This window comes from Rothia sp. HMSC065C03 (genome assembly GCF_001837295.1).
In the GTDB taxonomy this organism is placed as follows: domain Bacteria; phylum Actinomycetota; class Actinomycetes; order Actinomycetales; family Micrococcaceae; genus Rothia.
This window is the reverse complement of record NZ_KV831988.1, coordinates 133,689-191,359: the sequence shown is the minus strand read 5'-3', so window position 1 is coordinate 191,359 and position 57,671 is coordinate 133,689. Positions and strand designations below refer to the sequence as shown.

The window sequence follows — 57,671 nt, the reverse complement described above, 5'->3', positions numbered from 1 at the left end:
GGCGCTGTTTGCGCTGACCTTCCTCTCCCTCATCGCGATTGTGCCTTCGCTCTTTCTGGCGCGCCTGGTTGTGGGCCCGAAGCCCTGGGGTCTGATCCATTCGGTGGCTGGCCGCCTGCGCCGCTCGCTGTTGCTTCCTTACCTGGGTTTGAGCTTCGCGGTTTACGGCATCTACTACGCCGTGATGCTCGCGTTGAGCGGTGAGAGCCTGCCCGAATACCGCTATTTTCAACCTCCACAGGTTGAATTTTGGGTTTATGTGGCGATGATGCTGCTTCTGGTGCCCGTGCAGTGCTACGCCGAAGAGCTCGCCTACCGCGGCTTCATGATGCAGATGCTGGGCCGCTGGCTCCGCACCCCCTGGCTGCCGATTGTGCTGCCCGCCGTGCTGTTCATGCTCTCCCACGCCTACGACCCCTGGGGTCAGAGTACGATTCTGGCGATGGGTATTTACGCGGGTTTCCTCTGCTGGTACACCGGCGGCTTGGAAGCCTCCATCAGCCTGCACGTGGCAAATAATGTGATCCTGATGCTGCTGTCCATGGTGGCTGGTCTGGATCCCTTCGCCTCCGAGGGCGTGACCCCCGTGGATGCGCTGCAGGGCATCGCACTGGAAGGCGTGTACGTGGTGCTCGCCTGCCTAATCTTCAACGCACGCGCTCGCCGCGGCGAAGTTTCACGTGAAACACAACCGCTAAAGGTTGATAAATAGGCTATATGGCGGGTTACTCTAGCTCGACTGTTCAACCCGCCCGCCCCGCTCCATTCGAGCCTCACCAGGGCTATTACCCCATACCCCGTGGACTATCGGCCCCGGTCACCCCGTCAACACCCAAGAAAAGGTAGGGTTAAACCATGACTGTTGATGCTGTAAAAAATATTGAAGACCTCGCCGCATTCGTGGCGGAGTCGCCGGTCTCTTACCTCGCCGCGCGCACGGTAGCGCGCCGCCTGCAAGCAGCAGGCTTCACCGAGCTCGTAGAGACCGAAGCATGGGACCCGCAGGTCGCAGCCGGCCGCCACTTCGTCGTCCGTGACGGCGCGATTATCGCCTGGGCTGGCGGCGCGAAGGCGCAGAAGGCAAGCGGCTACCGCGTGCTGGGTGCGCACACCGACTCGCCCTCCCTGAAGGTCAAGCCTTCCTCCTCCATCACCACGAAGGGCTGGCACCAGATTGCCGTGGAGAACTACGGTGGTGCACTGCTGAACTCCTTCCTGGACCGCGAGCTGTGCGTGGCGGGTCGCCTCACCGTCCTTGAGGGCGGGGAGCTGAAGGACCGCCTGGTGCGTACCGGCCCGATTGCGCGCATCCCGCAGCTGGCGCCGCACCTGGACCACAAGCGTAACGAACTGGTGCTGGACAAGCAGTTCAACATGTACCCCGTGTGGGGCGTGGATCCGGCGGAGAACGACGTGCTCGGCTACATGGCGAAGCACGTGATTGACGGCGAGCCGGTCGACCCGGAAAGCATTGTGGGTTACGACCTGCTGTTCGCTGATTCGCAGCCGCCGCGCCGTTTTGGTGCGGATCAGGAGCTATTCGCTTCTGGCCGCTTGGATAACCTGTCTTCGGTGCATGCGGGTTTGACCGCCCTGGAGCGTTACGTTGCCGATAACGCGGACGAGCACGCCACCGAGACTGTGATGCTTGCGGCGTTTGACCATGAGGAGCTTGGTTCGGAGTCGCGTAGTGGTGCGGCTGGCCCGTTCCTGGAGGATATTCTGGTGCGCCTGTCCGCTGCGCGCGGTGAGAGCGTGGAGGAGTACCGCCGTTCGGTGGCGTCGTCGTTCTGCCTGTCGGCTGATGCTGGTCACCTGGTGCACCCGAACTATCAGGGTCACCACGACCCGACCGTTCAGCCACTGCCCGGTGGTGGCCCGCTGCTGAAGATTAACGCAAACCAGCGTTACGCGACGGATTCGGTGGGTGCCGGCGTGTTTGCCGCGGCGTGTGCGAAGGCCGGTGTGCCGTATCAGGAGTTCGTGTCGAATAACAATATGCCGTGCGGCTCGACGATTGGCCCGATTACGGCAACCCGCCTGGGTATGCGCACCGTGGATGTGGGTATTGGTTTGCTGTCGATGCATTCGATGCGCGAGATGTGCCATGTGGACGACATGGCGTACATGACGCGCGCGGTGGAAGGCTTCTTCCGCCTCTAAAATGAACCCCGCTGAGGTTTGAACAGCTGGGGTGTGGGCGCCGGGAACGTGAGGTTCCCGGCGCCCTTTGACTTAAGCCGAACTACAAGTATTTAGCTACGTTGCTATTAGAAACCTCGAGCTCTACATGTAGGTGCTGGGGAGGACTCCGTGAAGAGTGACGAGGTAAGAAGTAATATCTGGGTTTTCCTCATACAATAGAGAGCAAGTAAGAGTAAACGCTAGATTGAATTTCTAAATATTTTGTTCTTCTGAGGAGAGAAACTTTATGGGGAATCTCGATACAAATATTGACCCAAATATTCCAGAATCACGGGATATGATTGCCGCATGGGTTAAAACAGTGGGGGATAAGGCAGAATCACAGGGGCTAGAAGTTAAAAGTAGCCTTGAATTTTCTACTAGAAGTGAGCGTAACAAATCATACGCTAAAATAACTAAGTTTATTTTGGCGTCTGCGAACCGTGACCAAAAACAGGCAATAAGAGACTACCAGGGGTACGGGGTGATGCTCATTGGTGTTACCCAAAATGAGGTATGCGGTCTTGAGGATATACCCGAGCAGCATAATTTCGAGGATGCTACAAGGGGCTATTTTGGCTCTGCAATTCCAGCATATCGCTTTATATCTCATGAATTTGAGGGTAAAAATCTTCTATTTGTAATCGTTGACCCTCCAGTAAATGGGAAAGAGATTTATATATGCTCTAAGGAATATCGATCCCAGGAAAAAGGTGGAGATCAACTTAGAGATGGTGCGATTTATTGTCGTGAATCAACGCAAACCATCGAGGCAAACTCTGTTCAAGTTCGCGACATGATTAATCGATTACTTGGTGGGCATGTAGATATTAACTTGGACATATCTGAGATTTTTGCAGGACCTCGTGTTGATACTGATTTTCTTAAAAATATGTATTCTTGCCCCAAGGAAAAATATAATGAATCTCTAAAGAGAATTATTGGAAATAAAGAATCTAATTCATTATTGGAAAGTAGGTGGAGAATAAAAGATCCCCTGCAACATGTATCTGTCGAGGATATGTTTAAGGCGTATGAAAATGATGAAAAGCGGTATGAAGAATGTTTTAATAGGTTATTAGAAATAAAACTCAAACCAGCTATTTTCTCGATTGTCAACACTGGAACTAAGGTTCTAGAAGATCCTTCCATTGAATACAGATTCTCAGAGAATGTTTATATGGTGAACTTGAAAGATAAAGAATATAAGTGTAGAAGATTCGAGATATTTCCATTCATGGCGGTACCACAATACTATTACATGATGTCCGGTGCGCTTAGGGGGGTTATGCCATCGAACTTTGCTCAAGTCGGCAACTCGAGGGCCATAGTTTGGCGGCCTGGTTCTATCAGTCCTGGGCAAGCTGTAACTTCAGAAGAGGACAATATTGGAATATTTGTAAATGGAGATAATGTGAATGCGAGTGTTTTTTATCGTGTGACTGACCCGAATCTCCAGCGCCCCATTGAGGGGGAAATTAATGTAAGTATGATTAATTTTGATCCCTCTAACATCTTTGAAAATGTTGAGTTTTGAAAAATGAAATTGATGACTTTTCTAATGATTTTAAATAATTATTTATTTCCTTAGGTAATTTATAAACAATTTCCGCTATGCACCTCACTCGTTTCTTGAATAGGGAGTGTGAAGGGCGCCGGGAACGTAAGGTTCCCGGCGCCCATATTTTTTAAAAATTTTTTCAAAATTTTTCGGGGGGGGGGGGGGCTGTTTACCTCTTGAATAGGGTCTATGTGTGCTGTAAAGTAACCCACAATACGTAATATACGTGTTGCACATTACTTGTTTTTGAGAAGTTTTCACCAATGATGGTGCGCCATCAGCTCGTAACCGGCGTAGCGAGCGAACCCCAATTTGAAAGGCGGTTCCCATGTTCTTCGATATTTCTGTGTTCCTGCTAGTGGTTTTGGTCATTGTGGGTCAGCTGAAAAAAGCACCACCAAGGTTGCTAAACAACCCTGGCTATCAGAAGGAGAGGGAGCAGGTGCGAAAGCACCGGCGCATCCTGGATATGCTCAGCCTGAGTTTTGCTCTTGCCCTGATGATTATTCAGTGGGGTGGCCCCCTGACGACGCTTGCCTTTCGGGCGTGCGTTATTTGGTTGATTCCCAGCCAGCTGTATGATCTCTGGCAGAAGTTCAATGTGTCGCGTGGGGTACTCTTCGCGTGTGCTGTCGCGCTGATTGGTATTGAGTTTGGGTTGGCGTTACTGCCCTAACCTGAGCCGTATAACAGTTGTGGCGGTGACCGTTGTTCGGTCACCGCCACAACTCTTTTTAAGATGAGACAGGCTCAGATTAGACAGGGTTATCGGGGCTGGTCAGGGTTACCACCTCAGACCAGCGAGTATCCTTAGCGGCCGCACGGTTCGCGTCGCTCTTCTGCTTCACATCGGCTGGCGCCTGCTGCGCCCACAACTCAAAAGCAACAATGTAGTTCTCGGGGTAGTTTGCCGCGAGTAGCTCCTGTCGGGTCGGGAAGTATTCCTTACCCTCTCGAATATCAACGTAGTTGCTTGCCTTGTAGGGGTCTGCGCTCTGGATGTCAGTGCGCGGGCCGGAGGCTACCTTTCCGCTTGCCACGTTATTGTCATCGATAGCGCGTACCCATGCCGCAGCGTAGGTGTGATCGGCCTTGTTCTTCTCGTACAGTGCCAGGCACTCGGATCCTGCTGATTCAGCTTCGGCGCGGGTGGGGAAGTTCGCCTGGTTGCGCACAACATGCCGCGCGGAGACGTAGGAGGGCAGTGCCGTACCGCGGTCGGCGCTAATGGCTTCCTGCTGCTTGAGGGTTTCAGCTTTCGCGGTTTCGTCAGGTTCAAGGCAGGGGGTGGAGGTCTTCTTCGCCGCGGAAGAGGAAGCGGACCCGGTGGCGCTTGAAGCTGACGGGGAGGAAGTCACGGTTGTGTTCGAGGGTGCGGGAGTATTTGATGCAGTGCTGGTGGAGCTACCGCAGGAGGCAAGAAATAGAGGAAGAATCGCCAGTGCGGCACTGCGTCGTAGACCACTGGAACGGAACGAAAGAAAAACAGGGGTGTGGGTCATGAGACCACCTCACAAGAGGGATGGAACAATATATTGCGTCTAAACATACCCGAATATTTGATACATGGTCAATGGAAAATGTCACCTTATTTTAAAACCAACACTCTAGACGCAAGATGCGCAACCCAGTAGTCTTAAGGTTCTGACCTGCTTAAACATGAGGTAGACGGGGTAAGAGTGCGGAGGCTTTGCGGGTCGCCTACCTATCCCAGTATTGGCTTTGAGGCTTAGTGGATAAGAAAAACAACATTGAGGCTATGTATTCGGTGTTCCGCTACTAGCGTTTTATGCTACTGAAAGGAAATGGCATCATGAATTCTACTTATAAGATGTTTGCCGTAAATGAGAAAATAATTTTATATATCTTGTTTCTCATTGTATTGCAATTTTTCTATATTTTTCCAACTGCGCTGTATGCAGATTTCTATAGATTTGTATCGCCATGTGATAGGTGGCAAAGTGCATATTTCGACTATATACCCTTCTTTGTGGTGGGAGTTGTATCAGCTAGCTTATGGCAGACTTTTAGTATGTGGCTGGGTGTCAAGCTTCGTATAGGAATTTTTTGGATCGCATCGCTATATTTAGTTTTTAAAATGTATGGGACTTATGAAATTTTAAAAGGCAATATCTTAAGTTCATGTAAAGTCCATACAGAATATATGCATGGAATATTGTGGCCATATGATCTACAGGCATTCATTCTCTGGGGTCCCGATATTATCTCATGCGTTATTTTTATAGCAGTTTTTATTGCATGTTCTAAGCGTAGCTACTGGATACCAACCCTCGCAGCTATAGCCGCATTTGTTGTGCAGTGCGTCATCTTGGTACTGCTCTGGGAATACGTTAGGGGACTTATCTACTATCTCCTCTAGAAGCTTTGGGCCGTTGAGGTGCAGGCTTTTACGGAGCTGGAGGTTGCACCATCAGCACCCTAACCGTGCTCCTCAGGGCATGTTGGCTTCCGCTGATTATCGGGCAAATAGCAATACCTGACGCTGGTGTTTTAGTGACATGTTTACTTCAAGAGCCCGGTGGCTTCCGTATTTACGCAAGTCAAGGCGCTGAATAAACTTGTTTGTCGATTTTCCTCCGAGGTGTTGGATTTTAAAAAATAAACATAATTTTCTCTTGACCACGTATCAAAACCGCCCGTATAGTGAAGGGCAACTCGGCATGTTCCAGCCCACAATGAGGTGACATTATGGCCCTGAATTCTAGGACCCCCAACCCCCGCTATAACGCACTGCGATACGGCGCCGCTCTCTTAACCCTGCCCCTGTTTCTAGCCGCCTGCGGTGGTGCGAACACCGCGGCAAGTAGCACCTCCTCACCCTCCACGGCGAGCGCCTCAGCAACGGCAAGCACCACGCCCACCGTCAGCTGCTCCTCATACTCCGCCGAAGCTCTCGCATCAGCAGAAGCCACCAAGCCCGTCCCGCGCACCGATGAACAATACCCCGCGTACATCCAGTACCGGCACATCCTCGTAGACGGCGCCCACATCATTGAGCCCAGCGAAATCGACAGCAAGTGCCACGCCGCACTCAAAGCAGGGCGCAGCGCCCTCCCCGAATACGTTCAAAACATCGATGCCTACAATGCCCACCCCAGCGTCGGACTCACCGACCCCTTCGCCGGTAGCGAGTACCGAGACATCAAGAACCGCAACGAATTCATCCCCCACCGCGCAGACCTGGAAGAAGCCGCCTACCCCGAGATGATTATCCGTCTCTACGAAAAGTGGTACGAGGCAGCCCCCGCAGACATCAAGACGCTCAGCGACGCGAACCGTGCACGATTCCTCGCCACAAGCGCCTACCAGCAGTGGAAGGCCCAGCCCCAAACCCCCAGCAGCTCCCGCCCATAAACCCACTCACGCATAAGCCCGCGCAAAAAGAGTTGTGGCGGTGACCGAACAACGGTCACCGCCACAACTCTTTAAAGGCTCATTACCGGGCTTATTTTTTTTGGGGGGCTACTTGCCCTTCACCTCGCGTGCCAGAGCCAGCAGCTCCTCATGCACCGTCGTATCGCCCGTAACCTCCGGGTGGAAAGAAATACCAATCAGGTTGCCCGAACGCACACCCACAATCTTCCCCTCATGACGAGCCGTCACCTGCACACCCTCACCAGTGCCAGTTACAATCGGCGCACGAATAAACGCCGTATCAATAACCACCTCATCACCGGCAGGGGTCAGCCACGGCAGGCGCACCTCCGCAGAATCAACCTGCGAACCAAACGCGTTACGACCCACCGAAACATCCAAAACACCCAGCGACTGCTGACCCGGTGCCGGATCATCAATACGCTTCGACAACATAATCAGGCCAGCACACGTACCCAGAGTCGGCATGCCCGAAGAAATCGCCTCAATCAGCGGCTCACGTACACCAAAAATACGGGTCAGGCGGTCAATTGTTGACGACTCACCACCCGGCAAAACCAGCGCATCCAGACCCTCAAGCTGCTCCGCGGTACGCACCCAACGCACCTGCGCACCCAAAGACTCCAGCATCTCCGCATGCTCACTCACGCCGCCCTGCAACGCCAAAACACCAACCGTCAAACCCTCACCCGGCAAAATACCGGTAGGCTGAACCTTCTCAACCATCACCGCTCCCTTCACAAAACAACAAACACAACAAACACAAGGAGGGTGGGACCCGCCTCAGCGAACCCCACCCCCTCATCAAACACTCACCCCGAATGCGGGGTGCGCGCACGAATTACCAGCCGCGCTCCGCCAGGCGGTGCGGTGCCGGAATGTCAGCAACGTTAATGCCGACCATAGCCTCACCCAGGCCGCGAGAAGCCTCAGCAACCTTCTCCGGGTCGTTGTAGAAAGCAGTAGCCTTCACGATAGCCTTCGCGCGAGCAACCGGGTCGCCCGACTTGAAAATACCGGAACCAACGAACACGCCGTCAGCACCCAGCTGCATCATCATCGCAGCGTCGGCGGGGGTAGCCACACCACCAGCGGTGAACATCACCACGGGCAGCTTACCGGTCTGAGCAACCTCACGAACCAGCTCGTACGGTGCAGCCAGTTCCTTAGCCTTCACGTACAGCTCATCAGGCATGGTGTTGTACAGGCCCTGCAGCTCAGCAATCTGACGCTTAATGGTGCGGATGTGCTTAGTCGCCTCAGAGACGTCACCGGTGCCCGCCTCGCCCTTCGAGCGGATCATAGCGGCACCCTCGGTGATGCGGCGCAGAGCCTCACCCAGGTTGGTAGCACCACACACGAAAGGAACCTTGAACTGGTGCTTATCAATGTGGTTCACGTAGTCAGCGGGGGAAAGAACCTCAGACTCGTCAATGTAGTCGACCTTCAGGGTCTCCAGGATCTGAGCTTCAACGAAGTGGCCGATGCGTGCCTTCGCCATGACCGGGATCGAAACAGCATCAATGATGCCCTCAATCATGTCCGGGTCAGACATACGAGCCACGCCGCCCTGCGCACGAATATCCGCGGGCACGCGCTCGAGAGCCATGACGGCAACAGCGCCAGCATCTTCAGCGATCTTAGCCTGTTCGGGGGTGACGACGTCCATGATGACGCCGCCCTTGAGCATGTCGGCCAGGCCGCGCTTAACAAGCGGGCTGCCGGTTACGGTGTTGTTATCAGTCATGACCTTATCTTCTCACGTTCTGAGTGTTCGCGCGCACTCACGGAGGCGGATTTTCTGTTCTCTGACACAGTACGCCCCCAAGTTCACGTCAGAACGACACAAAACGTCATGAAAGGTGCCCGCACCCACGAATTGGACAGCCCCGCCAGCGAGCCCAGGGAATAAAACCGCCGGTATACTATTTAACCCACTAGAACCCTGCACACGGGCACCGCGGGTAGGCGCTCACCACGTCGTAAACGCCACCTAGAACAAAAGCCCGCAGGGCAACCATCAACACATTTCACAGACCATGTAGCGCACCAGGAACTGCGCCCGGGCACACCCAAGCAGCACCCGAGCGTCCAGTACCCCTGTGCCCAAGAAAAGGAACAGCATGCTCGAAGTCATCATTGCCCTATCGCTGGCGATTCTTCTGGGTAATATCCTCGCCCATAAAATACGGATAACCCCCGCCATTGTGCTGATATTCATTGGCCTGGCTATCGGCATTATGCCCGCCCACGAACTGCACGAAGTTCAGAGTATCGGCCTGCCGCCGCACGTCATCCTCGAAATCTTCCTGCCCATCATGCTCTTCTGGGAAGCCCGCAACACCTCATGGCGTGAAGCGCGCGCTCGTCTGCGCGGCATTCTGCTCTCGGGCACGGTGCTCGTAATTTTCACGGCGTTCGTTATCGCCTGGGTGCTTCACACATTTATGGGCGTCTACCTGTGGCATGTGGCGCTGATTATCGGTGTGGCGCTCGCCCCCACCGATGCTGTGGCCGTGGCAACGCTCAACGGCAAACTCCCCAAATCTTCCATCACCACCCTTAAAGCGGAAGCACTCATTAACGACGGCACCACCCTAGTTCTTTTCGCACTCGCCCTGCAGCTTGCGGGTGGTCATGAACTTACCCTGGGGACTGCATCCGGAATGTTCTTCTTCTCGTTCCTGATTGGAACTCTCGTTGGCCTGGCCGTCGGATGGGGTGTAGATAAGCTGCGTGCGCACATCGGCAACCCCATGAACTTCAGCGTGTTCATGTTTACCGTGCCGTTTATTGCTTTCTTCCTGGCTGAAGAGATCGAGCCTTTTGAGGGCATGAAAGGTTCCGGAGTGGTGGCTGTGGTGGTCGCCGCTTTCTACCTGACCTATCGCGGACCGGATACCATCAAACCCCAAAACCGTTTCTACGGTCTGCCCATCTGGTCGTTTGTCTCCTATGTCATGAACGGTGCGCTCTTCGTGCTCGTGGGTGTTCAGCTGCCCAGCGCCACAGCGCCTGTGGATGATGTTCTTCGTGAATACAACTATGCGTGGGCTTTGACGTTCGCCGTGATTGTGGTGGCATGGCTTGTTTCCATTGCGGCGCGTTTTATTTTCCTGCACGTCTCGATCGGTATTATTCGTGCCCTTGACCGTTCAGAAAAGCAGAAGCAGCTGCGCACAACTTTCCGTGGCCGTGTAGTGAGTACCTTTGCGGGACTGCGCGGCGGTGTTTCCCTCGCGGTGGCTCTCTCCGTGCCGACTGATGTTCCCGCGCGTGACTTTATTATCTTTGTTGTTGCGGGCGTGGTTCTGCTGTCGATGGTGGTTCAGGGGATGCTCCTGCCGCTCGTTATTAGGTGGGCGAAAATTCCGGTTGATACCACCGAAGAAGATGAGATTAATGAAGCAATCCGCACGATCATTGCCGAGTCCTTCGACTCTGTGGCTGAGATCGGCCAGGAAATTGGTGCACCACAGTGGATTATCGACCGCATTGCCGACGAACAGATGTACAACGCGAGTATACACCGCAACCTGCACACTGTTCGTAAAGACGGTGCGAATGCGCCGGAAGAAGCCCGCCGCATTATTGAAGCGGGCGACCTTGAGAAAGAGCTGCGCCTGCGGCATTTGGAGAAGCAACGCAGCGTGCTCAAGCGCCTGCGTAATGAGCGCATAATCGACACGAATGTGCTCCACGCGATTCAGGAAATCCTGGATATTGAGGAGGTTCGCGTGCTTGGTCCGGTTGAGCTCGAATAGCTCACACTCCTACATGCGATACGTATGAGGCGAGGCGCCCCACCCCTAAACGGGGAGGGGCGCCTCGTTGCTTTTTATGTCTAAACCTCTAGACCCACCACTACGTGGAGACGGTACAATACACTAGCCCGTTTTTTCGCGCGGACCACGCTTCTTGCCGCGCACCGGACACAACACAGACTAGAACCACAGGAACCTATGACGTCCCACCAGACTGAAAATAACGCGCCCAAAAACGGCGCACCCAACAACACCGCACCCGCCGCAGGACACGGCCCGCACGGCGCAAGCGAAGACCCGCAGAACATCTACCTGCTCAAAGAAGCACCCATCCTCAAGGCGCTCCTCTCCCTCGGCGTGCCCATGGCGCTCGGCCTCGCCATCACCAGCATCTACAACGTGGTGAACTCCTACTTCGTCGGCCACTACGGCGGCACCGAAGACCTCGCCGCCACCAGCTACGGCGTGCCCGTCTTCGGCGTCATCATGGCGATCGCAGGCCTGTTCGGCCTGGGCTCCTCAACCCTCGCCTCCCGCAAGCTCGGTGAAGGCCAGCCCGCCCACGAAATTCACCGCGTCACCTCCTTCGCCCTCTACTCGGCGCTCGGTGCCGGTATCGTCGCGGCGGCTATCGGCTTCATCCTCGCCGACCCGATCACCAGCATCATGGGTGCATCCGGCGGCTCCTACGAACCGACCCGCATCTACGTGCACCTCATGTTCCTCGGCGCGCCCCTCGCTATCGGCATGTTCACCCTCGAACAGCTCGTCCGATCCGAAGGCTACGCCAAGCAGTCCATGTACGGCATCATCGTTGGCACCGTCGTCACCTGCATCTTCGACGTGCTGTTCATCGCCATCATGGGCATGGGCGTCGCCGGTGCCGGTTGGGCGATGCTGCTGGCGAACGGCGCATCCATGCTGTACTACCTGCTGTTCCTGATGCGTCAGAGCGAGAACTTCTACGCAAACATCCGCGACTTCTCCCTCGACCCCGCCATTATCAAGCCCGTGGTCGCGGTCGGTGCCGCCGAGCTCATTCAGAGCCTCAACCTGATCTTCGCCGCCCTGCTGCTGAACAACCTCGCCGCCTCCTACGGTGACGACACCGTCGCGGCGTTCGGCCTGGCAATGCGCCTGAACATGGTGCCCGAAATGCTCTGCATGGGCCTGTGCATGGGCGGTATCCCGCTGTACGCCTACGCGTACGGTGCCCGCAACGGCGCTCGCGTGAAGGAGGCACTGCGCACCGCAACGATCCTGTCCGTGGCGACCTCCGCGATCATCACCATTCCGGTGCTGATTTTCCGCCGTGAACTGCTCGCCGTGGTTGGCGATGCAAGCCTCATCGACACCGGTGAAGAGGTCATGATCGCACTCATGCTCGCCGCCGTGTTCAACGCGGTCAGCATCGTGTTTGTGTCTTGGTTCCAGGCGTCCGGTAAGGGTCGCCCGGCAATGCTGATGACCATCGGTATTGCGCTGCTGTTCTTCCCAGCCGTGTACTTCGGCAACATGTGGTTCGGATTTAAGGGCCTGACCTGGGCGTTCCCCTTCACCCAGGTGCTCGCCTGCGCGCTGGGTCTGGTGCTGTTCCTCGCCACCGGTGGCGCGAAGGTACCGCCCGCTGAAGCTGAGGTTGAGACTGGAGGTTCTGAGGATTCGGAGGTTCAGGCTGCCTAGGTTTCTGGCGCACAGCCCGAACAGAAGGCATAGTCCTCGGTCTGCAAAAGCATAGTAAAAGCCCTGGACTCCCACCAAGGGAGTTCAGGGCTTTTACGTTAGTTCTTATGCCGGTTGAGGCGCTAGTTCTTCCACCAGGAATCAAAAATCGTCACCGGAGTAGTGCGCTTATGACGGCTACGCAGGTAAATCTGCTCCAGTTTCGCAGCTGCCGCCTCGTCGATTTCCTTACCCTCCAGGTAATCATCAATCTGCGGGTAAGTCAGACCCAGCTCATCCTCATCGGTACGGCCGGGCACGCCGTCCAGCAGGTCAGCCGTCGGCGGCTTAGCCCACAGACGCTCAGACGCACCCAAAACACGCAGTAGCAGCTGGTTCTGGCGCTTATTCAGGCCAGCCAGCGGCAGCAGGTCCGCGCCGCCGTCACCGAACTTCGTGAAGAAACCCGTAATGGACTCCGCCGCATGGTCGGTACCCACCACCAGGTAGCCGGGGCCGCCAGCAATCGCGTACTGGGCGATCATGCGGGCGCGCGCCTTCACATTACCCTTGTTGAAGTCGCTCATCTGTTCGCCGGTTGCGTCAGTGTAGGCGGTGTCGAAACCGTCGACAGCCTCCGCAATGTTGAAGGTCAGAGAGCGGGTGGGCTGGATGAAACGCAGCGCCTCCTGCGCGTCCTCTTCGTCGTGCTGCACACGGTAGGGCAGGCGCACCGCCACGAACTCGGTGGTGCGGCCACGCTCGTTGAGGCGGTCCACCGCCAGCTGGCAGAGGCGACCCGCCAGGGTGGAGTCGATACCGCCGCTGATGCCCAGTACCAGGCCGCGGCTTCCGGTGGCTTCCAGGTAGTCGCAGATGAACTGGATGCGGCGCTCCACTTCTTCGCGTGCCTGCTCTTCGGTCATGTTGGGCTTGACGCCCATTTCACGGATGATCTGTGCCTGTAATTCACGCATGACTTAAGTGTACGCTCCACCTTATAGCCCGTGCGGTGAACCGCCGGGGGGAGGCGAGGTAGTGTTCCACACGGTGCGTTCAGCGCGGCGTACGCGGCGGGTTCAATATCGTTTCAGCCCTGAAAATACACAGCATACTCACCGGTAAAAACCCTGTGCGACAACCCGTGCGGCTGTTAGCATGAACATACGGTTCAAATACCGTTCAAAACAGCCGGTGATGAGGGAAAACGCCCCCACACCTGCTACGCCACAGAACACGTCAACCAAGGATGGTGAAGACAGCACCATGGCAAAAACAAAAACTGAACTCTACGACGAGCTCGTAGACATCGAAACCAGCCTCGAAAACCACCCGCTCACCTCCGGGAAAATAGCGGAGGCGGGCATCATCATCGAGCAGATGAAGGAGCAGGGCGCCACCCAGGAAGAAATCAATGAGGCACTCATCCGGCAGGGGCTGCCTTCCCTCGTGGAGATAGGCAAGAGTACCTTGCTGCAGTCTTTTAGCCTCTGGAAGCTGAGTCACCGCAAGTCCAAGGTGGAAGCCGCCATTGAGAAGCTCAACCGTAAAGAAGCCCGCCAACGCTAACTAGGCCGCCTCGGGCAGGGCGAGGCAAGCAAATACCCCCGGTAGATGCGTACAGCATCCACCGGGGGTATTTCTTTCGAAGGAATAATCAGTGGCTTAGATTTTCAAAGGCGCTCTCATAGCGGTCAATGAAGTCAGCCGCCGCGTTCAGAAGCTCCTCCTGATTGAGGGCATCCTGGATAGCTGACAGCGTCTCATCCTCGCCGTTCTGAACCTGTAACTCACGCATAAGTTAAGTCTACGCCGCAGACATAACAGCCCACAGAAAAGGCCGTGCCGGGGCAGAAAACTCCACTCCGACACGGCCCTCACATCCGCATCCGACTAGCGGTTATTCAGCACACGCACGTTATAGCGGTGCAAGAACGCCGCCATCGCGCCACGCTCAATCGGCTGAACCGGACGGAACGAACCATCAGCCCAACCAGTCGTAATACGCTGCTCAGCCAACCACGAAATCTCACGATAGAACTGGCTACCGGCCGACACGTCACTAAACGGCGACGCCACCGGAGCAGAATACGCCGGTGAACCCGCAAAACGGTAGAAGAACGCCGCCATAGCATCACGATTCACCGCAGCATTCGGACGGAACGTACCATCCGACCAGCCGGTCGTAATACCGCGGGCACGCATCCACTCAATCTCCTTGTAGAACGGGTGGTCACGCGGCACATCCTTAAAGCTCGGGGTGCTCGGCGCAGTGAACTGAGGCGAACCCGCCATACGGTAGAAGAACGCCGCCATCGCGCCGCGCTCCACCGAACCGTTCGGGCGGAACGTACCGTCCGGGTAGCCGGTCGTAATACGACGCTGAGCCAGCCAGTTAATGTCATTCACGAACGGGTAATCCGCCGGAACATCCGTAAAGTGCGCGCTCGCGGCGGTAGCCTCAGAGTTCGACGAGACATGCAGAACCTGCGCACGCTCACCCGCAGCCCCATTCACGCCGGACAGGTCGCCGGTCGCATTGTGCATGTGCAGGAACAGCGCAGAAACGTTCTTCGCGTCGCCGTTACGGTGCGCCACCAGCTGAGTCTCCGGTGCATCCACGAACAGGTTCGGAACCCCCGCCGAATCGCCGCTGAACCACAGCTTCGGCGCCGCATAGTTGAACACCACCGAATCAGTCGTATCAACCACGGTCGTTGCGGAGAACGCGCTCGAAGTGGTCACCGAGTACGAAATCTCAGTGGACTCGGCGTTCGGGTCCAGACCCAGAACGCTCAGCGGAACAGTCATCACCAGGGTGTTCGAATCCATGATGTTGGTGTCCGTATCACCCCAGGTGCCGTTCAGCGGGTACAGGGCATCGGGGATAGCCACCCACTTGCCGTTGCTACGCTTAGAAACCTTCACCAGCGGGTAGTCCAGGCCCTTCTCACGTACCGTCTGCAGGCGGTAGTCGCTCACGCCGTCCTTGTCGGTATCAACGAACACGTAGTAGGTGCCGCGCGGGGTCACCTCCTGCCAGTTACCCCAGGTGGAAATACCGAAGGACAGGCGCGCGTTGGAGGTATCCGCACCGGCAGCCTTCAACGCCGCCACATTCGAGGCGGCACCCACGTACTGCAGGTCCATGCGGGAATCCGAACCCACACCCAGCTTCGCGGTGGGGATGCGCGGGCTCGAAGCGCCCAGCTCAAAGGCACCCAGCAGGGAGCGGTAACCGCCCTGATCCACCGCGGTACCCTGCAGGGTCAGGGTCTGCTCCAGGGCACCCACGCCGTTCGTGTCAAAGTGAATATCTGCACCGGCTACGCGCATTGCGGAGACCGGTTTCGGGGCCACATGCAGCGGCATGCGCAGGGTCTTCACCGCAGCCGACGAATCAGCGTCGGTCAGGATCAGGCGGCCCGAAGCGCTCGCAATGTACTGGCGGGCACCCGAAATGGTGACCGTACCGGTCGAGTAGTTCACCGAATCCTGGTTCGGGTACATGGACGGGTCGCGGGTCTTCTCCAGCTTCGACGGGTCAATGCGCACCGTCACGGTGAACGTTGCCTTCTGACCGGCACCCACAGACACGGACTGCGGGTAGGAGAACTCCACACCCGGGATGCTCGTGCTTCCCTCATAGTCCAGGGTGTAGGTGTGCGCCACCGAGTCGGTGTTCTCGACGCTCACGCGGTGCTGCAGGGTCTGCACACCGGCGTTCGGGGTGTACTCGAGCACGCCGAAAGTGTCCGAAACCTGTTCGGGGCGTGCCGCGTTGAACAGCATGACGCGGTCAGCCACCGCCGCACGCGTGTTGATGCGGCCGGTACCCACACGGTCCACCGCGTAGGGGTTGCCCCAGGCGTCCTGCATGTGGTGGTCGGCGGTGTTCATGATGACGGTCTTAAGCATGCGCGGACCGTACTCCGGGTGCGCCTGCATGATCAGCGCCGCAACACCGGCAACAAACGGCGTGGACATGGACGTACCGGTCTTCACGCTCGAACCGGTGCCGCTACCAACCTCGATGGAGGAAATGTTCGTGCCCGGTGCCGCAACGTCCGGCTTGGTGATGCCGTGCGAACCGTGCAGGCCGCGCGCGGTGGAGGTGTTCGCCTGATCCAGCTTGCCGTTGGGCACGCGGATCGAGTCGCGCAGGTTCTCGCCGAGCTGCAGGGTCAGCTCACCCGAATCAATCTGCGCGGAAAGGCGCTCCACCTGGCTCTTTGCCAGGCGCACGCCCGGAATGGAGGAGTTACCGCCGATAGCGGTGTCACCGACCTCAGTGTTCGAGGTGAGCACCACGCCGGTTGCGCCCGCCGCCTGCAGGTTGTCGAAGCGTACCTTCGAACCGCAGGGTGCGGTGCCGTCAGCGTCCGCCCAGTCGATGAGGGCCCACTTGCCCTTCAGGGCTGCGGCTTCCTCTTCGGTGAAGGCTTCGCAGGCGTAGCGGTTGCGGGAGGCGGCACGCACCACGGTGCCGCGCAGCTGCTCCTCGGTCGCCTTCGAGTAGTCGAAGCTCACCGAGTAGTCACCGTAGGTGTCCGCCTCGTTCGCGGGGGCGAGAATCTTCACGCGGTCCACCAGCTGGGTCGAGCCGATGGAGTTTGCCACGGTCAGGCCGTAGGCGCTGGTGCCGGGGCCGCCCGAGTTGGAGTAGGTGTCACCCACGGCGTTGTAGTTGTTGGCGTTACCCGCCGCAACCACGGAGAGGATGCCCTCACGGTAGAGGGAACCGACCGCGTAGTTCACGGTCTCATCGAACACGCCGAACTCGTTGCCGAGCGACAGGTTTGCGATGTCGGCACGGTCGGAGAAGTCGCCGTCGTCGTTGGGGTCGAGCACACGGTCCAGGCCCTTGGGGACGAACGCGGTGGTGCCCTTACAACCGAAAATGCGCAGGCCAATCAGCTGGGCGTCCGGCGCGGAGCCGGGGCCGATCTTCATGTCCTTGAGCTGCTCTTCGGTGAGCTTGGAGTAGTCGCCGTGGAAGGTGCTGCCGTCCGCGTTCACGCCGTAACCTGCTGCGGTGCCCGCCACGTGGCTGCCGTGGCCGCCGCAGTCGAGCGGGTTGTTATCCGGGTGGGGAGTGGAGGTTTCCTTCTTGCCGGAGTTGTAGTCGTCACCGACCAGGTCGTAACCGCCGAGGAACTTCTTCGGATCGTAGGTGCCCTCGGGAATCGTGTCGGATGCCTTCGCCTTCTCGAAGGCTTCCTGCGTGCCGGGGCCGCCCAAATCGGCGTGCGTGTAGTCGATACCGGTATCGAGCACGACAATCTTCACGCCCTTGCCGGTGTAGCCGGTGGAGGCGGGGTTCGCCGGGCTCTTCGCCCACACGGAGAGCGTGTCCGTATCAATGAGGGTGCCGCTGTTCTGCGGTGCCATGTCCTCAATGATGCTGATGCGTTCCACATCGTCGCGGTTCGCGAGCGCACGAATCTGCTCGACGTTACCGTAGAGCGCCACGCCGCGCATCGTGTTGTGGGTGGTGTACAGGACCTGCGCGCCGGATTCCTTCGCCGCGGAGGCACCCTGCTGCTGCACGCTGGCGCGGATTGCCTGCACCTGTGCTTGCGCGTTGACGGGTGCCTGCGCGCGGGAGCGGACCGCGTCCGGCTGGGTCTGGGCGTACGCACCCTGACCCTTGAATCGGACGAACACGGCGCGTTCGCCGGTGGCGCCGTCCAGGCTGGGGGAGAGAACTTCGTTGTTGTTCTCGCCGGTGCCGGTATTCTGGTGGGGTGCGTCCCGGTCTGCGCCGCGTACTACGCCCGGTGCCGCGTAGGCGGCGGTACCGAACGGCAGAGCGGTCAGCCCGAGGGTGAGCCCCAGGGTGAGTGCGCCGCAGCTGCGTGCCAGCTGCTTGAGGCGACCCGGCTGTGTGTGCCGGGCTGCTCGCGCGGGGGTAGCTTCAGGGAAGGTTGCCACTGAATGCTCCTTTTTAGTGATGGTGTGTTTCTTAGCGGTTTCTGCACCGAGGTTCTGCGCGGAGAGTTCTACGCCGAGGGGGTTCTGCACCGAGAGTGCTTCGGTGCGTCTCCAGTGTGCCCATGCGGCGTGAACGTCAAGGTTCATGCCGATGGTGAAGAAACCTTCATTTATTGTCTCAACGATTCTTTATATAACCTAGTCAGACTCGTATTACGGAACATTGCGCGTAAATACAAAGCACCCGACCACAGAAAAAAGGGAGCCGCACCGCCGCAGATAAACTGCAACGGTACGGCTCCCTCGGTAGAACCTGCTGAGGTAGCACCTACAGCGGTAGAACCTTATGAACCCTAGAATTCAGGGTTTTTAGATCCTGTGCCCCTAAATTTCAGGGCTTTCCTTCAGCACACCCGTGCTGTAGCGGTACACGAACGCCGCCATAGCGTCGCGGTGCACCGGCTCCACGGGGCGGAACGAACCATCGGGCCAGCCGGTGGTCACGCCCTGCTCAGCCAGCCACGAGATCTCGCGGTAGAACTGCTTGTCGGTCGGAACGTCCGTGAAACGAGCCTGCGCGGGGGCAGTGTACTCGGGCGAACCTGCGTAACGGTAGAAGAACGCAGCCATCGCGTCACGGTTCACCGAACCCTCCGGGCGGTAGGTGCCATCGGGCCAGCCGGTCGTGATGCCCTGAGCCTTCATCCACTCAATCTCCTTGTAGTAGGGGTGGTTGAGCGGAACATCCGAGAAGCTCGGGGTGGACGGTGCGGTGTACTGCGGCGAGCCGCTCATACGGTAGAAGTACGCAGCCATGGTTGCGCGGTCCATGTTGTTCAGCGGGCGGAAGGTGCCGTCCTGGTAGCCGCGGTCAATCTGACGGGCAGCAATCCACGTGATTTCACGGTAGAACTGGTTATCCGCCGGAACGTCGGTGAAGCGCGCATCGTGGAGGGTGCGAGCCACCTTCACGACCTGTGCACGGTCGCCAGCGGCAACACCGTTAGCGGTCTTACGGCCGCTCAGGTCACCGGTCGCGTTGTGCATGTGCAGGAACAGAGCCTGACGCTCCTTGTTGTTGTTCTTGCGGTGAACGGTCAGCTGACCGCCGTCACGGTCCACGAACAGGCCGGGCACGCCCGACTCCTCACCGGTGAACCAAACACCGGGGTTGAAGGGGGAGTACTCGATAGCCGAGGTGGTGTCCACGTAGGAGTTACCCTCGTTGTGCCAGGTGTCAGTCTGCACCGTGTACTTGATGCTCTGAGCCTTCTCAGCGGTCAGACCCAGGTCCTTCAGCGGCACGCCCAGAATCATGGTGTTGGTGTCCATGATGTTGGTGTCGGTATCGCCCCAGGCGTTGTTCAGCGGGTAGCGTGCCACCACGGTGGATGCGTTACCGGAGATGGACCAGACCTTCACCAGCGGGTAGTCCAGACCCTTCTCGCGGGTCACTTCCAGAACGTAGTCGGCGGTGGAGTCGTTGTTGGTATCAATCTGCACCTGTACCTGACGGCCCCAGTGCATGCTATCCCAGGTGCCCCAGGTCGAAATACCGAAGAACAGAGAACCATCGTTCGGGTTCTTGCCGGCAGCCTTCAACGCCGGAGCGTCCGAAGCGGCACCCACATACTGCAGGTCAACAGACTGGTTCGACGGCAGCTTCAGCTGACCGGACGGAATACGGTCACTGATCGCACCCAGCTCAAACGCACCCAGAAGCGAACGGTAACCACCCTGGTTCAGGGTCGTACCGCGCAGAGTCACCGTGGACTCCTTATCGGAGACGCCCTTGTAATCAATACGGGACGCATCCACACGCATCTTCGAGACGGGCTTCGGAGCCACGTGAATCGACTGGCGGATCGCCTCGCGACCATTCTCAGAGAAAATCAGGCGACCAGAAGCGCTCGCAATGTACTGGCGCTTACCAGCAGCCAGAGTCTTACCGGTCGTCCAGTCCTGAGCGACCTGGTCGGCGCTCATCGCCGGGTCCATGGTCTTCTCCAGCTTGGAAGGGTCAATACGCACGGTTACGGTCACGTTCTTACGCTCACCGGCACCCACGCTCACCTGCTGCGGGTAGGAGTACTCCACACCCGGGATGGTCGTGCTTGCCTCGTAGCTCAGGGTGTAGGTGTGAGCCTGCGAATCGGTGTTGTCCAGCACGATTTCACGCTGAACAGTCTGAATACCCGAATCGGGGGTGTACTCCAGCACACCAAACGCGGTCGAAACACGCTCGGGGGTCTTCGCATCGTACGCAATGACCTTCGCGTCCACGGCGGCGCGAGCATTCACCATGCCCGTACCCACACGATCCACCGCGTACTGCGTACCCTGCTCATTCTTGATCGGGGTGGACGCGCCGTTCATCAGCGCAGCCTTAATCATCTGCGGGTTGTAATCCTGATGCGCCTGCATCACCAGAGCGGCAACACCGGCAACATGCGGGGTCGCCATGGAGGTACCGGTGAAGGAAACACCCTTATTACCCGTGCCCACAGCGGCAGAGACAATCTCAGTACCCGGTGCCGCAAGGTCAGGCTTAATGAAGCCATCAGAACCGTGCTGACCGCGAGCGCTCGAGGAATTCAAATCAAAAGCGTGCGAGTGAGGACCGCGGCCCGAAGCCTTGTAGTCCAGGTTCATCTCAACGGTCACCGGACCGGCTGCCAGGGCCTTCTCCAGGTCCTTCGTCGAAGAAGCAGTCAGACGCAGACCCGGAATGGTCGCATTACCACCAATGCCAATCGTGTAGCGCTCAGCCTTACCGGCCATCACCACGCCAACACCGCCGGCAGCCTGAACGTTATCGAAACGCACCTTCGAACCGCACGGGAACGTCAAATCGTCCTGATCCCACTCGAAGTAAACCCACTTACCCTTCAAAGCCTTCGCCTCTTCAGCAGTGAAAGCCTCGCAAGCGTAACGGTTACGCTTCGGTGCAGCAACAACCTCGCCGCGCAGCTGATCAGCGGATGCCTTCGAATAATCGAAGTTCACCGAATAATCACCCTGCAACCACTCCAAACCAGTCTTCGTGGTCGTGCGGACACGGTCAATCGGCTGAGTCGAACCGTAGGCGTTCGCCACCGACAGCGCCGCAGCCGCATTCGCCGGGCTACCCGAATCGGAGTAGGTGTCACCCACACCGTTGTAGTTATTGGCGTTACCGGCAGCAGCCACAGTGAACACACCCTGGCGCGCCATCGTATTAATCATGTACGACTCAGGGTCGTCAGCCGGGGCGAACTCGCCACCGAGCGACAGGTTCACAATGTCGGCGCGGTCAGAGAAATCACCGTCACCATTCGGGTCCATCACGGTATCGAGCGCCTTCATCACAACACTCGAATTGCCGTAGCAACCGAACACACGAATCGCCAAAATCTGAGCGTCAGGAGCAGTACCTGGGCCAATAGACATGCCCTTCAGCTGCTCTTCCGTCAGGTTCTTGTAATCGCCACGGTAAGTCGTACCGTTCGCCGTCACACCATAACCGGCGGCAGTACCCGCCACGTGTGTGCCGTGACCGCCAGAACCGAAACCATCCGGGCGGCAATCCAGCGGGTTATTATCCGGCTGCGGAGTCGACTTCTCAGCCACCGACGCATTGTAGTCATCACCGACCAAGTCAATGCCGCCAATGAACTTATTACGATCAATCAGGCCCGAATCAGCGGACGGAAGCTCCGTCATCGCCTTAGCCTTCAGGTACGAATCCACCGTACCGGGGCCACCAAAATCAGCGTGCGTATAGTCAACACCAGAGTCAACAACCGCAATCTTCACGCCCTTACCCGTGTACCCCGTATTCTCACGAGTCCACGTGGCAAGAGTCTTCGTATCAATCTCGCTACCGGAGTTCATACGCTCCTTCGCGATAATCGGCGAAATACGCTCCACATCCGGGCGCTCCGCCAACGCACGAATCTGCGCAGCATCACCAGTAATCGCCGCACCACGCATCGCATTATGCGTGGTGTACATCAGCTTCGCGCCAGAAGCAGCCGCCACAGACTGAGCCTGCGACTGCACCTGAGCTGCAATAGCCTGCACCTGCGCCTGACGGTTCGCCGGCGCCTCCTTACGTGCCAGAACAGCCGCGGACTGGGTCTGCTCATACGCGCCCTTGCCCTTGAACTGAACATACACGGTGATTTGGCCTTCAGCCTTCTGCAGGCCCGGGCTGATACGCGAGGCAGCGTCACCGGATGCGCTCGCAGTGCTTCCTTCGACCTGCTGGGGGCTCTGAGCGTGAGCTGCAGAGAAAGTGGCGGGAACGCCGAGAGTAAGGGCAAGAGCCGCACTCAAACCGGTCGCACCGACAGCCTTCATTCTGCGGCGTGGCGCATGAGGCGTTGTCATGGAATCCTCCTTCGGATTTTCTATTTTTCGGTAATGCTGTGTGCTCTGTGGTTGTGTATCGGTGATACGCGGAGGCGGCCCCACCGGCAGACGACGAGTGAGTGCATCCGCCGGTGAAACCGCCACCAAAACTTGAGAGGTTCCGGGATTTTCAGGCCCCGGACCCTGCCGGTTCCGGGTACCCCTCCCACCCCATGCAGGAGGTGGGAGGGGACCCGAACCGTTCGCTACCGGTTAGCTACCGTCTAGCGGCCGGCCTGGTTAGCGACCTTCTCGGTGTAGCGGTAGATGAACGCCGCCATTGCGTCGCGCGCAATGGGGGTCACCGGGCGGTAGGTGCCGTCCGGCCAGCCGGTGCTGATGCCCTTCGAAGCCAGCCACGTGATTTCACGGTAGAACTGGTTATCGGTGGAAACATCGCTGAAGTGGCTGGTCGCGGGCAGATCCACGTGCGGGGAACCCGCTGCACGGTAGAAGAACGCAGCCATGGCGTCACGGTTCACCGGTGCGGAGGGGCGGAACGTGCCGTCCGAGTAGCCGGTGGTGATGCCCTGAGCCTTCATCCACTCAATCTCCTTGTAGAAGGGGTGCGTGGTGGGCACGTCCTTGAAGCTCGGAGTGGAGGGGGCAGTGAACTGCGGGGAACCCTGCATGCGGTAGAAGAACGCCGCCATTGCGCCACGTTCCACGGACTCCAGCGGGCGGTAGGTGCCGTCCGGGTAGCCGGTGGTGATGCCGCGCTGAGCCAACCAAGAGATCTCGGTGTAGAACTGGTCGCCGTTCTTCACATCGGTGAAGCGGGACGGAGTGATGTACTCGGTCTGCTGCTCCTTGATGTTCAGCACCTCGGCGCGGTTGCCCTTGGCGCCGTTGGTGCCGGAGAGGTCGCCGGTGCCGTTGTGCAGGTGCAGCAACAGCGCCTTGGCGGGGGTACCGGATTCGCCGAGCGCGGGGATTGCGTCAGCGGAGCGGTGCGCCGTCAGGGTGGTGCTGGAGGCATCCGGGTGGAGGCCAGCCACGGCGGAGGAGTCGCCGCTGAACCACAGCTTGGGGCTGAAGGGGCGGTACTTGATCCATCCGGTTTCGCTGACGTTACCCCACTCGTACTGGGTGGTTGCGCTGACTCGGTACTGGATGTCCGGGTTGTTTGCGCTGGTCAGGCCCAGGTCCTTGAGGGGTGCACTCATGATGAGGGTGTTGGTGTCCATCATGTTGGTGTCCACATCACCCCAGGCGCCGTTGAGCGGGTAGTAGCCGAGCTCGACGAGGTTGCCATTCTTGTAGCCGTAGAGGCGAACCAGCGGGTAGTCCAGGCCCTTAGCGCGGTCGGTGACCAGCTTGTAGTCGGCGCGGTTGTTGCCGTCAGTGTCGATTTCTACGGTAAAGGTGTTCTCGTAGGAGACAACATCCCAGTTCGCCCAGGTGGAGATACCGAAGCGCAGGGTGCCGTCATCGGCGTTGCCGCCGGCTGCCTTCAGTGCGGGCGCATCCGAGGAAGCACCGACGTACTGCAGGTTCGCCTTAACGTTGCTGTTCAGCGACAGGGAGGTGGGAGCCACACGGTCCACGCTCGCACCGTACTCGAACGCGCCGAGCAGGGAGCGGTAGCCGCCCTGGTTGACCTCGGTGCCGCGCAGCGAAATCTGGGACTTGGTCCAGCCGGTGTCTGCCTTCTGAGCCTCGTCGCTGGAGGGCTTCTGGGTGAAGGTGACGGTGTCTTCGGCAGCGTGCATGGTGCTCACGGGCTTGGGTGCCACGTGAACGGGCAGACGCAGCGCCTTGGTGCCGTCTTCGGTGAGGACGAGTCGGCCGGATGCGCTGGCAATGTACTGACGGTACTGTTCGGGAACGGTTTCGTTGCCGGTGTAGTAGTCAGTTGCGTTCTGGGTGGTGTCCATTGCTGCGTCGCGGGTCTTCTCCAGCTTGGACGGGTCGATGCGCACGGTGACTTCGAACTTCTTAGTTTCACCGGGTGCGAGGGTGACCGCGGAGGGGAAGGAGTATTCCACACCGGGAATATTAGTGCTTTCAGCGTAGGACAGGGCGTAGGTGTGTGTCACGGAGTCGGTGTTCTCGACCGTCACCTCGCGGGTGAGGGTCTGAACGCCAGTATCCGGTGCGTACTCGAGCACGCCGAAGCTCAGGGACACGGTACCGCTCTTGTCGGTGTTGTAGACGAGGGACTTCGACTGCACGGCAGCGAGGGTGTCGACTCGTCCGGCGCCCACACGGTCCACCGCGTATGCGGCACCGGATTCGGTGCGCACATCGTGGGTTGCGGTGTTCATGAGGGCGGACTTGACCTGTGCGGGGGTGTAGCTCGGGTGGCTCTGCATGACCAGGGCGGCGGAGCCGGTCACGTAGGGTGCCGCCATGGAGGTGCCGCTGAAGGTCACGGAGTTGTTACCGGTCGCCACCGCCGCGGAGGTGATGTACGAGCCGGGTGCCGCAATGTCGGGCTTGGTGTAGCCGTAGCTACCGTGGAAGCCGCGGGCACTCATGGGGTTCAGCTGATCCAGCTTATCGGTGTCCACGCGCAGGGAGGACTTCAGCTCGTTGCCGAGGCGCACGGTCAGGGGCTTACCTGCCGCTTCTGCTGCGGTGATCTGTGCACGCAGGTCCTTAGCGGCGGATGCTGCCAGGCGGAAACCGGGCAGGGTATCGTTACCGGCAATACCCAGGCCGGGTTCTTCGTCGTTGCCTGCAAGTAGAACGCCCTTGGCGCCTGCCGCCTCTAGGTTGTCGAAGCGCACCTTGGAGCCGCAGGCGAGTTCACCGTCATCTTTAGCCCAGTCGATGAGCACCCACTTGCCCTTTACAGCTGCCGCTTCGTCGGCGCTGAGGGCGTTGCAGGCGTAGCGGTTGTTCTCGGAGATTGCGGTGAGTTCACCGGTGAATTCCTTGGTGCCCGCCTGTGCCCAGGGGTAGGAGACGCTGTAGTCGCCGCGTACCTTGCGGGTGGTGCCGGTGGCGGGGTCGGTCAGCTCTGCCGCATCGACGGCGCGGGTGGAGCCGTAGGCGTTAGCTACGGTGATTGCGCTGGCTGCGGTGGCGGGGTGACCGGAGTTGGAGTAGGTGTCGCCGCGCAGGCTGTAGTCGTTGGCGTTACCTGCGGAGATCACGGAGAGCACGCCGGCGCGGGTGAGCGCGTCAACGGCGTAGGCTTCGGGGTCGTCCTGCGGGGAGAATTCGCCGCCGAGGGACATGTTGACCACGTTCACGCGGTCGGAGAAGTCGCCGTCACCGTTGGGGTCGAGGGCACGGTCGAGCGCCTCAATAACGACGTTGGTGCTGCCGCTGCAGCCGAAGACGCGGAAGGCGTAGATTTCAGCGTCGGGGGCGACGCCGGGGCCGATCTTCATGGTCTTGAGCTGCTCTGCGGTGAGCTTGCTGTAGTCGCCGGTGAAGGTGGTGCCGTCGGCGTTCACACCGTAGCCTGCCGCGGTGCCCGCCACGTGGGTGCCGTGGCCGCCGGTGGTGCAGTCGAGCGGGTTGCCGTCGGGGGTTGCGGTGTTGGTGCCGTCGTAGGCGTCACCGACGAGGTCGTAGCCGCCAGCAACCTTGGTGCGGTTGATGAGTCCGGAGTCTGCGGAGGGCAGCTCGGTGAGCTTGGATGCCTTCTCGTAGTCTTCGAGCTTGCCGCTACCGCCGAAGTCGGTGTGGGTGTAGTCGATGCCGGAGTCGATGACGGCGATCTTCACGCCCTTGCCGGTGTATCCGCCCGCGCCGGCGGGGTTGGTGGTGCCGGTCCAGGTGGCGAGGGAGCCTGCATCAATGGCGGCGCCCGCGTTCTGGCGGTACTTGGGCAGGATGGGCGAGATTTTCTCTACGTCGGAGCGGTTGGCGAGTGCCTTGATGGACTCGGCGTCACCGCGCACTGCCACGCCGCGTACCGCGTTGTGGGTGGTGTAGAGGACCTGTGCGCCGGACTGGCTGCTGACCTGCTGTGCCTGGCTCTGCACCTGGGAGGCGATTGCCTGCACCTGCGAGCTGGTGTTGACGGGTGCCTGCACGCCGGCGCGTACGCCTGCGGGCTGGGTCTGTTCAAAGGCGCCCTTACCCTTGAAGCGGACGAAGGCGGTGACGGTGCCGCTGGCGTTCTTCATGCTTTCGCTGAGTACCTGCTTGACGGCGTCGGGGTCTTCTGCGGCGTGGGCGGTGGTGCCCAGTGCTGCGAGGGGGCTCAGCGCCATGCTGAGGGTGAGTAGCCCGCTGCCGATTCGGCGTCGGTGCGACCGGCCGCGGGGGTTTGGGGAGGCGGTGTGTGTCACGGTGCTCCTTTGCTTGGCTCCCGGGGTGTTTCTGGGAGGCTTGTGGTGTTGTTCTGGTGGGTTCCAGCTGAACTTGAACACACTAGATGTGAACTAGGATACACCCCAAAGTGGCTTGTGAAGCGTTTATTACTCCTAAATGCATCAAAATGTGGACATGTTCGACTCTTTTCTTTTTCACGTTTTTCATTTGCATTTGGGTTCAGGTTCTTTTCAGGTTCGGTTGTTACTGTAAAACCATCTATTGAACATCTATCAAAAATGATGGGATAGGGAGGGCTGAACCATGGTCAAGCGACGCGTTTCTGGTGACGATTCTGTTCTGCTGATGTCGTCCCAGGTTGTTTACGGCCGTCCCGGCTCACTGTTGGAACGCATCCATAGGGGAGAGGTGCAGGGCATCCTCACCGAGTACAGCTCATCCGCCTGGCAGATTGGCGAGGTGGTCGGCTACGCCCCCGTGGAGAAGCCACCCGAAACCTTGGATATGAAGAGCCTATTCACAGACTGGAGCGGCTTCACCTGGTATGTGTTGGGGCCGCTGCTTCGGATGGTGTTCTGGGTGGTCTTTTTTCTCGTGCTGATGAGTCCGGTACTTTTCAGCCTGGGTTTCAGGGGAGTGGACGAGGAAACGGCGATGATTTTCTTTGCCTTGTTGATTCCGCTCTTTTATTTCCCTCCGCTGATTTTGCTTGTGGGCTTTGTTGGCCTCGTCGCAGAAATCTGGTTGCTGCTCCTCTGCGTAGGAAAGTTTCTAAATGCTGTTGGGGATGCTGTCGAATCGACGCGCCTGCTCATTAGGCAGCACAAGGTTCAGCAGGATTTTCAGTTCCGGCTGGTGTACGAATGCACCCCGCTTGACGGTAGCTCAGCTGAGGCATTGCTGCACCGCATCCTTGAGTCGCACCCTGAGGAGGAATCATGACCGCCGATAAGAATCAGCCCGCTTCCCCTGGTCAGCGTGTTTTGAAGATGGCACCGCAGGTGTATTACGGCTACCCCAACCCGCAGCTGATGCACATCCACGCGGATGACGTTCAAGAGACTCTCCCCGAGGAAGAATTGCCGGAGGAGCACGGCGGTGAACTGGTCGGGTACAGCCCCGTGTCGGTTCCTTACCGTAAGCCGAGTTCAGAGAGAGCTGGGAAGGAGGCGCTGGCGTACCTGGCGTTGGCTATCGTGGCGGATCCATTCGTCTATATCCTGGGAGGTCCTATCCTGGGCGAAGAAACCCTGGTATCTCTTTTTGGGGCAGGCGTAGGATTTTCGATGCTGAGCTTCGGCATTCTTCCGTTGGTGCTGTTCCTCTTCTCCCTGTGGGCTGTTATCAACTTCTTCGCTGTGATGGTGAAATCCACCGGTAAGCGCGAGACCGAGGAAAGAATCAAGTTCCGGTTGGTGTACGAGTACACCTCCTCCTCTGAAGGAAGCCAGGAGGGCGACGATTCACTTCGTTATGGTGATATCGACCAACCGGTGATGGACCCTGGCCCCCCGCCCACTTCGTTCCAGAAGCAGAAGGCATGGCTTCTGTTCTTGGGAGTTTCCGTCCTGAATCCGTATATTGCGGCGGGGATTCTCTCCGTCACCGCTCTGTTCGGGCAGGGAGAACTCGTCGCAGCTCTCTTTGCAACGGTGAATCAGGTGAGCGCAGGGCTCATGGGGATTCCCGGCATCATCTGGTGTATGGCGTGGATTCTGAGCCTTGTGCGGCTTAACGAATCGGACGAGGCGTAAGCAGATGAGCCACTGGCTCAAAGAACAGCTGCGGGATTGAGCCCCCGCGCATCGAACACACAATGTAGACAACACAACAGACACATAACAGCAGACAAGCATTGGAGGAGGTCACCGTGGCGGAGCATCGCGAAGCACCGAAAAACCCTCAGAACCCAACCGAGAAGAGCGATAGCGAGTATCAGCCCCTCTGGGATATGGAGCAGCCCGCCCCCGATTATTCGGCTTTGCTGCTTCACGGAACGCCCGTTCCCGCACCAACCGGGGAGATTCCCGAGCCTGTGAAGGAGGTCCTGGAGATACAGAAGGCTCGTTCTGCATCCGCGCCTGCTGACCCTGTGGTTCCTGTAGTGTCCTATTCTGCGGTTCCCGCTCCTGCAGTGCCCAATCCTGCGGCGTCCGCTCTGGCGGTTTCTGCGCCTGCACCGTCTGTGCTGGCTGCGAATTTTTTCCCTTCGGCAGAGGGGTACCCGGTGCTGAACCGGCCGCTGTATGGCCGCCCGGGCCCCACGATGCGCCGAATGTCCCCCATGGGCACGGATACTGGTGCATCTGCATACCAGCAGGTGCCAAGTGTGTTTCCCACCTGGCAGGAGGGGAAAGTAGCGGGTACACCACGACCTATTGGGTACATCTCAGCGACCCCACTTGCGGGTAAGGTGCGTGTATCAGACCTGTGGTGGAAGGCGTGGCCTGAGTTCATAGTGCTCTTCTTCGTGGGTGTGGTGTTTAATCCCCTGACTTATCTTCTGTTGGCTACTGTTACAGAGGATCCTAGCTTCGGCGGGTTTATTTTCTATTTCTTCCTGATGCTTTCTCTGGCGACATTTGGTCTTCCCCTGTTCTTGTGGGCTGGTGCGCTGATTTTTGCGCTACTCCGAGTGAGCCGAAAGTATCGGGCGCTGAAGTGGAAGGCCATGCCTCTCGGGTCGTTCTGGTTCTACCTGGTGTATGACCGCCTGCCTAGGGACTCCGAGGAAATGCAGGGAATCCTGGGTGCAGCGTCTTCGATGTCTTCGGTGGCGTCAGCCCCTCAGCCGCTGAGTGCCCCGAGCCCTACCTCAAGCTCTGATCCAAACTCAGCGGATGTATCGTAGTCGACTTCCCGTGAGCCCCTGGACTCTGGTAGCGCTGAACCCCCGGCAGTGTTAACACGTGCGTGTTGGAGCTTGTCGGGGGCTTTTTCTCAGCTTTTATCAGGTAGGTTTCAAGGGAGCGCCCAGCGCTCGCTGGTACGGTGGTGCCACTAGGAGTATGTCTGGTGAGCGAAGGAGACGACCATGGCAGACCGACCCACCGCGAAGCGTGAAGGTACGCATCACGAAAATATGAAACACGAAGAGGCGTACCAGCCACTCTGGGACACCGACCAGTCTATCCCGGAATACATGACGCTACTCATGGGCGAGCAGACGCAGAAAAATGAAGACGTTGAGCTGCACGAAGCCTCCGACAGCGAAGACTCCGACGGTAGCAACGAACCGGAAGACACCTCAGAAGACACCCCGGAAGATACTCACGAATCTCGCAAGGACGACGAGGCGAACCACCCGGTAGCGCTCGCCTCCACTGAACAGGCTCAGCAAGAGCAGGCTCAGGCAACGCACGCCTACGGCGAGTACGTTCGGCTGGAACACCTCGGTCTGCAACCGGGCGCTATTCTGCCGGTTATTCCTGAGCCGTTCTTCGGCATCCCCGACTCGGAACTTATCGAAATGCGCCTGCTGGACCGCTCGCTTGAATCCTCCGCACCCATGCAGGCGTGCGCCGCCCACCTGAACCCGGTCAAGGCTGAGGAGAACCCCATATCGCGGGCGGCCGAGCTGCAACCGGTGGGCTACGTTCCCATCAATAATCCGTTGGCTGGCTCCAACATTGAAGAGATCGAGGGTCAGCGCACCTTCTGGAAAGCCGTGCTTATTGTCCTACTGATACTGAACCCGTTTGTGCTGGTTCCTTTGGTGAGCATGTTCGATAATAATGCCGGCATGTCGATGCTGTTCTTCTTCATCATTATCGGTCTGGGATCATTTTTTGTGGTGCCGATCCTGTGGATTGTGGGTATTGTTCAGGCTGTGAAGCATAAGAACCGGCTGAGGGAACTCATCCAGAAAACAAAGACGGTACATGCCGAGTTCTGGTACTACCTGGTGTACAACCGCCTGCCGGACGACTACACGGGCATCAACGGATACACGAAGAAACATGGTTTTTTCGATGAGTATGAGGCGCTGAAAAGGCGGGAACGTGTAAAGCTACGCGAGTCTGCGGCACCGCGCGAGGCCGCCGCACAGCGCGAGCCTGCCGCACTACATAAGCCCGCCGCGCATCCTGGCTCACCCGATGTAGAGATACAAGACTAACCTCAAGCCAATCCACACCGTATAACGACCTGCCCCTCCACGTACGTAACACCGCGTGGAGGGGCAGAGGCGTCTTTTTTATGTCATATTCGGGTTTCTTCGTCTGTTGTCCGGCGAGGGTTAATATTCCATTTACTTTGCCTTGATAGGGTGAAACCATCACGAGCGTTGCGACCAAGCCGAGCGAGGCGGGCACCCGCCGAAAACGGCGAGTTAGCCTGCCGCCGCGCCTCAATGATTAGCCGCGCCTCAACGATTAGCTGTATCCACTCATCGATAGATTAAGGAAAAGAACGATGTCCCAGAACCCGAACCCTGAACAGTACAACCAGTACTCCCAGCAGGCACCCTCCTACTCGCAGGCGCCGGGTCAGCAGCCCAACGGTTACGTAGTCTCCTCCAAGGACGACCAGAACATGGCGATGCTCGCGCACCTGGCTTCTGCAATTCTGTCTCTGCTGTCCTTCGCATCCGCAAGTATTCTCGCGCCGCTGGTCATGTGGTTCATCTACAAGGACAAGCCCGGTTACTCCTTCACTAAGGAAGCATCCCGCCGCGCGTTCAACTTCAACTTCTCCCTGTGGGTCATCAGCATGGCTTCCTGGCTGCTGATTATTCTGACCTTCGGCATCCTGGGCATCATCCTGTGGGTCGTCCCGATGGTTGTGGCTATCCTGATGGTTATCTTCCACAGCCTGGCTGCTCTGGCCGCAAACCGCGGTGAGCAGTACACCTACCCGATGACCTTCATCGAGATCATCAAGTAGTCTTCATAAGCTCATACCGGTAGCGCCCCCGTCCAAATATCGGATGGGGGCGTTGCCGTGCCCGGTGAGGCTCACCGGCACCGGATCTGGCACGCCTACCGCCCCGTAACACGGGACTTAAAGGGACGGGCACGGTATCATTAGAAGAGCTGTGCCTACCCGAAACATGAGGCGGTAGGTCGCCGCCGCGCCGTGAAATCCGGTGCGTATCTTCAAGGCTTTCAAGGAGCACAAAAATGTCAGCTGTCGTGATTGTGGGCGCCCAGTGGGGCGATGAGGGTAAGGGTAAGGCAACCGACCTGCTCGGCCCCCGCGTAGACTACGTGGTCAAGCCCAACGGCGGTAACAACGCCGGTCACACCGTGGTGGTGAACGGCCAGAAGTTTGAGCTGAAGCTGCTGCCCGCGGGTATTCTGAGCGATAACGCCGTCCCCGTGATTGGTAACGGCGTGGTTGTTAACCCCGAAGCTCTGTTCGCTGAGATTGACGGCCTTGAGGCACGCGGTGCAGACACCTCCCGCCTAAAGATTTCCGCTAACGCACACCTGGTCGCACCCTACCACCAGACCATGGACAAGGTGACCGAGCGTTTCCTCGGCAAGCGCGCTATCGGCACCACCGGCCGCGGTATCGGCCCCGCCTACATGGATAAGGTTGGTCGCCTCGGCGTGCGTGTTCAGGACATCCTGGACGAGTCGATCCTGCGTCAGAAGGTTGAAGGCGCACTGCGCCAGAAGAACGAACTGCTGGTGAAGGTCTACAACCGCCGCCACGTCGAGGTTGACGAGATCGTCGAGTACTTCATGTCTTACGCTGAGCGTCTGAAGCCGATGATTGTGGACACCACCCAGCTGCTGAACAAGGCACTGGACGAGGGTAAGACCCTGCTGATGGAGGGCGGCCAGGCAACCTTCCTGGACGTTGACCACGGCACCTACCCGTTCGTGACCTCCTCCAACCCGACCTCCGGCGGCGCGTGCGTCGGTTCGGGTGTGGGTCCGACCCGCATCTCCCGCGTGATCGGTATTCAGAAGGCGTACACCACCCGCGTGGGTGCTGGTCCCTTCCCGACCGAGCTGTTCGATGAGATGGGCGAGTTCCTGCGCACCACCGGCGGCGAGTTCGGTGTGAACACTGGCCGCCCGCGTCGTTGCGGCTGGTACGACGCCGTGCTGGCGCGTCAGGCTGTGCGCATCAACGGTTTCACCGACCTGTTCATCACCAAGCTGGACGTGCTGACCGGCCTGGATAAGATCCCGGTCTGCGTGGCTTACGACGTTGACGGCGTGCGCCACGACGAGATGCCGATGACTCAGACTGAGTTCCACCACGCTAAGCCGATTTTTGAGTACTACGACGGCTGGACCGAGAACATTTCGGATGCGAAGAGCCTGGATGAGCTGCCCGAGAACGCCCGCAAGTACGTGCTGAAGCTGGAAGAGATTTCTGGCTGCCGTATTTCCGCGATTGGTGTGGGCCCGGACCGTGACCAGACCATCGTGGTCCGCGACCTCATCAACGAAGACTAAAAACTGACGCGAAGGACCCCTGGCGAGGCTTTAAGTGCCTCATCGGGGGTCCTTTTAGCTGCGATAATTTGTAACATACTGTCTTATTTAGGGCACTATTTTGAATTAGTGTCATTCTGACGTTGATAAATGCTTATAGTAATGAGTAGACTTTTCTGTAGTCAGGGTTAAATAATTATCTAATATGAGGTTTATCTTTAAATGAATAAATTCAAAAACCATAAATACGGATAAAATTTATTTTGCGTGAGTGATAAGATTAGATTATCCAAGATATACCGAATCGGTATACAGGATTTAAGTGCTAATACGTCATAAAATACTTATGTGCTGGATGCATTTAATATTCTCACTCAACACGATTGGAGACAGTGATGTCTGCATTATCGCGCCGCTCAATGATTGCTGGCGCCGCATTGTCAGTTCCGTTTGCTTCAGCAATGGTATACGCTGATGCGCATGCTGATGAAGTTCAAGGTGGAATTACTCCGCAAAATCACACGAAAAACTACATTAATCTCCTGAGTAATCCGCAGGTGAAAGCTGATGGGTCTCAAGATTGTACTCAGGCCATTAATGATGCAGTAAGGACTTTGGCTTCAGCTGGAGGTGGAGCTCTAGAAATTCCTGCTGGAAAGTACAGGGTCAGTGCTCCTTTTATTCAGCTACTTGACCGGGTTGAAATCTTTGGGCATGGTAAGGCCACACAGATTATTGCTCATCCTGGCGGTGACCTAGTGCAGAAGGACGAAGACGAAGCGGAGTGTGTTGGTGTTTTCCACGTTGGATCTTACCTTGTTGCTGGACCGGAAAAGCCAAAGCCAGGTGATAAGGGGGCCAATCAGTGGTTCTCTGAGGCCCCTATGCGTTTTGGGGTTCGTGATTTAGTTATTCGTACGAATGCTGATAATGTCCGTCTAAATCGGGATGACCCTTATAGTCGGGCTCGGCACACTCCCATTATGAAGGGTGTGGCGGGAGTTATTTTGCATACGTACTATGCAAATAAAAACTATCGGCCTGAGCCTGAAGCAGTTGCAACACTAGAGAACCTTGAAATCTGGGATACAGATATGGGAGTTGCTATTTTGGGTCTCCATGACCGTGCGATGAAGGTCCATGACATTCGCGTGCGTATGACATGGAGGCAGGGATTCCTTGTGGGTAAACCTATTGGTCATAAGGCAATTAATGTGGATGGTATCGGTGCAGCTGATAATAAGTTCAGTATGTTGGATGTATCCGATGCCAACAAGTGTGGCAGGAATTATGCCGGCATTGAGGTCTACGCTTCGCAGTGTAAGTTTTCACAGTCAACGAGTTGGTATAACCACCGGTATTCGTCTGGAGAATCGCTGTATCAGTCGCGCCAGGAGGGGAAGCCACATTACGCATATGCAGGTAAGGCTGGTGCAGGCTGGTATGTTGCGGCAAGTCGTAATATGTTTATCGGATGCACTGCTCAAGAAAATGGGGGTCATGGCTGGGTAAGTGATTTTGAGCGTAATATCTTTGATGGTTGCATTGGCGAATCGTCCAGCTACTTCGATACAGTTCATGGTCAAGCTCAAAATAATCAAGCAGCCAATTGGTACATTAGCAATTGGTCGCATGAATGTAAGTTCATCGCTCCACGTTCCGATAATCCTCATAAGGTAGGTGATGGTGCTGTAAAAGCGGAGAAAGATGTACGTGCTGCACGGTGGGGCTTCTACTTTGAGCAAAATTGTAGGGATATTGTGGTAGTTGGTGGTGATGCCTACGATGAGCATCGTAAGAAGCATCCAGATAATTACTCATGGAAAGTTCACTTTGGCCCGTGGCGTGCAGGGTATATGGATGTCACGATTAATAACTTTGTTATGCGGTATGGAATGTATGACATTGAAGAAGAATCCAAGAAAAACCGGAAATATTTTGACAAAAATTCTAATTACAGTCGCGGTATTTATGAATCTAATTCTGTGGAATTTTAAATAAAAATTTGGGGCTCTATATCAATATCAGTATTGATATAGAGCCCCAAAATATTCTATAAGATTCCCATCAAATCCAATCTGTAGAGGGTATATAGAATATCTGAAAAAGTAACTTCATCATTATCGATATACCCACAGCTCATGTTTGGTGAACCATACCAGCTACGTGCCTTGTGCATGTCGCTATTTTCTTTAACGCAATGTGCGTATTCTTCGGGGATGGGGGTAAGGTTGACCGTCGGCTTACCGTGCATTCGATAAAGGAAAATGAGCGCAGTATCAATGTATGCGGTGGCGTCGTAATGGAACTTTCCGTCTCCCCATCCGCTGCTGATACCTTCACGAGTAGCCCAGATAGCAATAGGGTAGTGCGGGTCATTGACCGAAATATCGCTATATGGCGAAGTAGCAGGAAGATCCTTAACCACGGGCCTGCCCTTCACATGGTACAGAAACTCAAGAAGCTGCCCACGAGTCATCGCCGGCTGACGAGCATTCTTGTTCTTCTGAAGATAAAGACGGCGGCCGTGAGTAATAAGCCCAGTGCACTCCGCCCAAGCAATCACCTTATCCTGGTAATCACCCGGGGTATTGTATTCAGACTCATTAATGCAGGTGACTTCCAGTTCATCACCCGGAAAAGGAGAAAAAGTCTTAGGGTGCAATTGCGCTGCAGAAGCAGGTGCCACCGCAGACAACAAGAGAGAAGCAGCGGCAAAAGTACACGCCGCACCCTTCACAAACGGTTTCAACAGCATCGTTGACTCCTTAAAAGAAAATAGTGGTTGGTTCTAAGACAATCTCAGTCTTATTAACTAGAAGTTTAGACTTTCTTGGCTTTCAAGGGAAGGTTGAAACTCTACAACTCCCAGATATCTTAAAAAGAAAATCCAAGATTCACCACAACACCCCAGCCCCCAGCGCCTCCGAACCTGCACATGTGACCAGGCGGGGCGTGTGCCGTATGCTGGAAAGAGCGCCCCGCACACGTGGCGCCAAAGCGTTCAGAGGAGGACAACGATGACCTACATTACCGGAGCCATCTACCCCAGCGGCGACCGCATCCGCATAGGCGCACCCGAAGAAGAAACCCTCAACGCCTACCAGCAGCCCAACACCGCCGTAGCCCTCGGATACGCCAACACCGGCATCCACGAACTACACGGCCTGCAAGAAATCTTCAACCTGCACGAACTCGCCATCGAAGACGCCGGACGAGGCCACCAGCGCGCCAAACTCGAACGATACGGCGACTCCCTCTTCACCGTCATCCGCCCCGCCATCTACCTCGACAAAGAAGAAGAAGTGCGCCTAAGCGAACTGCACCTCTTCACCGGCCCCCGCTACACCCTCGCGCTCGTCCGCGACGAACAGCGCAGCGACCGCAGCATCAACGACCAGTTCAACCTGCTCTACGCCACCCCCGACGCATCCCCCGCCCGACTGCTGCACCGCATCCTTGACAGCACCGTCGACGGGTACGCACCCGTGCTTGACGGCCTCGAAAACGACAATGACGAAATCGAAGATATCCTCTTCTCCACCGGCGACCGCCGGGACGCCTACCCCCTCGCGCAACGCATCTACGAACTGCTCAACCAGGTCATCGACTTCCAGCGTGCCTGCCGGCCCCTCGAATCCATGATCGGCCGCATCATCGAAGGGATACGCACCGGCGCGCTCGACCCCTCACCCTACCCGAGCGCATCCGAAGAAGAAAAGAATGAAGAAGCGGTCGAACTCGCCCGGCAATTCCGCAACGTGCTTGACCACGTGGTGCACACAAAAGAACGCCTCGAAGACCTTCGCAGCTCCCTCGAAAACGCCCTGCGCGTGCACGACACCCTGCTCGGCCAGCAGCAGAACGACGACACCAAGAAAATCTCCGCCTACGCGGCGCTGCTCATGGTGCCCACCATCATTGGCTCCGTGTACGGCATGAACTTTGAGGTCATGCCTGAACTCAAGTGGGAGTTCGGCTACCCCGCCGCACTGCTGCTCATGGTGGGTTCCTGTCTGCTCCTCTACTGGTTCTTCAAGAAGAATAAATGGCTCTGATATGCGCGTATGCCGCATAAGGCATACACGATATGCCTTATGCGGCGCGGTCGTACTGGGCACGCATTGCGCGGCGGCAATCACGACGCTCACGCTTGAACTTCTTACACACAGCCTCCGAATCGGCAAACATGTAGAAGTCCTCCGGCTCAGCCGACAGACCCAAAGTCGACAGCTCAACCAGCGACAGCATCGCGTAGAACATCTCGCGGCGCAGCTCAAAATTGCACGCACCCGGAGCAGACTCCACCGCAAACACGCCGCCAGTGCACTCCAGCGCGCGCATCGCCCAGTGCTGAGTCCACAGGTCACCATTGACCGGGCTCACGCCCAGACGGGTCAGCGCCAGACCGGTACCCTGCACACGCTCAAAGCGCAGGCACATCTCCAGGTCCTTCTCCAGGGGGAACACGAACAGCAGAGCGTTCTGCGCCGCCGCACGCAGCTCAGCCAGGTTCGCCTCGTAACCGGAAGCACCCTGAGTCAGCTGACGCATCACGCGGCCCATAGTCGAGGACACCGGGGCGGTGCGGAAGCACGAACCCTCAGCCACCAGCTGCTCCAGAACGCCGCGGAGCTCCTCCACGTTGAAGCGCTCCATACGAACGATGGTGCCCGCCTGCATCAGCAGGTTGAACTCCGCGTCACGGCACAGCTGCTCATCTGCGGTGCAGGAAATCTCTGCGTTTGCGTACTGGCTCTCGTGAGTGGTGTTTTCCATGACCGTTCCTTCCGTAGATGCTGAATCAACCTAGCGGCAACACCGGAGGAGGCGGTGTGCCCGGTCGGAAGGATCGTCCCTTCCAACACCTACACTCTATGAGCGACCCCTGACACGATAAGCAGTTTTTAATCTACCCCGGGGTAAAACTGGGAAAATTCTGAAAAAATCTGAAACCGCCCCTGGAAACCGTCCGCGGAAACTGCTCGTGAAACGCAGAAAACCGGGTGCCCCCACAGTGGGGAACACCCGGTCACTCACACCGAATGAGGCGGCAGATTTAGCGCTGACGGTACAGCAACCACAGCATGTACACGCCACCCAGCGCACCCGTCACCAAACCCACCGGAATCTGGAACGGCGCCAACGCACGAGCCGACACAAAATCAGCCAGCACCAAAATCACCGAACCCAGCAGCGCCGAATGCCACATCGCAGTACCCGGAGTATTCCACAGGCGACGCGCAATCTGCGGGGCAACCAACGCCAAGAAACCAATCGGACCCGCAACAGAAATCGCCACAGCCACCAGCAACACGGCAGCCGCCACCAGCAGGTTCACGGTCCTCTTCACCGGCAGACCCAGACCCGCCGCCAAATCGTCGCCGAGCTCCAGGGTGCGCAGGCGACGCGTCAGCATCAGCACCAGCGGAATAGCCACCAGCAGCAGCACCGCCTGAACCGACATCTGATTCCACGACAGCGCATTCAGCGAACCGTGTTGCCAGGTCTTCGCCGCCTCCGCCTTCTCCAAATCACCGCGCGTAATCAGGTAATCATTCACGGAACTGAGCATCGCACTGACCGCAATACCGATTAGCACCATCTTCTGGCCCATCGTCGCGCCACCGCGCGCACCCGCCAGAAGCATCACCACAGCCGCCGTCGCAAAACCGCCAATAATAGCGCCCATGCCCATACCCACGCCGGTAGAACTCAACGACCCAATCAGCACCACAGACAGGGCACCGGTCGCCGAACCCACCGTGAAGCCGATAATATCCGGCGAGCCCAGAGCATTACGCGAAACCGACTGAAAAATAGCGCCCGACAAGCCCAAAGCCGCACCCACCACCACGGCGGCAAGCATACGCGGCAGACGCTGATTCAACACCAGCTGACGCTCAATCTCCGTGCCCTCACCCTGAAAAATCAGGCGAAACACCTGATCCGGGCTCATCTGATAACTACCAAACACCAGTGAGGCGACCGCCACCACCACAAGCACCGCCACCACCAGCAGGGTACGCGGAATAGGGGTGCGGTAACGCCCCGGGATACGCACAGACCCGGCAACAGCAGACCCGGCTACAGAACGAGACACAACGCTCACAATAAAACCTCTCAGAAACCGGGGCCTACAAACCAGATACGCCAGTCGAACCAGACGAACCACGCGCAACAGGGCGCTGAGCACGATGCGGACCGTGCTCCGACACGTGAGCCGGACCCGACTCATCGTGCGCCTGCGCCTTCGAACCCATGCGGCCCTTCTTCGCACCGCGCGCACCGGTGCTCAAACGCAGCACCAGAACCATCAGCACCGGGGCACCAATAAAGGCGGTCACAATACCCACCTCAAGCTCACTGGGCATGACCAGAACGCGACCCAAAATATCGGAGGCAAGTACCAACACCGGGCCGTACACCAACGACAGCGGCAGCACGCGCGCAATATCGGAACCCACCAGCAGACGCACCACATGCGGCACGACCAGACCCACAAAACCAATCGGGCCCGCAACCGCAGTCGCTGCACCGCACAGCGCCATAATCGCAATAATCGTCGCGCCACGCACCATCGTCACCGGCACGCCCAAGCCGGCTGCCGCATCCTCACCGAGTGCCAGGGCACGCAGAGGACCAATCAGCATGAAAGAGAGCACCAAACCCAATGCCACAAAGGGCAGCGCAGACAGCACCTGCTCAAAGGTGCGGTTCTCCAGCGAACCCACCACCCAGAAACGGTGCGAATCAAAAGCCTTCGAATTAAACATCGTGATAATGCCGGTAATCGTGCCCAGGCAAGCGTTCACCGCCACACCAGTCAGCACCAGACGCGCCGTCGAATCCAGGTTCGGTTTAGAATCCACCAGGCCCATGACGAACACCAGCGCCGCTGCCAGACCCGAACCCAGTAGAGCCAGCCACAGCTGAACGAACGGGGAGGACACCCCAAAAACGCCCACACCCACCACCACGGAGGCGGCAGCACCCGAGTTCACACCCAGCAGACCCGGCTCAGCCAGCGGGTTACGGCTCAACGCCTGCATGAGCACACCCGACACCGCCAACGCGGCACCCACCAGCAACGCCGCGGCGGTACGCGGGGCACGCTTCGCCCAAATCAGCTTCGACTCAATAGTGTTCGCCTCCGGGTGGAGGAAACCGTCAATGGAGCGATCCAGGGGGAACATGCGCGAACCCACCGCAAACGACAGGGCGCAAAGCAGCACCAGCAGAACGCCGCCAATAATGAGCGCAACCGCCAGACGCGAGATAGACTTGCCGCCCTGACCGCCCGAGGAGGCGCCAGATACGGCGTCCGAAGAAGCGGAGAGGGCACGAATTTTCGCCAGGGAGGCAGCGCTGACGGTGGAGCCTTCGCTGACGGCGGGTCCGGAAGGGGTGGTGGTCTGTGGGGTCATATGCCTTGGAGGTGGTGGGGGAGCGGTGCGCTCCCGTGCGGACGGAGGATGCTTAACGTATCAATAGATGAGTATTAAGTATCGCATATGCATATATGAGGTTATCCTAATAAAATGGCAAATATGACGAACAAGATCACCCGCCGCTCCTTCGGCGCACTCGCACTCGGTTCCTTCGGCGCCCTCGCCCTGGCGGCATGCGGCTCCTCCAACACTTCCGGCTCTTCCTCCTCCGCGTCTGCTTCTGCGACCGGTAAGAAGGTGGCACCCTCCGCCCTGCCCTCCGGCATGGGCACCACCACCGTTGACGGCGAATTCCCCCGCACCGTCAAGCACTTCCGCGGTGAAACCACCATCAAATCCGCACCCTCCAAGGTCGTGATTCTCTCCACCGGTCAGCTCGACGGCGTGCTCTCCCTGGGCATCGTGCCCGTCGGCGCGGCAACTGCCGGTGACGCCGACCTGGTCCCCACCTACCTGAAGACCAAGTTCTCCGATAAGTCCGCAGAGCTCGACAAGATTGCCAAGGTCGGCAAGCGCACCGACCCGGACGTTGAGGCCATCGCAAACCTCAAGCCCGACCTGATCCTCATCAACAACACCAACAAGAAGGACGAGCTGTACGAGTCCCTCGCCAAGATCGCGCCGACCGTGGTCACCGAGGGCACCGGCGTCAACTGGAAGCAGGACTTCCTGCTGATTGCTGCCGCGCTGGGCACCACCGAGAAGGCTGAGAAGCTCATGGAGGAGTACAACACCAAGGCGAAGTCGGTCGGTCAGAAGGCTGGCAGCGAGAAGACCTTCTCCTTCCTGTACGCTTCCGCTGACCGCACCCGCATCTTCGCGAAGTCCTCGTTCGTGGGCTCCATCTGCGCGGATGCGTCCCTGGCACGTCCCGCAGCTGCGCAGGTTGAGAAGACCTCCATCGACTTGAGCTCCGAGCAGCTCGACCAGGCTGACGGTGACTACCTGTTCTACGGTGTGCAGGGCGGCGACGAGTCCAAGCTGACCGGTGAGGCGCTGTGGAGCACCCTCAAGGCTGTCACCGAGAAGCACGCGCACAGCGTGGATGCCGATATGTTCTTCCTGAACGCTGGCCCGGCTGCCGCGCTTGGTGTTCTGGAGACCATCGAAAAGGCGCTCTAAGCCTTTCACCGTCTCGTGTAGAGATTCACTGAGAACCACTGAGTTCCACTGAGAATGACTGGGAAGCCCCGCATTCTTGCCTCTCATGCCCGCGCATGAGGGTGAGGAGGCGGGGCTTTCTGTGCGCACGCACTTGTTTTCTGCGTGCTGTGTACCTGCTTTTTTACCCACTGGATGCACTCGTGACCGGAATCGGTGCGCGCCCGCCCGAAATAGGGTCTAATGGGGGTAGAAGGCGCAGCGGTACCGTTGCCCGCGCCTGACACACCGAACCTTCCACACCGATTAATTCACCGACGAAACGAGCACGTAATGCCGAAGAATAAGCCCTCCGAAGAGACCCTGGCGCAGGTACGCCGCGTCATCGACGCACTCAACGAGCGTGGCGCCCGCAAGCAGGCAATCCGCCTGAAGGTGACCCGCCCCGATGCACCGCTGCCGCAGACTGCTTCCAAGTTTGGTGGCCGCCCCTACCTGCCCGCCGGGGAGTCTGCGCCGACCAATGAGAAAGGTGAGCCGCTGGGCATGATCGCGCAGATTAACTGTGCCGACCTGCCCGAAAATGATATCTACCCAGCAACCGGTCTGCTGCAGTTCTGGATTAACCCCAACGACGAAAAGTGCTTGTGGGGTTACGACTACAAGAACCCGCTTTCGCAGAAAAACCACCGCGTGGTCTACTACGAGACGTTGGATGAGCCGAACCCGGATGCCCCCTTCCCGACCGTGAATTGGGATAAATACGATTGGCCTCTGGGCCCCGAGGGCGAGGACGTTTCTGAGGCGACCACCGAGTACGCACTTGCCTTCGAGACCTGGGAACAGAGCTTCCTGGACGGTGGCCTCGAAATCTACGACCAGTTCGCTGATGCCTGGGATGAAATGTACCCGGACCAGAAGCTTCCCGAGAACCCGAACGCACGCGATAACGCCTCCTACAACCTGCTGGAGCCCTTCGAATCGGAGGAGAGGGATTACTCGTATATTGGCGGCTACCCTTCGTTCGCGCAGGGTGACCCGCGCGATGAGTTTGAGGAGCTGCGCGGCCACTCGGTGAACCTGCTGACTATCGAGTCGGAGTGGGGCGAGGATGCTGAGGAGGACGTGTACGTGATATGGAGTGATGCCGGTGCAGCGAACTGGCTGATTACCCCGGAGGCACTTGCCGCCCGCGACTTCTCGCAGGTCGTCTTTGAGTGGGCTTGCAGCTAGACACCGTATTACTTTCACATCATCAATGAGGAGACTCTAAAATGCTCGACAACAAGCCGTTCAAGGACATCGAGAAGCAGGCGAAGCACGTTATCGACCTGCTCAACCAGGAGGGTGCCCGCAAGAAGGCTATCGCGCTGAAGCCCTTCGTTCCCGCCGATCCCTTGCCGCAGACTGCCTCCAAGTTTGGTGGCCGCCCCTACCTGCCCGCTGGCGAGTCCGCACCGACCAATGAGAAGGGTGAGCCGCTGGGTATGATTGCGCAGATTAACTGCGCTGACCTGCCCGAAAACGACCTGTACCCCGCCACCGGTCTGCTGCAGTTCTGGATGGACCCGAACGACGAAGAATGCCTGTGGGGTTACGACTACGAGAACCCTCTCTCGCAGAAGAATCACCGTGTTGTCTACTACGAGACGTTGGGTGAGCCGAACCCGGATGCCCCGTTCCCGACCGTGGACTGGGACGAAGGCGGCTGGCCCATCGGCGGTTTCGACTGTGAGAGCGGCCCGCTCGAAATTGAGTACGGCATGACCTTTGAGGTGCGTGAGCAGGGTGTGACCGCATCCGGCTACGACTACTATGACCTCTTTGGCAAGAAATGGGATGAAACCTACCCGGATGAGTTGCTGCCCGAAGCGCACGAGAACCCGTACAAGAACCAGCCTCGCCGCGAAGCTCTCTACGAGCTGACGGAGCCTTTCGAATCGGATGAAGAGTACTCCCACGTGGGCGGATACCCGTTCTTCGTGCAGAATGACCCGCGTGACGAGTTCAAGGAGCTGCGCGGCCACACGGTGAACCTGCTGACTATCGTCTCTGAGTCGGAGAACGAGGAGAACGAAGACGAAGAAATCGAGATCATGTGGGGTGATGCCGGTGCGGCGAACTGGCTGATTACTCCGGAGGCGCTTGCCGCCCGCGATTTCTCGCAGGTCGTCTTTGAGTGGGCCTGCGGCTAAGTAAGGTCTTGGCTGAGTAGCCGCAGGGGAGGGAAATAGAGAATAACCGCTCTATTTCCCTCCCCTTTTTGTGTACCTTTTATCGGGCACTTCTAAGCAGCGCGATACTTACGGTTCTTACTACGCGGCGGAGCCGTCGGGACAATCAGCTTCGCCTCCACAAGACTGCGCAGGTCATTCGTAATGGAGGTACGTGAAGCGCCCCGACCCCAATGTTCTTGGATATACGCCGTGGAAACAGCCTCGCCCTGTGCGCGCAGGCCGCGCACAATACCAGCCTGGCGTTCGCTGAGACCATCAAGCGACACGTCGACTCCCGTCGGTTCGACGGCGTCGGCTGAATCTTTGCCCGTGGAATGGGTTGCTTGCTGAGTCTTATCCTCAGGTGTGGTCTTCTGTTCCGTAGAAGACACATCCTGTGGGGGTTGCATCAGAGTGACCTGCACATAGAGTAGACGGTCAGCAAACTGGGGAGCGGGCAGACCCGCCTCCTTCAGCGCGCGCAGAACCGTGGGAATACCCGAAGCCCTGTTCTCCGCAATCAAACGCCCCGTCGCCGGGTCGGGCAGGTCAGTCAGAATGCTCGCCAGGTAGCTATTGCGGGTTGAAGAAACACCGGGCTGACCAAAATCTCGGATAGTCACGGCACCGTAAATACCACCCGGGCTACGCACCACCAGGCGGTTGGTGTAGAGCTCAACCTGCACCTGCGAGCCGCGCGCACCCGGCGAGTAGTCGCGGTGCATGAGGGCGTTAACCAGGAGCTCACGGATAGCCTCCAGCGGATACTCGTAGCGCTCAACCCGCCCGATACCGCTGCTGTTGAGACCCTCCATCGTGGACGTTTTGCGCATATTGCGAACCAAAACGCCCATCGCTTCATCCAGCATGGAGGGGATAGGCCCGGTACAGCTGTGATTGTCTAGGAAACGTCGACCGTCCTCGGTGACCTCACCGAGTTCTTCACCGGGAAGAACAACGACGCTCATCATCAGCTGCGGGAAGAACGCCTGCGGGTAGGAGCCCATGGCGAGAAGCGCCCCAAGAGTGGGCACTTCTCGACCCTCAGAATCGATGCGCAGAATGCGTGCCTGCAGAAGAACCTCACGGTCAGAAAGCGCCGCAAAAACGCGAGGCTGTTCTTCGCGGAGGCGGGCAACGTAGGCGCTGACGAGGGTGGGTGAGAGGTCCTTGAAGCTTGCCTCGCTGACGAGTTCCTCGTCGTAGCGGGGCTGACTGCGGTTCTCTAGGAGGCGGTCAATCTCGTACTTGGTGAGGCGAATATCGGCCTCGCCGACGCGCTGGTAGGAGCCGTTGTACATGCCGTGTGTTTCGATGTAGTAGGGCTTCTGCGTCGGGTCGCCGGGGAGTACGTCGATGCGCACGATACGGTGCTGCTCATCTGCCGCCTCAATTTGAATATCTACCGGGGGTCGAGGCGTGATCTTGGAACGGATTGCCTCAACGGATGCGTCGTGGACTGCCTGTGCATTGAAACCTTCAACCGGTTGCAGACCCTCTGCCGGGTCGGTCAGGCCAAGAAGGATGGTGCCACCGTCGCCGTTAGCGAAGGCGCTAACGGTTTCAAGAACGGACTTAGGGAACCCGCCAGCGGCAGCTTTGACTTCTACCCGCCCGTTTTCAGCCCGGTTATGGCGTAGGTTTTTGATGAGTTCGGCGGTGTTTGTTTCCATGCATGCTCCCGATGGCTACTTCTTGGTGAACGTCATAGCAACGTCATAACAGCATCATAACAATTTCTGTTATGAAGTTGTTATGATCCTGCGATAATGTTGTTATGATGCGATATTTTCCTCGCGCCTTGAACCTTGAAAACCCCGGATTTGCAAGCTAAAACCGGGTATTTTGCCGGCGCTGATTGAGCGCGCATCATAACAGCCGTCATAACAACTTCTGTTATGACAGCTGATATGATGCCCCGTCATAATCCGCAATAAACGACACATAGGTACCCGCACTTGGTGCGCCCCCGTGACGGTGGCACAGTATAAAGTCGAGCCACTATCGACTCCCCGCCCATCCCCGGCGGGCAGATACACCAGGAGCAAACCAATGGCTGAACACACTTTCGGCTTCCGAACCCGCGCACTACACGCGGGCGGCACCCCCGACGCCGAGCACGGATCCCGCGCGGTCCCCATCTACCAGACCACCTCCTTCGTCTTCAAGGACGCTGACGACGCGGCGAACCTCTTCTCCCTGCAGAAGTACGGCAACATCTACTCGCGTCTGTCCAACCCCACCGTCGCCGCGCTGGAGGAGCGCATCGCCTCCCTCGAAGGCGGTATCGGTGCGGTAGCGACCGCCTCCGGCATGGCCGCCGAGTTCATCACCTTCGCGGCACTCTGCCAGCAGGGCGACCACATCGTCGCCTCCTCGCAGCTGTACGGCGGCACCGTCACCCAGCTGGACGTGTCCCTGCGCCGCTTCGGCATTGAGACCACCTTCGTTCCCGGCACCGACCCCGCCGACTACAAGGCGGCACTGACCGAGAACACCAAGGCAATCTACACCGAGATTGTGGCGAACCCCTCCGGTGAGGTTGCCGACCTGGAAGGCCTCGCAGAGGTCGCGCACGAGGCGGGCATCCCCCTGGTCGTGGACGCAACCCTGTCCACCCCCTACCTGATTCGCCCCCTCGAACACGGTGCCGACATTGTTATCCACTCGGTCACCAAGTTCCTGGGTGGTCACGGCACCACCCTCGGCGGTATCGTCGTCGAGTCCGGCCGTTTCAACTGGGGTAACGGCAACTTCCCGTCCATGACCGAGCCGGTTCCCTCCTACAATGGCGTGTCCTGGTGGGGCAACTTCGGTGAGTTCGGTTTCCTGACCAAGCTGCGTTCTGAGCAGCTGCGTGACTTCGGTCCGTCGCTGAGCCCGCAGTCCGCGTTCAACCTGCTGCAGGGCGTTGAGACCCTGCCGCAGCGCATGGACGCGCACCTGGCGAACGCTAAGCAGGTTGTGAACTGGCTGGTTGAGGATGAGCGTATCGCCTACGTGAACTACGCCGGCCTGGAAGACCACCCGCACTACGAGCGTGCGAAGAAGCTGCTGCCGCTGGGTGTTGGTTCCGTGTTCTCCTTCGGTGTGAAGGCGACTGAGAAGGCTTCCGGCCGTCTGGTTGGTGGCGAGTTCATTGGTGCGCTGCAGCTGGCAAGCCACCTGGCGAACATTGGTGACGCCCGCACCCTGGTTCTGCACCCGGGTTCGACCACTCACCAGCAGCTGACCGCTGAGCAGCTTAAAGCTGGCGGTGTCGGTGAGGACCTGATCCGTATCTCGGTGGGTCTGGAAGACGTCGAAGACATCATTTGGGACCTGGACCAGGCGCTGACTTACGCGACTGGCCTGAACCACGCCGGTGAGCGTGTGGGCGAGTCCAGTGCAGACAAGATTGTGGAGGCTGAGGAGGCGGTTGCCGCCGCTAAGGCCGCCGAGGACGCTGCCGCCGCTGAGGCTGCTGCTGGCGCATCCTGCTCCCTGCCTACTACCACTCAGGAGGAGAAGTAATGACTGAGAAGCGTACCTGGGTGGGTCCTTCCGCCCCTGAGCGTCTGAACATTCTGCGTAATACCCGCACGATTGCGATTGTGGGTATGAGCGATAAGATTTCGCGTGCCTCCTACTTTGTGGCGACGTACCTGCAGTCGGCTTCGCCGTACAAGCTGTACTTTGTGAACCCGATTCTGGCGGCGAAGGGCAAGCTTGTGCTGGGTCAGCCGGTGTACCCGTCGCTGCAGGACCTGCCGGAGGTCCCGGATCTGGTGGAGATTTTCCGCCGTAATGAGGACCTGCCGGGCGTGGTGCAGGAGGCTGTTGACCTGGGCGCGAAGACCGTCTGGATGCAGCTGGGCTCCTGGAGCGAGGAGGCTGCCGCGATTGGTGAGGCTGCCGGCCTGAACGTGGTGATGGATAAGTGCGTGAAGATTGAGCATGCGCGTTTCCACGGTGGTCTGCACTTGGCTGGTTTCAATACGGGGGTGATTTCTTCGAAGCGTCAGGTGCTGTCGAAGTAGCCTGTGCTGTGTAAGCCGCGGCTATGGCTTGTAATTACAAAAATTAGGCGCTTGTCAGCGTCTGAATGGAGGGGGCGTACCCGGGGTGATTCCCGGGCACGCCCCTCCTTCTATGCCCGGTGTAGTGCCGGGTGTAGTGCCCGGCAGGGCATCCGGCGCGTTTAGGCGAGAATGAGGGCGCAACATCGCCCCTAGTGGAGGGCAGTTCAGCTTTAAGGTAAACCTACCCTTACGCTTTCGCGCCGTGAGCCGGTATCCTAGATGGAAGCCCGGCGGCCGGTACTCAGCACACACGCGTACCGACCGCCGGGCCTTTCCATATGCGAAATATGACGAAATATATGTCTAAAATGTCGAAATATAACGCTATTTTTCGGTCATAAAAAGTCACTCGGTCACAGAAAAGAAAAAACTAGTCAGCACCCAAAAAGAGCCATAAGCTAGCAATATATTTATCCCCCGCATTTTATGCCCAACCTTAGCCGAGGACAGCATGACCGGATTCACCACGAAGGCAATTCACACCACGGACCGCGACAACCCGTACGGCTCCATCCTGCCTCCGATCTACACGACCACCACCTACGCCCAGCCCTGTGACGGCACCGAAGGCCCCTACGACTACCAGCGCGGCGGCAACCCCACCCGCGCGGCCCTCGAAACCACGCTCGCAACCCTCGAAGGCGCCAAGCACGCCTTCGCCTACCCCTCCGGAATGGGCGCCACCGCTGCCGCCCTCGGCATCCTCAAGGAAGGCGAAACCCTGCTGCTGGGCATGCCCTCCTACGGCGGCACTTACCGCTTCGCGACCATCGAGCTGCCCGCTCGCGGCGTCAAGACCCGCTTCATCGGCGACTTCACGGCCCTCACCGACGAGGACTTCGCCGACAACGTGACCATGGTGTTCCTGGAGAGCCCCTCCAACCCGCTACTGCGCGTGAGCGACATCGCCGCCATCGCCGAAATTGCCCACCGCAACGGCGCAATCGTGGTCGTCGACAACACCTTCATGACCCCGCTGCTACAGAAGCCCCTCGACCTGGGCGCAGACATCAGCGTGCAGTCCGCCACCAAGTATCTGGGCGGCCATGCCGACCTGCTCGGAGGCGTCGCCGCAACCAACGATGACGCGCTCGCCGAGCGCCTCTGGCACCTGCAGATGATCACCGGCGCAATGCTTTCGCCCACCGACTCCTACCGCCTGCTGCAGGAGGTCAAGACCCTCAAGCTGCGCCTGACCCAGCAGCAGAAGAACACCATCGAGGTCATCAACTACCTGGAGGCGCACCCCGCCGTGAAGCGCGTGCTCTACGCGGGTTCGCACAGCGAGTATGAGGCGCAGGTGCACGCCCGCCAGGCGAACGGCCTGGGCGCGCTCATCTCCATGGAGCTGGTGGACGGCGCCGATCTGCCCGCCTTCCTCGAAGCCCTGAAGATTTTCAGCCACGCGGTGAGCCTGGGCGGCATCGAGTCGCTGGTGGTTCGCCCCGCGCTCATGGTGCAGGCCGCCTACACTCAGGCGCACCGCGACGAGTACGGCGTGAGCGACAACCTCATTCGCCTGGCCATCGGCATCGAGGAGATTGAGGACATTATCGAGGATTTGGAGCGCGGCCTGACCGCAGCCCTGGCGCATCAGGCATAGTCCCTGAACATGAGGCACCGTACGACCGTATCGCGTGATTCGAAGTGCCCCAAATACGCGGTGTAATGTCATCCATAATAATTACTCAAAATACCCGGATTAATGCATTTCTTTCACCGTAAAAGAATGTTTTTAATGCGGGTATTTTGTGTGCCCTCACCGCATTTTTATATGACGTTGCGTGAACATATTAACCCCCGTGAAGTTTATCTAGAACGGCATAAAAAATGCGGGTAGGGTAAATCTCAGATACACGACGACACCCAGCAGCTACACCCGCGTTTGGGGTAGCCCGGACGAAAGAGAACCACCATGAGCCAGCAGAATCAGCTCGAACCGACCGGCTTCACGACCCGCACTATCCATGCCGTGCACGATACCCGCTACGATGCGTCCGTACCACCGGTCTACCTGGCGAGCACTTTCGGTACCGCAGGTGAGGACACCACCTACATGTATCAGCGCGGCGCGAACCCCACCCGCGATAACCTGCAGGCGACCCTCGCTGCCCTCGAGGGTGCCGAGCACGCTTATGCGTACCCCTCCGGCATGGCGGCAACCGCGGCGGCTCTTGGTGTTCTGGAGGCGGGCGACACCCTGCTGCTGGGCATGCCGACCTACGGCGGCACCTACCGCTTTGCGACCACCGAGCTGACTAAGCGCGCCGTGAAGACCCGCTTCATCAGTGACTTCACGACTCTGAGCGATGAGGACTTTACCCCGGACGTGAAGGTCGTCTTCCTTGAGACCCCCACGAACCCGACCCTGCAGGTCACTGACATTGCCGCGGTTGCGGAGCTGGCGCACCGCCACGGCGCCCTGCTGATCGTAGACAACACCTTCATGACCCCCTACCTGCAGCGTCCCCTGGAGCTCGGCGCGGACATCACCGTGCAGTCCGCCACCAAGTTCCTGGCCGGTCACGCAGACCTGCTTGCCGGCGTTGCGGCGACGAACGACCCCGACCTGGCGGTTCTGCTGCACCGCGGTCAGCTCGTCAGCGGTGCGCTGCTGCCCCCGATTGACTCCTACCGCCTGCTGCAGGACGTGAAGACCCTGGCCCTGCGCCTGGAACGCCAGCAGCAGAACGCCCGCGAGCTTATCGAGTTCCTCTCCGAGCGTCCCGAGGTCGAGAAGATTTTCTACGCCGGCAACTCCTCCGAGGAACAGGCGGAGGTGCAGTCCCGCCAGGCCCGCGGCATCGGCTCCGTCTTTTCGCTGCTGCTCAAGGACGGCGGCGACGCGCAGGCCTTCGCCCGTTCCCTGCCCATCTTCGTGAACGCCGTGAGCCTGGGTGGCATCGAATCGCTCGTGAGCCTGCCCGCGCACACCACGCACGGCGCCTACGCTCAGGAGCACCGCGACGAGTTCGGTGTGGACGACCGCCTCGTGCGCCTGGCAATCGGCATTGAGGATGTTCAGGACCTCATCGCGGCCCTGGAGATTGGCTTGAAGGCCGCCTTCGCCGGCTAGGTTCGTGCCGCCGGTTCATACCGCTGGCGAACGTCGCCGGTTCATACCGCAGATTTCAACTTTCACACCACACATCAACGTAGATTAAGGAACCAAGAATGACCGTTCTCAACACCTCCGCCGTGCTGAACCGACGCTCCCTGCTACTGGGCGCGGCCCTCGCCGGAACCACCGGCCTGCTCGCCGCCTGCTCCGGCGGTAACGGCTCCAGCGCAGGCTCCGCACAGAGCTCCTCCAACCTGCTGGAGTCCATTAAGTCCGCGGGCAAAATCCGCATCGGTGTGGAGGGTACCTACCGCCCCTACACCTACCACGACGCCTCCGGTAAGCTCGCCGGCTTCGAGTATGACATCGCCGAGACCCTCGCCAAGGACCTGGGCGTGACCGCCGAGTACATCGAAACCCCCTGGGACTCGCTTATCGCCGGCGTGGACGCGGGCCGCTACGACATCGTGCTCAATAACGTGGCACCCACCGAGGAACGTAAGAAGAAGTACGATTTCTCCGTGCCCTACGCGCACTCCCGTGCCCGTGTGGGTGTGAAGAAGGACTCGAGCCTGAAGAACGCCTCCGAAATCTCCGGCCATAGCGCCGCCCAGAGCGCCACCAGCAACTACCGCAAGCTCGTGGAGGAACGCGGCGCCACCATCATCGAAGTCACCGGCTTTGACGAGGCCATCGAGCAGGTGCTCACCGGCCGCGCTGAGCTGACCGCCAACGACTCCGTGTCCTTTGCCGAGTACTTCAAGGAGCACCCGGACGCCAACCTGCGCCTGCTGGATGGTGAGGTCGGCCCCGGCACCAACGTCGCCGTTCTGCTGCCCAAGAACCAGACCGCGCTGAAGGATGCGATTGACGCCTCCATCAAGAAGCACCTGGGCAACGGTGACTTCAAAGCAATTTTCGAGAAGCATGTGAGCGAGGACTTGAGCCCCGCCTCCTAAGCTTTCGTGAAAGGCTCGGAAGGGGCCCGGAAAGGGCTCACCCGCCAGGACTTCTGACACCGCGTCGTGATTGATGTCTCTGTGGCTTATCCTGCACCGATGAGAGAATATGACGGAATGTTACGTTGAATTCTTTCCCACCGGGAATAGCTGTAGGATAGCCAGCGTTGCACCCGCAGAGAGGGGCACACCGCACGATGCCCCCGGGTTACCTCAGGGTGACAACCCGCAACTACAAGAGCATCAACCACCACACGAAAGAAGAACACCATGTCCGCAATGATTAACCGCCGCACCGTCCTCGCAGGCTCCGCATTCACCGGCCTGGCTGCACTGCTCGCAGCGTGCGGTTCGTCCAGTAGCAGCACCGCATCCAGCACCAACAAGCTGGAGGCTATCAAGTCTGCCGGCAAGATCCGTGTGGGCCTGGAGGGCACCTACCGCCCCTTCTCTTTCCACGACTCGAACGGCGCCCTGGTCGGTTTCGAGAAGGAAATCATCGACCTGGTCGCTAAGGATCTGGGCGTGACCGCAGAGTTCACCGAAACCCCCTGGGATTCGCTGATCGCTGGCGTGGACGCTGACCGCTACGACATCGTCATCAACAACGTTTCCGCAACCGACGAGCGCAAGCAGAAGTACGACTTCTCCGTACCCTACCTGTACTCGGAGCCGAAGGTCGCCGTGAAGAAGGATTCTTCCCTGCAGAACGTGAGCGAGATTTCCGGCCACTCCTCGGCGCAGTCTGAGACTTCGAACTTCCGCAAGATGGTGGAGGCTAAGGGTGCTTCGATCGTGGTTGTTTCCGGTTTCGATGAGGCTATCGAGCAGGTCCTCTCGGGCCGCGCAGAGATGACCGCGAACGACTCCGTGTCCTTCGCTGAGTACTTCAAGGAGCACCCGGACGCTAACCTGCGCCTGCTCTCCGGTGACCTGGGTACCGGCAGCAACTCTTCCATCCTGATGGCTAAGGGCCAGGATGCTCTGCGTAACGCTATCGACGAGTCGCTGAAGAAGCACCTGGGCAACGGTGACATCAAGGCGATTTACGAGAAGTACGTGGGCGAAGACCTCTCCCCGAAGAACTAATACTTTCTATAAGGAGCTGAGTTCCGTTCATGGAACGCTACCTGAATCTTTGGGCTGAGTCCCTGCCTCAGCTGCTGGGCTCGACCCTGGCAGTGACTATCCCGCTGTCGCTAATTTCGTTCGCGGTGGCGCTGCTGGTGGGCATTGTGTCTGCTGGCGCGCGTACGAGCCGCTTTGCACCGGTGAACTGGCTGGCGTGGGTGTACATTTGGGTTTTCCGTGGCACCCCGCTACTGGTTCAGCTGTTCATCGTCTTCTACGGCCTGCCGAAGGTCGGTATCGCCCTGGACGTATGGAGTGCCGCGATTATCACGATGAGCCTGCACACCGGCGCGTACGTCGCTGAGACGTTCCGTTCCGCGGTGGCGGCTATTCCCCGTGGCCAGTTTGAGGCGGCGGCAACCCTGAACTTCACCCGCATGCAGACCCTGCGCCACGTCGTGATTCCGCAGGCGGTGCGCATCGCGTTGCCGAACCTGGGCAACAACTTCATCGACCTGATTAAGGGCACTTCGCTGGTGTCGGTCATTTCGATGGTTGACCTGTTCCAGACCGGTAAGCAGATCGCGTCGCGTACTTTCGAGCCGCTGGCAATGTACTCCGAAGTCGCCATTATTTACCTGGTGATTTTCACTCTGCTGACCGCCGCACAGTCGGCGCTGGAGAAGTACAGCAACCGTTACGTGAGGAGCAACAATGCTTAGCGTTGATTCCCTGTCGAAGAGCTTCGGCGAGACGCAGGTGCTCAAGAACATCAGCCTGGACATCCCCAGCGGCGAGACCACCGTCATTCTGGGCCCCTCCGGTAGCGGCAAGTCGACCCTGCTGCGCTGCCTGAACCTGCTGGAAACCCCGCAGTCCGGCACGCTCACCATCGACGACGCGCAGGTCGACTACAGCCAGAAGCTCACCGACGCGCAGGTGCGTGACATTCGTTCCCGTTCGGCGATGGTGTTCCAGCAGTTCAACCTGTTCCCGAACTACACGGCGTTGAAGAACGTGGCGCTCGCCCCGGCCCTCAACGGCACCCTGAATGCTCAGCAGGCGCAGGAGCGTGCCCGCGAGCTGCTGGCGAAGGTGGGTCTTGCCGACAAGGTAGATTCCTACCCGGACGCGCTCTCTGGTGGCCAGCAGCAGCGTGTGGCGATTGCCCGCGCCTTGGCGCTGGAACCCTCCTACCTGCTCTTTGATGAGCCGACGAGTGCGCTGGATCCCGAGCTGGAGGCGGAGGTTATCCGTGTGCTGATGCAGCTGGCGAAGGAGGGTCGCTCCCTGGTCATCGTGACGCACAATATGGCGTTTGCGAAGAAGGTCGCAGATCGTATCGTGTTCCTGGAGAACGGTACCCTGCGCTATAACGGTGAGCCGACCGGTTTCTTTGCTTCGGATGATGAGCGTATCCGTAAGTTCTTGACGGTGTACGACAGCACCGAGTACACGATTTAGCCGTACTGCACATAGTAAATATGGGCTGGTTTCTGCCGGTCAGATAATCATCTGACGAGCGGAAACCATCCCATATTCTATATTCAGCATATATTGGTTTTTACTCTGAAAGACCCTTAGAGCGGCGGTACTCCTCCAGTTGCTCAGCATTAATCACCTCAAGCTGTTCAGTGAGCGGAGCACCAGGGGCCCAGCCCTCATTAGCAACGGCACGGTCCTCCTGCTTACCAAAAGTGAAGAGACGCGGGCGAGGCACACGCAGCTCAGCCGGGGTAGTCGGCAGCTGCCAATTCTTCATATGGGAGAGCACACCAAACACCAGACACAAGAAAATAGACAGTGCCATCGCCAGGTTAGGGCGGTGGAACAAGCCGGTTACCAGAGCGGTTTCAGAAGCACCCACAAACGCGACTGTCGCATACAGGGAGTTACCGCCAAAAATCGCCGGAATGCGGTTGACCATAATGTCACGGATAACGCCGCCACCGACCGCGGTGGTCACACCCAGTGCAATAGCGGGCAGCCAGTGCAGGCCCAAGTTCAGGGACTTAATGGTGCCGGTTGCCGCCCACGCACCCATACCGATGAAGTCAATGATGAGCATGGTTCGGGTCGCCCAGCGGGCACTCAAGTCGATGCTGTACGCCAGAATCGAGGAGCCGATAGCACCCACCCAGTAGCCGCCGTCAGTGAGTGCCACGGGCAGTCCGGAGTTCAGTAGGATGTCACGGATCATACCGCCGCCCATGCCGCAGGCGACCGCGAGCAGCAGGAAGCCCACAATGTCGAATCGGAAGGCGCGCGCCACAGCACCGCCGAGCAGGCCGTTAGCGACAACGGCGGCAATGTCGACGATGCGGAATACCTGATCTGGGTCAAAGAGCTCGTGCATGGGCGTTCTCCTGCGTACGTGATGCGTGTGCCGGTAGGGGAAGTGTGCGCAACGGGGGGGGTCGGGTGACGACGTTATCACCGCATCCGGCTCTGTTTGCCTGTGCGCGTACCTGAATTGGCACCGATTTATTGTAGACCCGCCGCCGCCTCTGCTCCTAGTTGAAAGGTGCTCATGACGAGCTCTGAGACGTAACGGAGAAGCTTGTGGGCGCGCTAAAAGATGGGCGTAGAATGAGTGAATCTCCACCCCCAATGCTCTGTCATGATTGTTTTTGCGCTGGGTTCTTTCCAGTACGGTAGCGGCATCATTTCTTCGCTACTTGTTGGCGTTGAGCCCCCTGAATGCGGTGGAGTCCATGGCGGTCATGATGTTTGCCGGTGCGGCGCTGTCGGCGCTCATGGTGTGGCTACCCTCCCGTAAGCTGAGCGCTCGCTAAGCTGGAGCTAGACGAATACTAGAGGCATGTGGCCCGGTCGTTTGATAGACCGGCCACATCGCAAATCGTTATCTGCGTAAGGTGAAAGGAGCCGCCGTGACGGTATCGCGTGACGAAGTTTTCGAAATCCTGCGGGGCGTGGTGCCCCGCCTGGAGGAGGCGCTTCCCAGCTGGTCGGTGCGCCCCAACATCACGGGTACCGGCGCGGTGGGGCTCTACCTGGACGGCCCCGCAATCTACCGGGACGGCGAGCCCCTGGCCGGCGTGAACGCCGAGGGTGAGCCGGTCGTTCGGCACCTGTGCGGTACGATTCAGACCGCCGACCGCGGCCTGCCGCAGGAGCTCGGGCAGGTGCGCTACCAGTACATTCTGGGCGTGAGCGTGGCGGAGCACGAGAGCGAGTACCCCGAACTGACCGACCTGGCGAGCATGGGGGAGCCGAGCTGGGTTCCTGCACTGAGGGCCCTGGAGGCGCTGGTGGAGTCCGAGGGCCGCGAGGCGCTGTTCATCAGCCGCGGCGGGTACGTGCCGGGTCGCCGCGCCCTGGGTAAGCGCCGTGTGGCGCTGCGGCGCGAGTTCTTCCCCGGTAAGCCCTGGCTGGGTTTGGGCACGATTGACTGGTGTGCGGGCGTGCGCTCGACCCCGGTGTACGCCGAGGATCTGGTGGCTCTGGTGGCCGCGGCGACGCGCCTGGCGAGCGGCTGGGATGCCGCCCTGCGAGCGGACTCGGCGACCAGCTGAAACAAAAGTAGCTAAAACAAAGCGGCGCATCCGACCCGCAAAGGGGTGGACGCGCCGCTTGTTTCAAGCTCTAACGCTTAGTGGGTTTAGCCCAGCGCCTCAGCCAGCTTGAACGAGTTAAGCCGTATCAAGTCGCATGCGATATTGCCTTATCGATAGCATGCAAGGGTGATGCATCCTGCTGCCTCAACGGGTGCGTAACCGTAGCGTTTGTAGAGCGCAACGGCGTGTTCACTAGCGGTGTCGGTAGTAATGAGTCGCTGTCGAATGTCTTCTCGGTCAAAGTCATCAATGACACGCTTTAGAAGCGCAGAACCAACGCCCTGTCGTTGGGCGTGCGGATGCACTAGGAGGTCCTGAATGTAGGCGATAGAGTGTCCGTCCCCGACGGCGCGGACTAGCCCGACGAGCCGTCCCGTTCCGTCCGTGGTTGCCTCTCGTGCGGTGTAGAGATACCGCGACCCCTCCACCATCGGGACGAGACGTTCGGGTGTTTTGGTATAGGCACTCCAGCCCACAGAATCGTAAAGCTCAGTAAGTTCTTCCACGCTGGGAAGGGGGCTGGTGGAGTCCAAAATACAGTACCGCATACAGGCATTGTATAGCGCCAAATTGGGGGATTTAGGGAACTGCCGTCCAACACGTTGGTGGGCTTGAGGGCATAAAGAAGCGGCGCATCCGACCCGCAAAGGGGTGG

General features: G+C 58.5%; 43 protein-coding genes (1 of these 43 only partly in view). 28 read left to right on the top strand and 15 right to left on the bottom strand.

Annotation, left to right across the window (positions count from 1 at the left end):
• The 4 genes from HMPREF2605_RS04190 to HMPREF2605_RS04175 all read left to right on the top strand — a co-directional run.
• Positions 1–712, top strand: the 3' portion of a protein-coding gene (locus HMPREF2605_RS04190) for a CPBP family intramembrane glutamic endopeptidase (RefSeq protein WP_070847066.1). Its footprint begins 266 nt before the window's first position; 712 of the gene's 978 nt are visible here — the last part of the coding sequence; the start codon falls outside the window, past its left edge; it ends in the stop codon at positions 710–712.
• 143 nt (positions 713–855) lie between these two features.
• Positions 856–2,163 (top strand): M18 family aminopeptidase, encoded by a 1,308-nt coding sequence (locus tag HMPREF2605_RS04185; RefSeq protein WP_070847064.1) that lies wholly within the window; start codon positions 856–858, stop codon positions 2,161–2,163.
• 268 nt (positions 2,164–2,431) lie between these two features.
• The gene (locus tag HMPREF2605_RS04180; protein ID WP_070847062.1) at positions 2,432–3,721 is read left to right on the top strand and encodes a hypothetical protein; all 1,290 of its coding nucleotides are present in this window, start codon (positions 2,432–2,434) and stop codon (positions 3,719–3,721) included.
• Between the two features lie 352 nt (positions 3,722–4,073).
• A complete protein-coding gene (locus HMPREF2605_RS04175; protein ID WP_070847060.1) occupies positions 4,074–4,421 on the top strand; it encodes a hypothetical protein in 348 nt (115 codons plus the stop codon).
• Between the two features lie 79 nt (positions 4,422–4,500).
• Here HMPREF2605_RS04175 and HMPREF2605_RS04170 read toward each other — a convergent pair whose 3' ends face one another.
• On the bottom strand, positions 4,501–5,247 hold the full coding sequence (locus HMPREF2605_RS04170; protein WP_070847058.1) for a hypothetical protein: 747 nt from the start codon (positions 5,245–5,247) through the stop codon (positions 4,501–4,503).
• Between the two features lie 1,207 nt (positions 5,248–6,454).
• On the opposite strand from HMPREF2605_RS04170, the gene HMPREF2605_RS04160 reads away from it, so the two are divergent.
• A complete protein-coding gene (locus HMPREF2605_RS04160; RefSeq protein WP_070847054.1) occupies positions 6,455–7,120 on the top strand; it encodes a hypothetical protein in 666 nt (221 codons plus the stop codon).
• A 108-nt stretch (positions 7,121–7,228) separates the two neighbouring features.
• Here the strand turns inward: HMPREF2605_RS04160 and pdxT are convergent, their stop codons facing one another.
• Entirely contained in the window at positions 7,229–7,867 is a 639-nt protein-coding gene (gene pdxT, locus HMPREF2605_RS04155; protein WP_070847052.1) for a pyridoxal 5'-phosphate synthase glutaminase subunit PdxT, read from the bottom strand.
• A gap of 115 nt (positions 7,868–7,982) precedes the next feature.
• Positions 7,983–8,888 carry a pyridoxal 5'-phosphate synthase lyase subunit PdxS gene (gene pdxS / locus HMPREF2605_RS04150; RefSeq protein WP_005507298.1) on the bottom strand — a complete coding sequence of 302 codons (906 nt, stop codon included), beginning with the start codon at positions 8,886–8,888 and terminating at the stop codon, positions 7,983–7,985.
• Positions 8,889–9,264: 376 nt separating this feature from the next.
• On the opposite strand from pdxS, the gene HMPREF2605_RS04145 reads away from it, so the two are divergent.
• Positions 9,265–10,905, top strand: a complete 1,641-nt coding sequence (locus tag HMPREF2605_RS04145; RefSeq protein ID WP_049354405.1) for a Na+/H+ antiporter — start codon at positions 9,265–9,267, stop codon at positions 10,903–10,905.
• A 198-nt stretch (positions 10,906–11,103) separates the two neighbouring features.
• Complete coding sequence (locus HMPREF2605_RS04140) at positions 11,104–12,588, top strand: MATE family efflux transporter (protein WP_070847050.1); 1,485 nt, start codon at positions 11,104–11,106, stop codon at positions 12,586–12,588.
• Between the two features lie 122 nt (positions 12,589–12,710).
• Here HMPREF2605_RS04140 and nadE read toward each other — a convergent pair whose 3' ends face one another.
• Entirely contained in the window at positions 12,711–13,544 is an 834-nt protein-coding gene (nadE, locus tag HMPREF2605_RS04135; RefSeq protein WP_070737927.1) for an ammonia-dependent NAD(+) synthetase, read from the bottom strand.
• Between the two features lie 289 nt (positions 13,545–13,833).
• On the opposite strand from nadE, the gene HMPREF2605_RS04130 reads away from it, so the two are divergent.
• Positions 13,834–14,136, top strand: coding sequence for a hypothetical protein (locus HMPREF2605_RS04130; protein WP_049343529.1), 303 nt, complete (start codon positions 13,834–13,836; stop codon positions 14,134–14,136).
• Between the two features lie 88 nt (positions 14,137–14,224).
• Here HMPREF2605_RS04130 and HMPREF2605_RS09500 read toward each other — a convergent pair whose 3' ends face one another.
• The 4 genes from HMPREF2605_RS09500 to HMPREF2605_RS04115 all read right to left on the bottom strand — a co-directional run bounded on the left by HMPREF2605_RS09500 (position 14,225) and on the right by HMPREF2605_RS04115 (position 27,065).
• Complete coding sequence (locus HMPREF2605_RS09500) at positions 14,225–14,365, bottom strand: hypothetical protein (protein ID WP_161800387.1); 141 nt, start codon at positions 14,363–14,365, stop codon at positions 14,225–14,227.
• 95 nt (positions 14,366–14,460) lie between these two features.
• Complete coding sequence (locus HMPREF2605_RS04125; protein WP_070847129.1) at positions 14,461–18,501, bottom strand: S8 family serine peptidase; 4,041 nt, start codon at positions 18,499–18,501, stop codon at positions 14,461–14,463.
• Between the two features lie 384 nt (positions 18,502–18,885).
• Positions 18,886–22,872, bottom strand: a complete 3,987-nt coding sequence (locus tag HMPREF2605_RS04120) for a S8 family serine peptidase (protein ID WP_070847048.1) — start codon at positions 22,870–22,872, stop codon at positions 18,886–18,888.
• 245 nt (positions 22,873–23,117) lie between these two features.
• Positions 23,118–27,065, bottom strand: coding sequence for a S8 family serine peptidase (locus HMPREF2605_RS04115; RefSeq protein WP_371440515.1), 3,948 nt, complete (start codon positions 27,063–27,065; stop codon positions 23,118–23,120).
• 364 nt (positions 27,066–27,429) lie between these two features.
• On the opposite strand from HMPREF2605_RS04115, the gene HMPREF2605_RS04110 reads away from it, so the two are divergent.
• The 7 genes from HMPREF2605_RS04110 (at position 27,430) to HMPREF2605_RS09260 (ending at position 35,515) form a co-directional block, all read left to right on the top strand.
• Positions 27,430–28,068: a hypothetical protein gene (locus HMPREF2605_RS04110; protein WP_070687191.1), complete on the top strand. Its 639-nt coding sequence runs from the start codon at positions 27,430–27,432 to the stop codon at positions 28,066–28,068.
• Positions 28,065–28,880: a type VI secretion protein gene (locus HMPREF2605_RS04105; protein ID WP_070847047.1), complete on the top strand. Its 816-nt coding sequence runs from the start codon at positions 28,065–28,067 to the stop codon at positions 28,878–28,880. The genes HMPREF2605_RS04110 and HMPREF2605_RS04105 overlap by 4 nt, the downstream gene beginning before the upstream one ends.
• A 116-nt stretch (positions 28,881–28,996) precedes the next feature.
• Positions 28,997–29,977 carry a hypothetical protein gene (locus HMPREF2605_RS04100; protein ID WP_070847045.1) on the top strand — a complete coding sequence of 327 codons (981 nt, stop codon included), beginning with the start codon at positions 28,997–28,999 and terminating at the stop codon, positions 29,975–29,977.
• A gap of 183 nt (positions 29,978–30,160) precedes the next feature.
• Positions 30,161–31,243 (top strand): pyruvate ferredoxin oxidoreductase, encoded by a 1,083-nt coding sequence (locus HMPREF2605_RS04095; protein WP_070847043.1) that lies wholly within the window; start codon positions 30,161–30,163, stop codon positions 31,241–31,243.
• Between the two features lie 296 nt (positions 31,244–31,539).
• The gene (locus HMPREF2605_RS04090; protein WP_012904287.1) at positions 31,540–32,010 is read left to right on the top strand and encodes a DUF4870 domain-containing protein; all 471 of its coding nucleotides are present in this window, start codon (positions 31,540–31,542) and stop codon (positions 32,008–32,010) included.
• Between the two features lie 236 nt (positions 32,011–32,246).
• Positions 32,247–33,539, top strand: a complete 1,293-nt coding sequence (locus HMPREF2605_RS04085) for an adenylosuccinate synthase (RefSeq protein ID WP_049338292.1) — start codon at positions 32,247–32,249, stop codon at positions 33,537–33,539.
• Between the two features lie 374 nt (positions 33,540–33,913).
• Positions 33,914–35,515, top strand: a complete 1,602-nt coding sequence (locus HMPREF2605_RS09260) for a pectate lyase family protein (RefSeq protein WP_080973386.1) — start codon at positions 33,914–33,916, stop codon at positions 35,513–35,515.
• Positions 35,516–35,571: 56 nt separating this feature from the next.
• On the opposite strand, the gene HMPREF2605_RS04075 is transcribed toward HMPREF2605_RS09260, so the two are convergent.
• Positions 35,572–36,276, bottom strand: coding sequence for an S-layer homology domain-containing protein (locus HMPREF2605_RS04075; RefSeq protein ID WP_053088885.1), 705 nt, complete (start codon positions 36,274–36,276; stop codon positions 35,572–35,574).
• 262 nt (positions 36,277–36,538) lie between these two features.
• Between HMPREF2605_RS04075 and HMPREF2605_RS04070 the strand changes: the two genes are divergently transcribed.
• Positions 36,539–37,576 carry a magnesium and cobalt transport protein CorA gene (locus tag HMPREF2605_RS04070; protein ID WP_070847042.1) on the top strand — a complete coding sequence of 346 codons (1,038 nt, stop codon included), beginning with the start codon at positions 36,539–36,541 and terminating at the stop codon, positions 37,574–37,576.
• A 37-nt stretch (positions 37,577–37,613) separates the two neighbouring features.
• Here the strand turns inward: HMPREF2605_RS04070 and HMPREF2605_RS04065 are convergent, their stop codons facing one another.
• The 3 genes from HMPREF2605_RS04065 to HMPREF2605_RS04055 form a co-directional block, all read right to left on the bottom strand.
• Positions 37,614–38,297 (bottom strand): integrase, encoded by a 684-nt coding sequence (locus tag HMPREF2605_RS04065; protein ID WP_070847040.1) that lies wholly within the window; start codon positions 38,295–38,297, stop codon positions 37,614–37,616.
• 280 nt (positions 38,298–38,577) lie between these two features.
• Positions 38,578–39,630, bottom strand: a complete 1,053-nt coding sequence (locus tag HMPREF2605_RS04060) for a FecCD family ABC transporter permease (protein WP_070847038.1) — start codon at positions 39,628–39,630, stop codon at positions 38,578–38,580.
• Positions 39,631–39,655: 25 nt separating this feature from the next.
• A complete protein-coding gene (locus HMPREF2605_RS04055; RefSeq protein ID WP_070666893.1) occupies positions 39,656–40,945 on the bottom strand; it encodes a FecCD family ABC transporter permease in 1,290 nt (429 codons plus the stop codon).
• Between the two features lie 123 nt (positions 40,946–41,068).
• On the opposite strand from HMPREF2605_RS04055, the gene HMPREF2605_RS04050 reads away from it, so the two are divergent.
• From HMPREF2605_RS04050 to HMPREF2605_RS04040, 3 genes are all read left to right on the top strand, one after another.
• Positions 41,069–42,091 (top strand): ABC transporter substrate-binding protein, encoded by a 1,023-nt coding sequence (locus tag HMPREF2605_RS04050; RefSeq protein ID WP_065423914.1) that lies wholly within the window; start codon positions 41,069–41,071, stop codon positions 42,089–42,091.
• Between the two features lie 312 nt (positions 42,092–42,403).
• A complete protein-coding gene (locus tag HMPREF2605_RS04045; protein ID WP_070605136.1) occupies positions 42,404–43,303 on the top strand; it encodes a YwqG family protein in 900 nt (299 codons plus the stop codon).
• A 41-nt stretch (positions 43,304–43,344) separates the two neighbouring features.
• Positions 43,345–44,265 carry a YwqG family protein gene (locus HMPREF2605_RS04040; protein WP_070847036.1) on the top strand — a complete coding sequence of 307 codons (921 nt, stop codon included), beginning with the start codon at positions 43,345–43,347 and terminating at the stop codon, positions 44,263–44,265.
• Between the two features lie 92 nt (positions 44,266–44,357).
• On the opposite strand, the gene HMPREF2605_RS04035 is transcribed toward HMPREF2605_RS04040, so the two are convergent.
• Complete coding sequence (locus tag HMPREF2605_RS04035) at positions 44,358–45,959, bottom strand: ATP-binding protein (protein ID WP_070605131.1); 1,602 nt, start codon at positions 45,957–45,959, stop codon at positions 44,358–44,360.
• Between the two features lie 379 nt (positions 45,960–46,338).
• Between HMPREF2605_RS04035 and HMPREF2605_RS04030 the strand changes: the two genes are divergently transcribed.
• From HMPREF2605_RS04030 to HMPREF2605_RS03995, 8 genes are all read left to right on the top strand, one after another.
• Positions 46,339–47,799, top strand: a complete 1,461-nt coding sequence (locus HMPREF2605_RS04030; RefSeq protein WP_070847034.1) for an O-acetylhomoserine aminocarboxypropyltransferase/cysteine synthase family protein — start codon at positions 46,339–46,341, stop codon at positions 47,797–47,799.
• Positions 47,799–48,305, top strand: coding sequence for a CoA-binding protein (locus HMPREF2605_RS04025; RefSeq protein WP_005509183.1), 507 nt, complete (start codon positions 47,799–47,801; stop codon positions 48,303–48,305). Before HMPREF2605_RS04030 ends, HMPREF2605_RS04025 begins: the two co-directional genes overlap by 1 nt.
• Positions 48,306–48,798: 493 nt before the next feature.
• Positions 48,799–49,950 (top strand): trans-sulfuration enzyme family protein, encoded by a 1,152-nt coding sequence (locus HMPREF2605_RS04020; RefSeq protein WP_049333904.1) that lies wholly within the window; start codon positions 48,799–48,801, stop codon positions 49,948–49,950.
• A gap of 312 nt (positions 49,951–50,262) precedes the next feature.
• Positions 50,263–51,423, top strand: coding sequence for a trans-sulfuration enzyme family protein (locus HMPREF2605_RS04015; RefSeq protein WP_049353457.1), 1,161 nt, complete (start codon positions 50,263–50,265; stop codon positions 51,421–51,423).
• Positions 51,424–51,521: 98 nt separating this feature from the next.
• Complete coding sequence (locus HMPREF2605_RS04010; RefSeq protein WP_049353456.1) at positions 51,522–52,367, top strand: transporter substrate-binding domain-containing protein; 846 nt, start codon at positions 51,522–51,524, stop codon at positions 52,365–52,367.
• Between the two features lie 270 nt (positions 52,368–52,637).
• Positions 52,638–53,456, top strand: a complete 819-nt coding sequence (locus HMPREF2605_RS04005; protein WP_070847032.1) for a transporter substrate-binding domain-containing protein — start codon at positions 52,638–52,640, stop codon at positions 53,454–53,456.
• 29 nt (positions 53,457–53,485) lie between these two features.
• Positions 53,486–54,160 (top strand): amino acid ABC transporter permease, encoded by a 675-nt coding sequence (locus tag HMPREF2605_RS04000; RefSeq protein ID WP_012904266.1) that lies wholly within the window; start codon positions 53,486–53,488, stop codon positions 54,158–54,160.
• On the top strand, positions 54,153–54,902 hold the full coding sequence (locus tag HMPREF2605_RS03995) for an amino acid ABC transporter ATP-binding protein (protein WP_070847030.1): 750 nt from the start codon (positions 54,153–54,155) through the stop codon (positions 54,900–54,902). The genes HMPREF2605_RS04000 and HMPREF2605_RS03995 overlap by 8 nt, the downstream gene beginning before the upstream one ends.
• Before the next feature lie 100 nt (positions 54,903–55,002).
• Here the strand turns inward: HMPREF2605_RS03995 and HMPREF2605_RS03990 are convergent, their stop codons facing one another.
• Positions 55,003–55,794: a trimeric intracellular cation channel family protein gene (locus HMPREF2605_RS03990; protein WP_070675346.1), complete on the bottom strand. Its 792-nt coding sequence runs from the start codon at positions 55,792–55,794 to the stop codon at positions 55,003–55,005.
• Positions 55,795–56,329: 535 nt separating this feature from the next.
• On the opposite strand from HMPREF2605_RS03990, the gene HMPREF2605_RS03985 reads away from it, so the two are divergent.
• Positions 56,330–56,974, top strand: coding sequence for an L-alanine-DL-glutamate epimerase (locus HMPREF2605_RS03985; RefSeq protein WP_070847029.1), 645 nt, complete (start codon positions 56,330–56,332; stop codon positions 56,972–56,974).
• Between the two features lie 149 nt (positions 56,975–57,123).
• Here the strand turns inward: HMPREF2605_RS03985 and HMPREF2605_RS03980 are convergent, their stop codons facing one another.
• Positions 57,124–57,447 (bottom strand): GNAT family N-acetyltransferase, encoded by a 324-nt coding sequence (locus tag HMPREF2605_RS03980; protein ID WP_239663414.1) that lies wholly within the window; start codon positions 57,445–57,447, stop codon positions 57,124–57,126.
• Between the last annotated feature and the right edge of the window lie 224 nt (positions 57,448–57,671).

Bases quoted from the DNA above. Each gene is read 5' to 3' on its own strand.
- HMPREF2605_RS04045 (WP_070605136.1), top strand. From the start codon at position 42,404: ATGCCGAAGAATAAGCCCTCCGAAGAGACCCTGGCGCAGGTACGCCGC.
- HMPREF2605_RS09500 (WP_161800387.1), bottom strand. From the start codon at position 14,365: ATGCGTGAGTTACAGGTTCAGAACGGCGAGGATGAGACGCTGTCAGCT.
- HMPREF2605_RS04025 (WP_005509183.1), top strand. From the start codon at position 47,799: ATGACTGAGAAGCGTACCTGGGTGGGTCCTTCCGCCCCTGAGCGTCTG.
- HMPREF2605_RS04065 (WP_070847040.1), bottom strand. From the start codon at position 38,297: ATGGAAAACACCACTCACGAGAGCCAGTACGCAAACGCAGAGATTTCC.
- HMPREF2605_RS03980 (WP_239663414.1), bottom strand. From the start codon at position 57,447: ATGGTGGAGGGGTCGCGGTATCTCTACACCGCACGAGAGGCAACCACG.
- HMPREF2605_RS04030 (WP_070847034.1), top strand. From the start codon at position 46,339: ATGGCTGAACACACTTTCGGCTTCCGAACCCGCGCACTACACGCGGGC.
- HMPREF2605_RS04040 (WP_070847036.1), top strand. From the start codon at position 43,345: ATGCTCGACAACAAGCCGTTCAAGGACATCGAGAAGCAGGCGAAGCAC.
- HMPREF2605_RS04000 (WP_012904266.1), top strand. From the start codon at position 53,486: ATGGAACGCTACCTGAATCTTTGGGCTGAGTCCCTGCCTCAGCTGCTG.
- HMPREF2605_RS04010 (WP_049353456.1), top strand. From the start codon at position 51,522: ATGACCGTTCTCAACACCTCCGCCGTGCTGAACCGACGCTCCCTGCTA.
- HMPREF2605_RS04095 (WP_070847043.1), top strand. From the start codon at position 30,161: ATGGCAGACCGACCCACCGCGAAGCGTGAAGGTACGCATCACGAAAAT.
- HMPREF2605_RS03990 (WP_070675346.1), bottom strand. From the start codon at position 55,794: ATGCACGAGCTCTTTGACCCAGATCAGGTATTCCGCATCGTCGACATT.
- HMPREF2605_RS04120 (WP_070847048.1), bottom strand. From the start codon at position 22,872: ATGACAACGCCTCATGCGCCACGCCGCAGAATGAAGGCTGTCGGTGCG.
- HMPREF2605_RS04015 (WP_049353457.1), top strand. From the start codon at position 50,263: ATGAGCCAGCAGAATCAGCTCGAACCGACCGGCTTCACGACCCGCACT.
- pdxT (WP_070847052.1), bottom strand. From the start codon at position 7,867: ATGGTTGAGAAGGTTCAGCCTACCGGTATTTTGCCGGGTGAGGGTTTG.
- HMPREF2605_RS04075 (WP_053088885.1), bottom strand. From the start codon at position 36,276: ATGCTGTTGAAACCGTTTGTGAAGGGTGCGGCGTGTACTTTTGCCGCT.
- HMPREF2605_RS04105 (WP_070847047.1), top strand. From the start codon at position 28,065: ATGACCGCCGATAAGAATCAGCCCGCTTCCCCTGGTCAGCGTGTTTTG.
- HMPREF2605_RS04005 (WP_070847032.1), top strand. From the start codon at position 52,638: ATGTCCGCAATGATTAACCGCCGCACCGTCCTCGCAGGCTCCGCATTC.
- HMPREF2605_RS04110 (WP_070687191.1), top strand. From the start codon at position 27,430: ATGGTCAAGCGACGCGTTTCTGGTGACGATTCTGTTCTGCTGATGTCG.
- HMPREF2605_RS04050 (WP_065423914.1), top strand. From the start codon at position 41,069: ATGACGAACAAGATCACCCGCCGCTCCTTCGGCGCACTCGCACTCGGT.
- HMPREF2605_RS04020 (WP_049333904.1), top strand. From the start codon at position 48,799: ATGACCGGATTCACCACGAAGGCAATTCACACCACGGACCGCGACAAC.
- HMPREF2605_RS03995 (WP_070847030.1), top strand. From the start codon at position 54,153: ATGCTTAGCGTTGATTCCCTGTCGAAGAGCTTCGGCGAGACGCAGGTG.
- HMPREF2605_RS04145 (WP_049354405.1), top strand. From the start codon at position 9,265: ATGCTCGAAGTCATCATTGCCCTATCGCTGGCGATTCTTCTGGGTAAT.
- nadE (WP_070737927.1), bottom strand. From the start codon at position 13,544: ATGCGTGAATTACAGGCACAGATCATCCGTGAAATGGGCGTCAAGCCC.
- HMPREF2605_RS04175 (WP_070847060.1), top strand. From the start codon at position 4,074: ATGTTCTTCGATATTTCTGTGTTCCTGCTAGTGGTTTTGGTCATTGTG.
- HMPREF2605_RS04140 (WP_070847050.1), top strand. From the start codon at position 11,104: ATGACGTCCCACCAGACTGAAAATAACGCGCCCAAAAACGGCGCACCC.
- HMPREF2605_RS04170 (WP_070847058.1), bottom strand. From the start codon at position 5,247: ATGACCCACACCCCTGTTTTTCTTTCGTTCCGTTCCAGTGGTCTACGA.
- HMPREF2605_RS04160 (WP_070847054.1), top strand. From the start codon at position 6,455: ATGGCCCTGAATTCTAGGACCCCCAACCCCCGCTATAACGCACTGCGA.
- HMPREF2605_RS04055 (WP_070666893.1), bottom strand. From the start codon at position 40,945: ATGACCCCACAGACCACCACCCCTTCCGGACCCGCCGTCAGCGAAGGC.
- HMPREF2605_RS04085 (WP_049338292.1), top strand. From the start codon at position 32,247: ATGTCAGCTGTCGTGATTGTGGGCGCCCAGTGGGGCGATGAGGGTAAG.
- HMPREF2605_RS04130 (WP_049343529.1), top strand. From the start codon at position 13,834: ATGGCAAAAACAAAAACTGAACTCTACGACGAGCTCGTAGACATCGAA.
- HMPREF2605_RS04115 (WP_371440515.1), bottom strand. From the start codon at position 27,065: ATGGCGCTGAGCCCCCTCGCAGCACTGGGCACCACCGCCCACGCCGCA.
- HMPREF2605_RS04180 (WP_070847062.1), top strand. From the start codon at position 2,432: ATGGGGAATCTCGATACAAATATTGACCCAAATATTCCAGAATCACGG.
- HMPREF2605_RS04185 (WP_070847064.1), top strand. From the start codon at position 856: ATGACTGTTGATGCTGTAAAAAATATTGAAGACCTCGCCGCATTCGTG.
- HMPREF2605_RS04090 (WP_012904287.1), top strand. From the start codon at position 31,540: ATGTCCCAGAACCCGAACCCTGAACAGTACAACCAGTACTCCCAGCAG.
- pdxS (WP_005507298.1), bottom strand. From the start codon at position 8,888: ATGACTGATAACAACACCGTAACCGGCAGCCCGCTTGTTAAGCGCGGC.
- HMPREF2605_RS04070 (WP_070847042.1), top strand. From the start codon at position 36,539: ATGACCTACATTACCGGAGCCATCTACCCCAGCGGCGACCGCATCCGC.
- HMPREF2605_RS09260 (WP_080973386.1), top strand. From the start codon at position 33,914: ATGTCTGCATTATCGCGCCGCTCAATGATTGCTGGCGCCGCATTGTCA.
- HMPREF2605_RS04035 (WP_070605131.1), bottom strand. From the start codon at position 45,959: ATGGAAACAAACACCGCCGAACTCATCAAAAACCTACGCCATAACCGG.